Genomic DNA, 56,094 nt, shown 5'->3' with positions numbered 1-56,094 from the left:
CGCCGTGACCTTCCATCCCTCGGCCTGCCGTACGAGCCCGAGCCGGTAGACGCCCCACACCTCGAACATGCCGCCGCCCAGCGCGGCGTCGAGCAGGTTGTAGGAGTACCCCTTGGTGGTCACGTGCGCCTCGGCGCCGTCCACCGTCACGGCGAAGTTGCTCACGCTGTGGAAGCTCTGCTTGCGGGCGTGCAGGCCGGTGCGCCACCCGTCCACGAGGGCCTCGGCGCTCACCCGGGCGGGCTCCCCGCCGTTGAGGCTCGTGAAGTCGGCGTCCACCTCGTCGTCGAACAGCTCCAGGCACACCGGCCAGTTCTTGGCGTCCACGGTGTCGAAGACGGCCGTGACGACGTCCACGATCTCGGCCCGGTCCACCAGTGCGGCGATCTCATCCATGGGCACCATCCTGCCCTACGTGATCTGTGATAGGGACGGTTCCCATGGGTACCGCACTGGTCACGGGCGCCTCACGAGGTCTGGGCGCCGTCATCGCCGAACGGCTCGCCGCGGACGGCTGGCACGTCGCCGTCAACTACGCCAACGACACGGCCGGGGCCTCCGCCGTCGCCAACCGCATCACCGCCGCCGGCGGCTCGGCCCGCCTGGCCCGGTTCGACGTCACCGACGAGGAGTCCGTACGGGAGGGCGTGGCCGCGATCGGGCAGGTCGACGTGGTCGTCAACAACGCCACCGGACCCCAGCCGCTGATGCCGGTGGAGAAGCAGACCTGGGAGGACCATCTCGGCCAGCTCCGCTTCTTCGTCAAGGCCCCGCTGCTGATCCTTCAGGCCGTGCTGCCCGGCATGCGCGAGGCCGGTTCCGGCCGGATCGTCAACGTGGGAAGCGAGGTCGCCGACCTCGGCAACCCGGAGTTCGGGCACTACGTCGCCGCCAAGGCCGCGATGCACGGGCTCACCCGGTCGTGGGCCCGGGAGCTGGGCCCGTACGGGATCACGGTGAACACCGTCGAGCCGGGCTGGATCCCGGTGGAACGACACGCGGACGTCCCCCCGGAGGACTACACCGGCTACCTGCGCGACGTCCCGCTGGGGCACATGGGCGTGCCCGCGGACGTGGCCGAGACGGTGGCGTTCCTCGCCTCCCCCGGTGCCCGGTTCGTCACCGGCCAGCGGCTCGCCGTCAACGGCGGCAAGACGATGAGCTGACCCCGCCTACGCCGCTTAACGTAAAGAATCATGTGATTCACGAGCAGTTTCGGCAAAAAATCGGTTAATGTCCGTTCATGTCCGGCGCATATTTTCCCCGAATCCAGACCGTCACGGGCGCCGTCCCCGTCTCCGAGATCGACGGGCCGGTGCTGCCGTACGAGCACCTGCGCACCGACACCCGCTGGGGGATCGGCGTGGACTCCGATCCCCATCGGTGGCTGGACGAGGAGCGATACGTGCTGGCCGAGGTCAAGCACCTCGGCAGGGAACAGGCGCTGGGCCTCGTCGTGGAGCACAGCTGCATCGGGATGGCGCGCGACCCCGCGGCGCTCGCCCGGATCTCGATGGCCGCGCGGGTCCCGATCGTGGCCGCCACCGGGTTCGCCGCGCAGCCGTTCACGGGTGAGACCATCACCCGGTACGGCGTGGAGGACCTGACCTCCGACCTGCTGCACGAGATCGGCGCCGGACTCGACGGGACGGGCGCGCGGCCGGGCGTCATCGTCGCCGCCGCGTGGGACGAGACGCCCACGCCCGCCGAGGAACGGGCCGTCACCGCCGCCGCCCGCGCCTCGCTGCGCACCGACCTCCCGGTGGCGACCGGCGGCCTGGAACTGCTGGAACTCCTGCTCTCGCAGAACGTCCCCGCCCGGCGTCTCAGCGCCCGCGCCGGCGACCCGCTGGTCCAGCGCAAGATCGCCGAGACCGGAGCGTACGTGAGCGTGGACGACGCCGAGGACGTCCTCACCCTGCTCGACTCCGGGCACGCCGAGCGCGTCCTGCTCAGCAGCGGCGTACGGCTGCGGGAGCACCTGGCCGGCTACGGCGGGCAGGGCTACGGCCGGCTGTTCTCCGCCGTCCTCCCGGCCCTGCGGGAGGCCGGCGTGGACGGCGACACCCTGCGTCTCATCACCCACGAGAACCCGCTCCGCTGGCTCACCGCCTGACGCGTCCGCGGGGATGGCACGATGTACGGCTGTGGTGACGATCGCCGACTGCCGACGCGTCCAGACCGGCTGGTTCCTGCTCCAGGCCCGGGCCCTGGGCGGCGAGGTGTGGACGGACGGCCCGCTGACCTGGATCGACGGGCCGGACGGCCAGAACCTCATGTTCCCGAGGGAGATGACGACCGCGGCCGTCGTCCGCGGCGTCGAGCGGGCCCGTGACCGGGGACGGCCCATCGTGGGCGCCTGGCTCGATCCGGCCGTCGACCCGGCGCCGCTGGCGGAGGCGGGCTTCGAGCGCGGGTGGGCGCCCTGGTGGATGACGGCCGACCTGTCCCGGCCGATCGGCCACCCGGACCCCGGGGTCGAGCTGCAGGAGGACACCGCCGACTACCGGGAGACGGATCCCTCCTACCGCGAGCTGCTGGCGCTGACCCGGCTGCGGCCGGCCCGCGCCTGGTACGCCGCCGCCTACACCCGCTCGCGCCGGTTCGCGGGCCGGGCCTGGTCGTTCCTCGACGGCGACGTGGCCGGGATCTTCGACATGGAGGTCTGGCAGCCCTTCCGGCGGCGCGGGTTCGGCACCGGCCTGCTGCACGCGGTGTGCGAGGCCGCCCGCGCCGCCGGGGCGCGGCACGCCGTGCTGAACGCGACCCCCGAGGGCGAGCGGCTCTACAGCGCGTGCGGCTTCACCCGCGTCGGCGACGACATCACCTGGTGGCTCCACCTGAGCGACTGAAGAGCTCGGAGGAACAGCAATGACCGGACATGTCGTCTTCAAGCGGTTCGACGCCGCCGGCGCCCGGGAGCAGCGTGAGGTCGTGTCGCTGATCCACCGCGACGCCTACGCCGAGCGGATCGCCACTGGTGACCCGGCTGGCATGGTCTTCAAGCCGATCGAGCCGGCCCAGGCCCGATGGAGTGCGCTAGGTGACCCGTGATGGGCGCCTCAGGCGAATCCGCCATTGCTCATGAGCAGCTGACCGTTGACCCACTGCCCCTGTGGGGAACATAGAAAGCTCACAAGGTGCGCGGTGTCCTGCGGCGTGCCGAGCCGGCCCAGTGGTGTCTGCGCGAGGCATCTCGCCCGTACCTCATCCGACATCCACCCGGTGTCCACGGGCCCCGGGTTGACGACGTTGGCGCTGACGCCGAGATGGGCGAGTTCATGCGCAGCCGCCAGCGTGATCCGGTCCAGCGCGGCCTTGCTCGCGCCATAGGGCAGGTTGCCGACGGTGTGGTCGCTGGTCAGGGCGATGATCCGCCCTGACCCCTGCACGCCGCGGAACCGCCGCCCGTACTCGCGGATCAGCAGCCAGACGGCACGCGCGTTCACCGCGAAGTGCCGGTCGAAGCTCTCCACGGTCGTGTCGAGCAGGCCGGAGTCAACCGACTCGCAGTGACACATCACCAGCGCGGTGACGCCTCCGAGCAGACGCTCCGCCTCGTCGAAAATCCGCGCCGGCGTATGCGCATCGGCAAGGTCCGCCTCGATCGCTGCGAATGCCGCACCCTGCCCGGCGAGTGCGGTGCCCACCGCGTCTGCCGCGCCGGGCTCGGCGCCCCAGGCCATGCGCTCGTCGTACGGCGTCCAGTAGGTGAACGCGATGTCCCAGCCGGACGCGGCCAGCTCGCGGGCGATCGCCGCGCCGATGCCCGCGGTCCGGCCGACACCGGTCACCAGCGCGATCGGGCGGGATGCGGCGGCCGCGCCACGGCCAGGAGCGGCCGGCTTGGCTTCTGTGGTCATCTCCGGGCTCCTCAGTCGGCTGTGGCTTCTGTGCGGGTGGCTACCTGTGAGCGAAAGGCGCGGCGATTTCGCGTAGGGCCCGGGCGGCACCCCAGTTGTCGTCGCCGTGGGCGATGTTGCTCAGCAACTCCCGTAGGTGAAACAGCGGCATGCGGTCGCGCCAACCGTCGGCCAGAGGAGTGATCTCGGAGAGGCAAGTCCACATGCGACTGGTGGTGGACCGTGCTGGAGCGCCGCTATGGGGGATTGCTTCTACACGCCGACCTCCTCCGCGAACGCATCGACGGAGCGCCGGGGGTGTGAGGCACCGGGCCAACGGCGTCCCTAGGAGTCGAAGCCGACGCCGAAGGCGTCGAGGGTGCGCAGCCAGGCGTTGCGGCGGCCCTCGTGCTCGTCGGCCCGGGCGATGGCCCAGCGGGTGAGCTGGATGACGCCCGACCGCACCGGCTCCGGCGGGAAGGGCATCGGCTTCTGCCGCACCATGCGCAGGTCCGTACGCTCGGTCACCCGGCCCTGCAGCAGGTCGAGCATCACGTTGGCCCCGAACCGGGTGGCGCCCACGCCGAGGCCGGTGTATCCGGCGGCGTAGGCGAGGCGTGAGCCGTACGCGGTGCCGAAGAAGGCGCTGAACCGGCTGCAGGTGTCGATGACCCCGCCCCACTTGTGTGTGAAGCGCAGGCCGTGGAGCTGAGGGAACGTCTCGAAGAAGTGCGTGGCGAGCTTCTCGAAGGTGGCGTCGCGCTGGTCGTACTCCGGCTTGACCAGGCCGCCGTTGTGATAGACGGCGTCGTAGCCGCCCCACAGGATCCGGTTGTCGTCGGTCAGCCGGTAGTAGTGGAACTGGTTGGCCGAGTCGCCGATGCCCTGACGGCCCCGCCAGCCGACCTCCGCCAGCAGGTGGTCCGGCACCGGCTCGGTCATCAACACGTAGTCGTACACCGGCACGAGGAAGTGCCTGAGCCTGCGCAGCAGCGGAGGGAAGACGCCGGTGCCGAGCGCCACCCGCCCGGCCCTGACCCGCCCCTTCGGCGTCTCCAGTTCGAGCGCGACACCGTCGTCGTGCAGGGAGCGCACCGGCGTGTGCTCGAAGACGCGCACGCCGAGCCGCACACAGACGTCGCGCAGTCCCCACGCCAGCCGCGCCGGGTCGACCATGGCGACGCCCTGCCGGTCCCACACGCCCCCGAGGTAGGTCGGGGAGTCCACCTCGGCCCGCACCTGCTCGCGGTCGAGCCGCTCCAGCCGCAGGCCGAGCGAGGCCGCCCCGCTCACCTCCTCGTCGAGCCCGGCGAGCTGCCACTCCTCGGTGGCCACCCGCAGCTCGCCGGTCCGCTCGAAGGAGCAGTCGACGCCATACCGGGCGAGGGTCGCCTCGATCTCGTCGAGGTTCTCCCGGCCGAGCCGTTCCAGCGTCGCGATCTCCGCGGGCCAGCGGTCCTGCCCGTTGCCGAGCCCGTGGGTCAGGCTCGCGGCGCAGAACCCGCCGTTGCGGCCGGAGGCGGCCCACCCGACCGCGCGGCCCTCCAGGAGGACCACGTCGAGCGAGGGGTCGCGCTCCTTGGCCATCAGTGCGGTCCACAGGCCGGTGAAGCCGCCGCCGATCACCGCCAGGTCCGCCGTGACGTCACCCGTCAGCGGGGGCAGCGGCTCGGGCGCGATCGGCCGGTCCAGCCAGTAGGGCTTGCGCTCCGCGTCGGCGAGCGCCTTCGACGGAACCACGGATTCCACTTCCCTTACGCGTTGGCGCGGCGGCGGGCCACCAGGGCGTTGGCCACGGCGATCAGCACCCCGGCCGCGAAGATCAGCGTGCCCATGACGTTCACCTGCGGCGGGATGCCCACGCGGGTGGCGCCCCAGATCCACAGCGGGAACGTCACCGTGCCGCCGGAGTTGAAGTTGGTGATGACGAAGTCGTCGATCGACAGCGCGAAGGCCAGCATCGAGCCCGCCAGCACGCCAGGAAAGATCATCGGTAGCGTGATCAGGCGGAACGTCGTCCACGGGCTCGCGCCGAGGTCGCGGGCGGCCTCCTCGAGCGAGGAGTCGAGCGTCATCACCCGGGCCCGCACCGTCACGGCCACGAACGAGATCGAGAACATGACGTGCGAGATCACGATCGTCCAGAACCCGAGCGGCACGGCGAGCGTGACGAACAGCGACAGCAGCGACGCGCCCATCACGATCTCGGCGCAGGAGATCGCCGCGAACATCACCAGGTTCATCGCCCCGGCCCCGCGGAAGCGGTAGCGGCCGAGCGCCAGCCCGATCAGCGACCCGAGCACCCCGGCGACCAGCATCGTCAGCACGGCGATGAGCAGCGAGTTCACCAGCGCCCTGGTGAGGTCGTCGATCTCGAACAGCTTGCCGTACCACTTGAGCGTGAAGCCCTGCCAGGTCGTGTTGAACCGGCCGTGGGTGTCGTTGAAGCCGAACAGGATCATGACGGCGATCGGCAGCACGAGCCACGCGATCACGAGCCAGGTGTAGATCTGCAGGCCGCGGCCCCGCAGCAGGCCACCCCTCATCGGGCCGCCACCTCCAGCACGTCCTCGGTGCCGAGCGCCCTGGCGTACGCGAAGATGCCCACCAGCAGCAGGGCCATCAGCGTGAACGACAGCGCCGAGGCGGTCGGGTAGTCCTGGTTGATCAGGAACTGGTTCTGGATGACGTTGCCGATCATCGTGTTGCTGGTGCCGCCGAGCACGGACGCGTTGACGTAGTCGGACGTGGCCGGGACGAACGTCATCAGCACGCCGGCGAACACGCCCGGCAGCGACAGCGGCAGCACGACGCGCAGGAAGGTCTGCACCTTGCTGGCGTACAGGTCCTGCGCGGCCTCCAGGACGCGCGGGTCGATCCGCTCCAGCGCCACGTACATCGGCAGGATCATGAACGGCAGGAAGTTGTACGCCAGGCCGCCGATCACCGCCGCGCTCGTGGCGAGGATGTGGAAGTCCTGCGGCACCAGGCCCATCGACTTGAGCGGTCCGAGCAGCATGCCGTTGTCGGACAGGAAGAACTGCCAGGAGATGGTGCGCAGCACGAACGACACCAGGAAGGGCAGCAGCAGCAGGAACAGGTAGACCGACTTGCGGCTGCCGCCCTTGAAGGCGATCCAGTACGCCACGGGGAACCCGATGACGATCTGGATCAGCGTCGAGAACAGGCCGTACACCAGGGACCGGATGATCTGGTCGTGGTAGGTGCTGATCCCGTCGACGTAGCTGTGCCAGTTGAAGGTGAACGCATAGCCGTTGACCACGTCGCCCGACTGCAGCGACAGCGAAAGCATGACGACCGTCGGGATGACGAAGAAGATCGCCAACCAGAGCGTGCCGGGGAAGAGCAGCAGGTACGGCGTCAGCGAAGCCCTGAGCCTGCTCATGCCGTCGTGATCGCCTGGAAGATGGACTCGAACTTCTTCTGCTCCTGCGGCGTCTTGAAGTTCTTGTAGCTCCGGAGCTTGGCGTAGTCCTCGGCACTGGGGAACACCAGCGAGCTGGTCGACACCTGCTCCAGGAGCTTCTTGTCGGCGCCCGTGGCCTTGGCGGCGTCGGCGGCGATGACGTCCTTGGCGGCCGGGACCGGGGTGACGTAGTTGATGTACTCCGCGAGGTGCCCCGCCACGTTCACGTCGTAGAAGAAGTCCATCAGCATGATCGCGTCGACCGGGTTCGTCGCGGTCTTCGGGATCATCATGTTGTCCGTCCAGATGGTCGCGCCCTCCTGCGGGATCACGAACTTGAGGTCCGTGCCGTCGGAGACGTTCTTCTGGAAGACGTCGCCCGACCACGCCATCGTGAGCCAGATGTCGCCCTTGGCCAGCGGGTCGATGTACGCCTGGTCGTAGTACTTGCGCACGATGCCGGCGTCGCGCTGCTCCTGGAGCTTGGCCGCGGCCTTCTGCCAGTCCGCCTCGGTCGAGGTGTCCGGGTCGATGCCGAGCGCGAACAGGCCGAAGTTGGCGATCTCCTGGGAGTCGGACATCATGCCGACCTTGCCCTTGTACTTGGGGTTCCAGAGGTCGGCCATGCTGGTCGGCGGGGTGTCGACGTACTTGGGGTTGTAGGCGATGCCGGTCATGCCGGAGGCCCACGGGATGCTGTAGACGTTGCCGGGGTCGAACGACTCGTTCTTGTACCGCTCCCCCGCGTTGGCCGTGAAGTTCGGCAGCTTGGCGTGGTCGAGCGGAACGAGGTAGCCGAGCTGGACGAGCTGGGTGAAGTGCAGGCCGTTGGTGACGACCATCAGGTCGTAGTCGATCGACTGCCCGGCCGCGAGCTGCGGCTGGATCTTGGCGAACCAACTCGGGTTGTCCTGGATGACCTCCTTGTAGGTCACCGTGATCCCGGTCTGCTGGGTGAACTGCTTGAGCTCGGGCTGCTTGGGGTCCATGTAGAGCGGCCAGTTGGCGAAGTCCACGTGGCCGTTCTTGGTCTTGCCCGACCAGTACTTCTCCACCTCGGACTGGGCCTGGGCGGAGGAGGACGGCCTGGCCGCGCCCTTGCCCTGCACGCCGCAGGCCGCGAGGGCGAGCCCGGCGGCCGACAGGCCCGCGAGCCGGAAGGCGTCGCGCCTGCCGAGCCGGCGCTGGGTCATGCCGCGGAGGAGGGCGGGGTCCTGCCTGTATGGGTCGTTCATGGGGTTCGTGCTCCGGGTTCGCTGTACCGGGTTCGCTGTACCGGGATTCGGGGATTCGTCGCGGGGGTTCGACGGGGGAAGGAAGTCGACGCGGGATTTACCGCAGCGCGTAGGAGTGCCAGGGCTGCCAGGAGAGCCAGACCGTGTCACCTCGCTCGGCGGTGATCGTGCTGTCGTGTGCGTTCTGCTCGAAGACCGTGATCTCGGCGCCGTCGCCGAGCACCACGACGTAGCTGTTGTAAGTGCCGAGGTAGACGACCTCGGCGACCGTCCCCCGCACCACGCTGAGGTCGCCTTCCGGCTGATCCTTCGCGATCTTGATCTTCTCGGGCCGGACCGTGAGGTCGACCGTGGCGCCGGCCGCGAGCGCGCCGTCGGCGGGGATGAGGATCCGGTCGCTCGCGCCGAGCGCGAGCACGGCCGTGTCGCCGGTGACCTGCTGGACGGTCCCGCTCAGCAGGTTGGAGGTGCCGATGAAACCGGCCACGAACTTGCTGGCGGGCCGCTCGTAGATCTCGCGGGGGTCCGCGAGCTGCTCCACGAGGCCGTCGTGCATGACCGCGATGCGGTCGCTCATCGTCAGCGCCTCGCTCTGGTCGTGCGTCACGTAGACGAACGTGAGGCCGACCTCGCGCTGGATGCGCTTGAGCTCGATCTGCATGGCCTGGCGGAGCTTGAGGTCGAGCGCGCCGAGCGGCTCGTCGAGCAGGAGCGCGCGGGGCCGGTTGACCAGGGCGCGGGCGAGCGCGACGCGCTGCTGCTGGCCTCCCGACATCTCCTTCGGCCGGCGCTTCTCGCGGCCGACCAGGTCCACGACCTCCAGGATCTCGCCGACGCGGCGCTTGATCTCCGTGTCGGGGACCTTCTTGCGCTTGAGCCCGAACGCGACGTTGTCCCAGACGTTCATGTGCGGGAACAGCGCGTAGGACTGGAACACCATGTTGATGTCACGCTTGTTCGGCGGGACGTTCGTGACGTCCTCCCCGTGGAGCCTGACGACCCCCTGTGTGGGGTCCTCGAACCCGGCGATCATTCGCATGCTGGTGGTCTTGCCGCAGCCTGAGGGGCCGAGGAGGGAGAAGAACTCCCCCTCCGCGATAGCCAGGCTCACGCCCTTGACCGCCTGTACGACCTCGCCGTGCGAGACGTACTCCTTGACCACGTTGTCGAGTTCGATGGCGGGCACGTCTCCTGATACGGGGGCAGCCGCGACGGCTGCCCCCGGGCCCGCCTGGATCTCTGTCATTCCAGGCTTATCCCTCTTTTTCGATAGGTGTCCGGCCGCAGCCCGACGTACCTATTCGCCGATGTAGTGCATGACGTGCTTGACGCGGGTGTAGTCGTGCAGGCCGAAGACGGACAGGTCCTTGCCGTAGCCCGAGTGCTTGAAGCCGCCGTGCGGCATCTCGGACACGAACGGGATGTGGGTGTTGACCCAGACGATGCCGAAGTCGAGCCGCTTGGACATCCGCATCGCGCGGCCGTGGTCGGAGGTCCACACCGAGCCGGACAGGCCGTAGCGGACGCCGTTGGCCTTGGCCAGCGCGTCGGCCTCGTCGGTGAACGTCTGGACGGTCATGACGGGCCCGAAGATCTCGTCCTGGACCATCTCGTCGTCCTGCTTCAGCCCGTCCACGACGGTCGGTGCGAAGAAGAAGCCCTGGTCGCCGACGCGGGTGCCGCCGGTGAGGACCTTCGCGTGCTCGGGGACCCGCTGGAAGAAGCCCTCGACCCGGGCGAGCTGGTTGGCGTTGTTCAGCGGCCCGAAGTAGGCGTCCTCCACGTCGTGGCCGCCCAGCTTGGTGGCGGCGGCGGCCTCGGCCAGCGCCGCGGCGAACTCGTCGTGGATGCTCTCCTGCACGAGCACGCGGCAGGCGGCGGTGCAGTCCTGGCCGGCGTTGTAGAGGCCCGCCCCGGCGACCGCCTCGGCGACGGCCTTGATGTCCTTGACGTCCTCGAAGATCACGACCGGGGCCTTGCCGCCCAGCTCCAGGTGGACGCGCTTGAGGTCGTCGGCGGCGGTCCTGGCGACCGACATGCCCGCGCCGACCGAGCCGGTGATCGCGACCATGCTCGCGGCCGGGTGGCCGACGACCAGTGAGCCGGTCTCCCGGTCGCCGGTCACGACGTTGAAGACGCCGGCCGGCAGGACGTCACCGAGGATCTCGGCCAGCTTCAGCGTGGAGACCGGGGTGGTGTCGGACGGCTTGAGCACGATCGTGTTGCCGGCCGCGAGCGCGGGGGCGATCTTCCACACCGCCATCATCATCGGGTAGTTCCACGGCGTGACCTGGCCGATGACGCCGATCGGCTCGTGCCGGATCATCGAGGTGTGGTCGGCGAGGAACTCCCCGGCGGTGGGGCCCTCCAGGGTGCGGGCCGCACCGGCGAAGAACCGGAAGTGGTCGGCGGCGACCGGGGTCTCGTCCTCGGCCATGCGGGCGCGGGGCTTGCCGGTGTTACGGCACTCGGCCTCGTTGATCTCGTCGGCGCGGGCCTCGATCGCGTCGGCGACCTTCAGCAGCAGCGCCGCGCGCTCGCCCGGCGTCGTCTGGCCCCACGTCTCGAAGGCGGCCGCCGCGGCGGCGTACGCGGCGTCGACGTCCTCCTGACCCGACACCGGTGCCTGGGCGTAGACCTCCCCCGTCGTAGGGTCTACGACGTCGGAGAAACGGCCGCTGGCGGCGTCGACGAACTTCCCGTTCACGAAGTTCTGAAGACGGGTGGTCACCGTTGACCTCCTGGTGGTGGCTGAGTTGTCGCGACTCTGGCAGAGGAAAGAGCCTACGACAAGGGATTTCGTCGCTAAGATACCAAATTGCTACGGAATCGCTTGAAGCGAGCGATGGAGCTGACAACATGTCAGACCACAAGCGCAACATGTCAAACACGATGCTGTAACACCAGGTCGCTACGGCGATCGAAGCCCGCCAAGAGAGGACACCCCCCGAGGATGACGACTCCGCCTAAGGCTCGCGCGGCTGCCGCGAAGGGTGGGCCGGTGGTGCTCGACGAGATCTCCAAGCAGATCATCGAGCAGCTTCAGATGGACGGGCGAAAGCCGTACGCCGCCATCGGCAAGGCGGTGGGGCTGTCGGAGGCCGCGGTGCGTCAGCGCGTACAGCGCCTTCTCGACCTCGGCGTCATGCAGATCGTCGCCGTCACCGACCCGCTCACCCTGGGCTTCCCCCGCCAGGCCATGATCGGCATCAAGTGCGAGGGCGACCTGGAGCGGGTCGCCGACGAACTGTCGCAGATCCCCGAGATCGACTACGTGGTGCTCACGGCCGGCTCGGTCGACATCATGGTCGAGGTGGTCTGCGAGGGCGACACCCACCTGCTCGAGATCCTGGGGAAGATCCGGGCGATCTCCAGCGTGCGCGCGACCGAGACGTTCGTCTACCTCAAGCTGCACAAGCAGACCTATTCCTGGGGCACCCACTGACCTCCTGAGGCACCCGCTGACGGAGGCTCCGGCGCCGGCCTTCCGCGGCCGGAGCGTGTGCCGCCTAAGGAAGCCGGACGCGGCGGCCCCGCCACCGGGTGCGCAACCACCGGTCATGGCCGGCGAGCACGATCGCGCCGGGCCCTTCGGCGCCGATGGCCTCCTCCAGCTCGCCGGACAGGCGGGGCGCGAGGTGGTTCGTGGGCTCGTCCAGCACAAGCAGTTCGGGCGGGTCCGCCACCAGCAGCGCCAGCGCGAGCCTCCGGCGCTGTCCGACGGACAGCTCGCCCACCCGCACGTCCAGGTCCCGCGGCCCCATCAACCCGAGGGAGCGCAGCGGCACCGACTCGGCGCGCTCCGCGCCGAGGACCAGTTCGTACGTCTCCCGCGCCGTGCGGTCCGGCCGCTCGAACACGGTGTCCTGGGCCAGCAGGGCGACGGTGAGGCCGCGCCTGCGCCGCACCTCGCCCTCCGCGCCCAGTCGTCCGGCCAGCACGGCCAGGAGCGTCGACTTGCCCGCTCCATTCGGCCCGGTGACCAGCAACCGCTCACCCGGGAGCACGTCGAGCCGGTCGATCGCGAGCCGCCCCGGCACCCGCACCTCCCGCAGCGAAAGCAAAGGCACGCCGGAAGCGGCGTCCTCCGGAGTGCCGGAGGCGACGTCGGCGACCAGGGCGGAAGCACGAAAGCGCAACGGGGCCGGTGGAGCCGCCACCTGGTCGCCCTCCAGTTCGGCCAGCCGCCGCGCGGCGTTGCGCACCCGTCGCGAGATCTGGCTCTGCACGCGCCCCCCGGTGTGGCCGTACCCCATCTTCTCGTTGTCGCGCCTCAATCCGTCCTGCGCCACCCGCCGCGCCGTCACCGCGACGGCCCGGCGCAGGTCGCCGAGCTCCGCCTGCTCCTCCGCGTAACGCCGTTCCCAGCGCTCCCGCTCCGCGCGCTTCTCCGTCAGGTAGGCGCCGTAGCCGCCCCCGTATCGGACGGGCCCGCCGACGGCGGGGTCGAGATCGACCAGGTCCGTGCAGACCGCGTCGAGGAACGCCCGGTCGTGGCTCGCCACCACCACGACCCCCGTCATGCCGCGGAGCTGTTCCTCCACGAACACCGCGGCGTCGTCGTCCAGATGATTGGTGGGCTCGTCGAGCAGCAGCGCCGCGGGCCGTCTGACGAGCAGCGCCGCCAGGGCCAGCCGCCCGCGCTGCCCGCCCGACAGCGTCGCGAGCGTACGGAAGTGGGGCACACCGCCGAGGCCGAGCCGGTCGAGGACGATCCCGGCACGCCGGTCGGCGTCCCAGGACTCGCGCTCCTGCGCCCGCTCCAGCCGCGCCCCGTACGCGCTGAGCAGGCAGGCGTCGTCCGGGGCTGCGGCCAGCGCGCGGGTGAGCCGGTCGAGCTCGGCCAGGTCCGCGCGTGCCTCGCGCAGGGCGTCGCCGAGCACGTCGGCGATCGTGACCTGGCCGTCGAACGGCATCTCCTGATGCAGGAAACCGAGGTCGGCCGGGCGGACGACGGTGCCTGCGTCGGGCTGGTCCGCCCCCGCCAGCAGCCGCAGCAGGGTGGACTTGCCCGCGCCGTTCTCGCCGATCAGTCCGATCCGGCGGCCGGGGGCGGCGGTGAGGGTGACGCCGTCGAGCACCCGCCGACCGCCCAGCGTGCGAACGAGGTCGCGGGCGAGCAGCGCGTCACTCACCGGCGGGTCCCCCGGTCTCCAGCAGACGGCCCCCGGACAGCTCCAGCCACCGGTCCACCCCGACCTCCGAGAGGAACCGCTCGTCGTGGCTGACCACCACGAACGCCCCCTCGTACGCGCCGAGCGCGCTCTCCAACTGCCCCACGCTGACCAGGTCGAGGTTGTTGGTGGGCTCGTCGAGCAGCAGGAGCTGGGGCGCCGGTTCGGCGCACAACACGCAGGCCAGCGTGGCGCGCAGCCGTTCGCCCCCCGACAGCACGCCCACCGGCAGGTGCGCACGCGCGCCCCGGAACAGGAAGCGGGCGAGCAGGTTCATCCGCTCCGCCTCCGGCATGCCGGGGGCGAACGCGGCCAGGTTCTCCGCCACGGTGCGATCCACATCGAGCAGGTCGAGCCGCTGCGACAGGTAGGCGACCCGGCCGTCGGCTCGCCTGGTCGTGCCGGCGTCCGGCTCCAGTTCGCCGCCGATCAGGCGCAGCAGGGTGGACTTTCCCGCGCCGTTGGGGCCGGTCAGCGCGATGCGCTCGGGGCCGCGGATCGCCAGATCGACGCCCGGCTCGGCGAACAGGCCACGGGCCTGCAGGCCCTCGCCGAGGAAGACCGTTCGCCCGGCGGGCACGTTGGTCCCCGGCAGCTCCAGCGCGATCTTCTGGTCGTCGCGCAGCGCCCGACCGGCCTCGTCGAGCCTGGCCTTGGCGTCGCTGACGCGGGCGGCGTGCATCTGGCCCGCCCGCCCCGCCGACTCCTGGGCGCCCCGCTTCATGTTCCCGGCGAAGATCCGCGCCAGCCCGGCGTTCTTGAGATTGCGGGCGGCGTTGCCCGCGCGGCGCTCGGCCCGCTCGCGAGCCTGCTGCATCTCCCGCTTCTCGCGCTTGAGCTCCTGCTCGGCGCTGCGCACGGTCCGCTCGGCGGCCTCCTGCTCACCGCGTACGGCCGCCTCGTACGCGGTGAAACCGCCGCCGTAGAAGCGGACCTCCCCCCGGTCGAGTTCGGCGATGCGGTCCATGCGGTCGAGCAGGGCCCGATCGTGGCTGACCACCAGCAGGCAGCCGTTCCAGTCCCCGAGCACGTCGTAGAGCCTGCGGCGCGCGCCGAGGTCGAGGTTGTTCGTCGGCTCGTCCAGCAGCAGGACGTCGGGCCGCTTGAGGAGCTGGGCGGCCAGGCCGAGCGAGACGACCTGGCCGCCGCTCAGCGTGCGCAGTGTGCGGCCGAACGCAAGGTCGCCGAGCCCGAGCCGGTCGAGCTGGGCACGGGTGCGTTCCTCGATGTCCCAGTCGTTGCCGATCGTGGCGAAGTGCTCCTCGGCGGCGTCACCCGCCTCGATGGCGTCGAGCGCGGCGATCACCGGGGCGATCCCGAGAACCTCGGCCACGGTCAGGTCGCCGGCGAGAGGCAGGCTCTGCGGCAGGTAACCGAGCACGCCGCTGACGGACACGCTCCCGCCGCGGGGCCGGTACTCGCCGGCGATCAGCTTGAGCAGCGTGCTCTTGCCCGCACCGTTCGGAGCGACAAGGCCCGTGCGGCCACCGCCCACGGTGAAGGACAGGTCACTGAAGACGGGCGTGTCGTCAGGCCAGGAGAAGGACAGGCTGGAACAGATGATGAACGCATCGGACATGCGAGAGACCTCGTACGTGATCCGGGCGTGCCGGAGCCGCCCGGCAAGGGGACAGGGATGGGGGAACGACGACGAGGGCCACATCGGCGGCGGTCATACGCGCCTGCCGGGGCCGGTCAACCTCCGGTATCACCCGGAGATGTCGTCCTCACCTACCACGTCTGGTCTCCTAGCCTGGAATCACGAGCGCCCGATACCATAGCAGCTCGACGCCGCCGTCCGTCAACTCAAGGCGTTCGCGAAGGTCAGCCGATCCGGGCGACGGCGCGTACGGGAGACCCGTCGGCGGCGTGGAGACGCAGCGGCAGCAGGGAGACCTCGATCGGACGGCCGGCGTCCTGGGCCTCCAGGAGCGGACCGAGATCGCGCAGGTTCTCCGCGATGACGGCGTGCGCCCCGCACAACACGCGATGCGCCGGCAGATCGGCGGGAGCCGGGGTCGGGTCGACGCTGAGCGCGTCGACGCCCACGGTCCGCACGCCCGAGGCGACGATCCGGCGGGCGGTCTCCGCCTCCAGGTAGGGGTGGGCCAGGTAGCCGGGCGTGTCCCAGTGCTCGTCCCAGCCCGTCGCGACCAGCAGGACGGTCCCCGGGCCCAGCCGCGCGGCCACCGTGCCGAGCATCGCGGGGGTGATCGGCGCGTGCGGGGGCAGGCCCCGGACGTCGAGGACCGCCGCCGGGCCGAGGAACCGCTCCAGCGGCAGGGCGTCGAGCGAGGGCAGCGCGTCGTCGATGTGATACGGCGCGTCCACGTGCGTGCCGGACTGCGACCCGAGGTGCAGGCCGAGGACGTTCACGCCCTCGGCCGCCACCGTGAGGGCGGGAGCGATCTCCACCTCCGGGTCCCCGGGGTAGACGGGCATGCCGCTCACGACGGGCACCGACAGGTCGACGATCATGTGCTTCTCCCGGCCTTTCCGAGCGCGAGCAGGCCGATCAGATCGTAGGCCACACGGGGGACACGGGTCGGCGTCAGCACGTTCGCGAGATCCCGTACAGATCCGTCCGCCGGTCGCGGTGGACGTCGTTGCGCGGGCCGGTGGCCTTGTCCCTGGCCGCGGCCAGGTCGCAGTCGGCCACCAGCACGGCGGGCCCGTCCCTGAGCACGGGCCCCGCCAGCGGGTAACCGTCCGGCCCGATGACCGAGGTGCCGCACACCCAGCCCACTCCGCGCTCGGCGGCGCAGCGGTCGGCCACCGCGACGAACATGCGGTTGGCGGCGGCGGCCACCTGGGCGTGGGCGACCAGCACCGAGCGCTCCCCGGCCGGGACGGGCGAGACCGGCCAGTTGGTGGAGACGGCGAGCAGGTCGGCCCCGGCCAGGCCCACCGCCCGCACCCACTCGGGGAACTCCAGGTCGTAGCAGACCATCATGGCGATCCGGCCGAGCGCGGTGTCCACCACGGGAGCGGCGGCGTCGCCGGGCGCGAACACGTCCTGCTCGTCGTGCCACAGGTGGGCCTTGCGGTAGACGGCCCTGGTCCCGGTGGGGTCGACCATGACCTGGCTGTTGCGCACGACGCCCTCCGCCAGCTCGCAGAACCCGCCCACGACGACCAGGTCGTGGTCCTCGGCCAGCCGCCCCCATTCCGTGACGGTGGGGCCGTCGGCGGGCTCGGCCAGACCCCTGGCCTCCTCGGCGCCGGTGAAGACATATCCGCTGTTGACCAGCTCGGGCAGCACGACCAGGCGGGCCCCGGCCGCGGCGGCCTCGGCGACGGCCTCCGCGGCGGCGGCGCGGTTCGCCTCCGGGTCGCCGACGCGCAGCGGAAGCTGCGCCACGGCGACCCGGGTCAGGGCCCCGCCATCGCGCGGCCGGGCGCTCGGACTCATACGTTCCTCCAGGTGAGGGGGGAGATCGCTCGAGTGTGCCCGACTCCCCTGCATCAGGACAATCAGTGCCATCTCGGGAAATAGGCTGGCCGTCGTGGACGCGCACAACACCGTGGAGGACCTGCTGCGCTCCCCCGCGCTGCAGCTGAGGGTGCTGGCGGGCGAGCGCGGCCTCGGCAGATCGGTCTCCTGGGCCCACGTCAGCGAGCTGGAGGACCCCACACCCTGGCTTCTCGGGGCCGAGGTCATCATGACGACCGGTATCGGCGTGCCGAAGAGCGCGGGCGCCCAGCGCGCGTACCTGGAGCGGCTCGACGACGCGGGGGTGGCCGCGCTCGCGCTCAGCGCGGGGCTGCATGTCCCCCCGTTGCGCCGGGCCTTCCTCGACGCGGCCGAGGAGCGAGGGTTCCCCGTGCTGGAGGTGCCGCTTGCCGTGCCGTTCATCGCGATCGCGCAGGAGGTCGCGGCGGCCGTGCAGGAGGACGCCAGGCAGCGGCTGGGGGCGCAGCTCCAGGTGTTCGGCGCGCTGCGCTGGCTCGCGTCCGAGGGCCTGGACACGGCCGGGCTGTTCCGGCGGCTCGAACGCCTGTCGGGCTACGAGATCTACCTGAGCACGCCGCAGGGCCGCCCACTGCTGCCCGGCGTGCCGGCGCCCCCGCCGTCCGTGCGGCTGCCCGCCTCGGCGGACGCCCCGCCGACGATCCCCGGCGGGTTCGCGCTCCCGGTGCCCGCGCCGGGCGGACCGGCCGGGTTCCTGGTCGCCTTCGAACGGGAGGGGGCCCGCCCGGCGGGGCTCGCCGTGGTCCAGCACATCGCAACCGTCGCCGCCCTGCGGGTGGCCATGGTGCGCAGCGAACGCGAGACGCTGCGCCGGCAGGGGGCGGAGACGCTGGCCGAGCTGTTGCAGGACGTGCTCGACCCGGAGACCGCCCGGCGCAGGCTCGCCCTGATGGGCCTGCCGCCCGACCGCGACATCGCGCTGCTCGTGGTGCGCGACGCCCCCGACGACGCCGTCCTGCAGGCCCTCGGCGAGCACCCGCACCTCATGCTCCGCCGCCACCGGGACCTCTACGTGCTGACGGCGGCGGCCGTCGCCACCGCGGAGCTGGAGGCGGTGCCCGGCATCGCGGCCGGCGTCAGCCGCCCCCTGCCGCCCGGGTCGTCGCTGCGCGTCGCCCAGCGCGAGGCGCTGTGGGCGGCCTCCCGCGCCGCCGAGGCGGGCAGGCCGCTGGTCGCCTACGGCGAGGACACCACGGGCCGGTGGCTGCCTGACGACGTGGGCGTGCTGGCCGCCCTGGTCGAGCACGTGCTCGGCGACGTCCTGCGGTACGACGCCGAGCACGGATCGGACCTGATCGCGTCGGTGCGGACGTGGATGGAGCGCGACCGCCGCGTCGACGACGCCGCGCGGGCCCTGCACGTGCACCCCAATACGCTGTCGTACCGGCTACGCCGCTTCGGCGCGCTGACCGGGCGCGACCTGTCGGCGACCGGCGACTTCGCCGAGGTGTGGCTCGCCATCCGCGCCGCGGGACAGCTCGGCCGGGTCTGAACGCCCGGCGGGGTCAGCGGATGCCGACGTAGAAGCGCGTCTGGTCGCTGCGGTGGAGGGCGTAGTACGCCTCGAACCTGGTGTTGTCCTCCAGCCACGCGACCGACTCGATGCCGAGCAGCGGCGTCGAGGTGGACACCTCAAGCAGGGCCGCGTCCTCCCGGTTGGGGAAGACCGCCTCGATCCAGCGGTCTGCCGCGGCGGGCTCGATGCCGTATCGGCGGCGCAGCACGTCGTACAGCGACTGGTTCTCCAGGATGGCGCGTTCTAGACCGGGGACGAGCCGGGCGGGCAGGGCGGTGTCGACGAGCAACCACGGCTGGCCGTCGACCCGGCGGAGCCTGCGCAGCCGGACGACCTGCTCCCCCAGCGGTATGCGCAGGAGCGCGGCCTCCCGCTCGTCGGCCTTGCCGAGCGCCTGGTGGACGGTCTGCGTGGTCACCCGGCGCCCCGACTCCCGCAGGTCGTCGGCGGACCCGGACATCGACCCGACGAACCTCAGCTCGGTCTTGCGGGGCGCGACGAAGGCTCCCTTGCCCTTTACCTTGTAGATCAGGCGTTGCTGGACCAGCTCGCGCAGCGCCTCCCTGACGACCGTGCGGGAGACCGCGAACAGGTCACTCAGCTCGGCCTCGGACGGCAGCGGCTGGTCGGGCCCGCGCACGCCGCTCTCGATCTCCGCGCGCAACGCCCGCATGAGCTGCATCCACAGCGGTTCCGCCCCGTCGCGGTTGAGGGGGGGATAGGTCATCGTCACGGGAACCTCCTCGGCGGCACCGCAGCAGAATGCCCCACTCGGACCTGTAACTACAAGTGGGCTCGGCTGTTACCAAGATTATCCGGCACCGGCGGTTCGAGGTGACCAAAAACAGACTCTTGACAGGCCCGTAACGCCCACTTAGTTTGCTTGTCACTACAGGCCTGTAATGACAGGCCGATCGGGCGAAGCCTTCACGCCGACTCTCCCCCCTCGCGAACCCGCTCTGTCTGGAGACACCATGCACATGCGTCCCACACGCCGGCCCTGGCGCGCCGCCTCCGCCGCGGCGGCGATCTCCGCTCTCGCCGTACTGGCCGCGGGCTGCGGCTCCGGCGGCTCCGGTAGCGCCACCGCGGACGCCGCCAGCGGGACCGCGGGCGGCGGCGGTGACAAGCCCTTCATCGCGCTGAGCAACGGCTTCATCGGCAACGGCTGGCGGCAGACGATGATCGCCAAGTTCGAGGCCGCCGCCGAGCAGGCCAAGACCGACGGGCTGATCGGCAAGTACAAGGTCGTGAACGCGCCGGGCGAGAACTCGGCGACCGAGCAGGTCGCCCAGATCAAGAGCCTGCTGCTGCAGAAGCCCGACGCGCTGCTCATCGACCCCGCCTCGCCCACCGCGCTGCAGCCGGTGATCCAGCAGGCCTGTACGGCCGGTGTGAAGGTCGTGGTCTTCGACTCCGCCATCGACGCGCCCTGCGCGCACGTGCTGCAGAACAGCTTCGTCGACTGGGCGACCTACGCGGCCAAGCCGCTGCTGGAGGGCATCGGCGGCAAGGGCTCGGTCATCGTGAGCCGCGGCGTGGTCGGCTCCCAGCCCGAGGCCGAGATGCTCGACACCACCAAGAAGATCCTCGCGGACTACCCCGGGGTGAAGACCGTGGCGACGGTCACCGGCATGTGCGACGGCGCCACCGCGCAGAAGGCCGTGCTCGGCGTGCTGTCCAGCGTGCCGAAGGTGGACGGCGTCATCGGCTGCGGCGACGGCTACGGCGTGGCCCAGGCGTTCGCCACGGCGGGCAAGCCCGTGCCCGCGGTCGACTTCGAGACCAACGGCCGCGCGCTGAGCTACTGGCGGGACAACAAGATCGACAACGGGTCGGTCGCCGTCATGTCCGACCCCGGCCAGTCGGTCGCCGCGCTCTGGGAGGCCCTGGACCTGCTCGGCGGCAAGGACGTGCCCAAGCAGATGACCTTCCCGATCGTCCTGATCGAGCAGAAGGACCGCGACGCCTGGGCCTCGGTGCTCAAGCCCGACGAGTACGCCGCCTGGCCGTGGACCCAGGAGCTGTTCCGCCAGCAGGTGGAGGCCGTGAAGACCGGCGGCAAGCCGGTCCAGCCGCCGATCCCGTCGGCCGCGGGCTGATCCGGCTTCACATCGACCACGGCACGGAGGAGACGGAGGAGACCGGGCATGCACGTCGACAATCTCCCGGCCGGCGGCACGGCGCCGCCGGAGACGGACACCGGACCGGCCGCCCGGCCGCCCGTCGTCACCGCCAGGGGCGTGACCAAGGCGTACGGGCGCACCCGGGCCCTGACGGGCGTGGACCTGGAGGTCCGCGCGGGCGAGGTGCTCGGGCTGGTCGGTCACAACGGCGCGGGCAAGAGCACGCTCATGCGCGTGCTCGCCGGGATGGAGGCCTGCGACACGGGCACGGTCCTCGTGCACGGGAGGAAGGCGTCCGCCGACGACTTCCGGTCGGTGCGGATGGCCTACCAGGAGACGTCGCTGTGCCCCGACCTCACCGTGGCGGAGAACATGTGGGTGTCCTCCCGGCACTGCCTGCCCCGCCTGCGGTGGCGGCGGGCGGCGAGCGACGCGGTGCGCCGCCGCCTCGACGAGATGTTCCCCGGCCACGGCGTCTCCCCGCGTGACCGGGTGGAGGACCTGTCGCTGGCCCGGCGCCAGATGGTGGAGATCGCCCGGGCCTGCCTGGTGGACCGGCTCGACCTGCTGATCCTCGACGAGCCCACCGAGTCGCTCGGCCCGGACGCCGCCCGGTCGCTGTACGCCTACGTGCGCGGGCTGACCGAGACCGGCACCGCCGTGCTGCTCATCTCGCACCGCATCCGCGAGGTGCTCTCGGTGGCCGACCGGGTGGCCGTGCTGCGCGACGGCGCGGTCACCGCGGAACGGCCTGCCGCCGGGCTCGGCGAGCCGGACGTCCTCGAGCTGATGGGAGCCCACGTCGCCGTTCCTGACGGGACCGGCACACGGACGGCCGCCGGCGGGGCCGCCGCGCGGGAGACGGCGGCCGAGCTGCGCGGCGCCACCGCGCCCGGCCTGCGCGAGGTCACCCTGCGGGTCGGCAAGGGCGAGGTCGTGGGCCTCGCCGGGCTGGCCGGCCAGGGCCAGCAGGAGGTGCTCGAACGCCTGTGGCGTCCGGTCCGGCGCGACACCGCGGTGAACGTGACGCGGGCGTACGTGCCGGGCGACCGGCAGCGGTCGGGCGTCCTGCCCCTATGGAGCGTGGGCGACAACCTGATCGTGACCGCGCTGCGCGGCATCGCCCGCAAGGGGCTGCGCCGTCCGGCCGAGGAGCGCGCGGTGGTCGGCGACTGGGTGAAGCGCCTCGCCATCAGGGGCGGCGCGGAGGCCGGGATCACCGAGCTGAGCGGCGGAAACCAGCAGAAGGTCATCGTCGCCCGCGCGTTCGCCTCCCCCGCCGGGCTCGTGCTGCTCGACGACCCGTTCCGCGGCGTGGACGTGCACACCAAGACCGATCTGTACCGCCTCATCAGGGAGGAGGCGGCGAAGGGCCGGAGCATCGTCTGGTACTCCAGCGAGAACGCCGAGATGGCCCACTGCGACCGGGTCTACGTCTTCCGGGCCGGCCGGATCGTGGCCGAACTGACCGGCGAGGAGATCTCCGAGGAACGCATCATCGCCGTCTCCTTCAACGAGGACGGAGGGAACGACTGATGGCCCAGCTTCTCGCCCCGGCGCTGCCCGACCGCGCGCGGATGCGCCGCTCGGCCCCGGCCGCGGTCAGCGCCGTCGCCCTGATCGCGATGCTCTGCGTCTGCTCGTCGCTCCAGCCGGGCGTGCTGACCGTGGAGGGCCTCACGCTGGTCCTGTCCGCGACCGTGCCGCTGGTGATCGCCGCGCAGGCGCAGATGACGCTCATGGCCGTCGGCGACATCGACCTCGGGATCGGCAACTTCGTCGGCCTGGTCACGGTGGTCTCCGCCACCCTGCTGGTGTCGTCCCCCCTCGTCGGCGTGCTCGTCCTGCTCGGGCTGGTCGCGGCTTACGCCGTGCTCGGCCTGCTCATCCACCTGCGCGAGGTGCCCGCGCTGATCGCGACCCTCGGCGCCTCGTTCGTCTGGCTCGGGCTCGGCCTGTTCCTGCTGCCGACGCCGGGCGGCACGACCCCCGGGTGGCTGGCGTCGTTCGGCGCGTGGCAGCCCGCGGGCTTCCCGGCGCCGCTGCTGCCGATCCTGGTCGTCGCGCTGGTGGTCTACCTGCTCAGCGCGCGCAGCGCCGCAGGCGTGCGGATGCGCGGTCTGGGCAGCAACCCGGTCGCGCTGCGGCGGGCCGGCCTGCGGCCGCTCACCTCACGCGTCATCGCCTACGCGACGGCGGGCGCGCTCGGCGTGCTGTCCGGTCTCGTCCTGGCCTCCCAGACCGGCGGCGGAGACGTGTCGTCGGCCTCCAGCTACACGCTCATGACCGTGGCCGCGGTGATCCTCGGCGGCGGCTCCTTCTCCGGCGGCAACGCCGTGCCGTGGGGCGCCGCGATCGGCGGGGTGACGCTGGGGCTGGTCAGCGTGGTTCTCAGCCTGCTCGACGTGCGGTCCGACATGCAGTCGGCCGTGCAAGGCGTGATCGTCCTGGCCGTGCTCGCCGGCCGCGTCGTCGTGGGGAAGGTGCTGCGATGAACATCCGCGTGACTCGCCAATGGAACGGCCCCTGGATTTGGGGCTTCGCCGCCGCCGCGCTCGTGTGGCTGGTGATCCTGGCCATCTCGGGCCAGGGCGGCGGGCAGACCGTCTCCCTCGCCCTGTCGCTCGCGCCGTACCTCGTCATCGTCGGGCTCGGGCAGATGCTGGTCATCAGCGCGGGCCCCGGCAACATCGACGTGTCGGTGGGGTCGGTCATCTCGCTCGCCGGGTTCGTCTCGGTGGCGGCGGCCTCCGCGACAGGCTCCGCGGCCGTGGGGATCCTCGCGGGGATCGGCGTCGGCGTCCTCGTCGCGGCGGTCAGCGCCGTGGCCATCCTCGGCCTGTCCGTCCCCCCGATCATCGCCACGCTGGCCGCGGGGCTCGTCGCCTCGTCGATCACGCTGTCGATGGCCAACGGCTTCACCGCGGTGCCCGACCCCGGCCTGCGCTCGGCGCTCAACCTGCGCCCGGCCGGCGTCCCGCTCCTCGCGCTGGCGATCGCGGTGCTGACCGTGCTCGTCGTCGCGCTGCTGCGCCGTACGGTCTACGGCCGGTCGCTGATCGCGGTGGGCCAGAGCCGCCGGGCCGCCGAGCGGGCCGGCATCCCGGTCGCCCGGATCATCGGGTCGACCTACCTGCTGAGCGGGGCGCTGGCCGGGCTGACCGGCGCGCTGCTCGCCGCCTACATCGCGCCCTCGGCCGATCTCGGCACCCGCTACCTGCTCGACTCCGTGGCCGTCGTGGTCATCGGCGGCACCCTCATCTCCGGCGGCCGGGCCGTCCCGGTGGGCGTGTGGGGCGCGGCTCTCTTCTTCATCCTGCTCGACGGACTGGTCAACCTCGTCGGCTGGAGCACCGCGGCGCAGAACCTGCTCAAGGGCGGCCTGGTGCTCTTCGTCCTCTTCCTCGCCGGCGGGGGCGACCGTACCAGCGGCATGGCCTCTTTGTTCAGACGGCGATCGCGCACCGCGACCGCCACCACCACTAGCACAGGAGACGACACTGATGGCTGACACCGACGGCCTGCTCGACGCCCGCGACTTCGGGACGTCCGCCGGGCCCGCGGCGAGCGGCTTCCACGTCAAGGGCGCGCACGGGCAGGACTGGGGCCTGCGCAACCGCCTGTCGCGCATCTTCCGGCCGGACACCGGGCGCACGGTCATGCTGGCGTTCGACCACGGCTACTTCGTCGGCCCGATGGCCGGCCTGGAGCGCCTCGACACCCGGATCGCCCCGCTCGTCCCGGACGCCGACGCGATCATGATGACCCGCGGCGCGCTGCGCACCAGCATCCCCGCGACCGCCGGCGCCGGCATCGTGCTGCGCGCCAGCGGCGGCCCGAGCATCCTGCGCGAGTTGTCCGACGAGCACATCGCGCTCGACATGGAGGACGCGCTGCGCCTCAACGCCGCGGCCGTGGCCATCCAGGTGTTCGTCGGCGGCGAGCACGAGTCGCGGTCGGTCGCCAACCTGGCCGCCCTCGTGGACGCCGGCCAGCGGCACGGCGTCGCCGTGCTCGGCGTCACCGCCGTCGGCAAGGACATGGTCCGCGACGCCCGCTACTTCCGCCTCGCCACCCGGATCAGCGCCGAGATGGGCGCCCACATCGTCAAGACGTACTACGTCGATGAGGGCTTCGAGACCGTCACCGCGAGCTGCCCGGTGCCGATCATCGTCGCGGGCGGCAAGAAGCTGCCCGAGATCGACGCCCTGACGATGGCCTACCGGTCGATCCAGGAGGGCGCCGCCGGCGTCGACATGGGCCGCAACATCTTCCAGAGCGACAGCCCCGCCGGCATGCTCGCCGCGGTCCGCGCGGTCGTGCACGACGGGCTCAAGCCCGAGGAGGCGTACGAGATCTACAAGGAGAAGGCGGGCGGCTCCGCAGCCTAGGCCGATCCTTCTCCGGCGCGGGTCCGCCTGCGGACCCGCGCCCGTCACCCTCCGGGAGCCACCCATGTCGCAACACGTCCCCTTCGGTGAGAACGACGTCGTCGATCTCGCCGTCATCGGAGCCGGTATCAACGGGCTCGCCGTCGCCCGGGACGCCGCCGCCCGCGGCCTGCGCGTCGTCGTCGTCGACCGCGCCGACGTGGGCTCGGGCACGTCGAGCACCTCCAGCCGGCTGATCCACGGCGGCCTCAAGTATCTCGAGCGCTACGACTTCACGCTCGTGCACGAATCCATCCGGGAGCGGCACCTGCTGTTCCGCACCGCTCCCCACCTCATCCGCGACTACCCGATGCTGATCCCCTTCTATGAGGGGAACACCCGGCCGGGAGCGCTGATCCGGCTCGGCCTGCTGGCGTTCGACACGATGGCTCTGGGCAGGGGACGCGGACTCAGCCGGGGCGTGCCGGTCCGCTCGGTGGCCCGCCGGTGGCCCACGCTGTCGCGCGAGGGCCTGCGCGGGGCGGCGCTGTTCCACGACGCGCAGGTGCCGTGGGCCGAGCGGCTCTGCGTCGAACTGTTCCTCGACGCCCGTCACCTGGGCGCGCGGGTCCTCACCTACACCTCCGTCACCGGCCTGATCGTCGAGGGCGACCGGGTGGCCGGCCTGCGCACCGAGGACGTGCGGACCGGGGCACGTGGCGAGATCCGGGCGGCCGTCACCGTCAACGCCGCGGGGCCGTGGATCGACCGGATCCTCGACGGCCAGGTCGAGAGCCGGCGGCTCAACGGCGGCACCAAGGGCAGCCACATCGTCCTCGACCCGTTCCCCGGAGCCCCCGACACCTGCATCTTCTTCGAGGCGGCGGCCGACGGCCGGCCCATCTTCGTCTTCCCCTGGCAGGGCCGCTACGTGCTCGGCAGCACCGACCTCACCTACGAGGGCGACCTGGACGAGGTCGTCGCCAGCGACGCCGAGATCGACTACCTGCTCGCCGAGACCAACCGGATCTTCCCCCAAGCGGACCTCACGCCCGCCGACGTGCTGTGGAGCGTCGCCGGGATCCGGCCCCTGCCGTACACGACCGGGGTGTCGGACAACGCCAAGATCAGCCGTGGCCACACCGTGCTCAACCACGCGCCCGCCTGCCGGGGCCTGCTGACGGTCATCGGCGGCAAGCTCACGACCCACCGGGCGCTCGCGGAGGACGTGACCGACGAGGCGCTGCGCGTGCTCGGCAAGCGGCCCCGCCCGTGCGTCACCCGGACCCGGCCGTTCCCCGGCGCGGACACCTCGGACTGGCCGGAGTTCGTGCGCGACTTCCTGCGTGAGTCGCCGCTGGACGCCGCGTCCTCCCGCCGGCTGCTGCAGCTGTACGGCGTGCGCGCCCGCCGGGTGCTCGACCTCGCCGCGGAGGACCCCTCGCTCGCCGAGGTGGTCGACAAGGAGACCGGAGCCCTGGCCGCCGAGGTCGTCATGGCCGTACGCGAGGAGGGGGCGGTCACGCTGGCCGACGTCATGCTGCGGCGTATCCTTGTCGGGCTCAACGGCGACATGGGCCTTTCCAGCGCCGCGACCTGCGCGGACGTCGCCGTACGACACCTCGGCTGGGACGAGGCGCGGGCCCGCGCCGAGGTCGCCGCCTACGAGAGCGAACTGCGGCGCCACCGTCCCCGGGCGCTGGCCGTGGCGGCGGGCGGGGGCGCGGGCGGACGCAGGGGCAGCGACGGGAGGACAGCATGACGAACCTGGCCACGTGTTACATCGGGGTCGACGTCGGCCTGACCGCGTCGAAGGCCGCGGCGTTCGACGCCGAGGGGCGCGAGGTGGGGGTGGTGCACGCCCGCACCCCGCGGACCAGCGTGACCGCCCACCGGCACGACGTCGACATGACCGGGCTTGCCGACACCGTCGTGTCGCTGCTCGGCGACCTCGCGGGCAAGCTCGCCGCCGACGGGTACGCGCCGGCCGGCATCGGCGTGGCCGCCCACGGCAACGGGCTCTACCCCGTCGACGCGTCGCTGCGGCCGGTCGGGCCCGCCATCGCGTCGTCGGACAGCCGGGCCCAGCACATCGTGGACGCGATCGAGCCGGAGGCCGCCCGCCGCCTGGCCGCCGAGACCGGCTCCATCCCCTGGGCGGCCCAGCCGTCCGTGCTCCTGCGCTGGATGCACGACGCCGAGCCCGAGGCGTACGCCGCGACCCGGTGGGCGCTGTCGTGCAAGGACTGGGTGACCTCGCAGCTCACCGGTGTGCCCAGCGCCGACTACAGCGACGCGAGCGCGTTTGGCATGGTGGCGCTGGACACCCGCGAGTACAGCCCCACGGCGCTCGAACTGGTGGGGCTTCCGGCCGGCGACCTCGACCGCTTCCCGCCGCTGCGGGAGTCCGGGCAGGTCGTGGCCGGGCTCAGCGCGCGAGTCGCGGAGCTGACCGGGCTGCCGGAGGGGCTGCCCGTGATCGCGGGCTGCATGGACTGCGTAGCCGCCACCCTGGGCGCGGGCGGCCGGGCGCCGGGCGACGTGACGATCATCGTGGGCACCTGGGCCATCAACGGGGTCGTCGTCCCCGCCGCCACCCCCGCCCCCGAGGTCACGCTCAGCGCGCTGATGCCCGACGCGGGGACGATGCTCGCCATGGAGGTCGCCCCCACGTCGGCCGCCAATCTCGACTGGCTGAGCACCGCGTCGGTGCCGCACCGGGCGAGCGCCGGCGTCCCCGCCGCGGACCTGCTGGCCGAGGCCGCGACGGTGGCGCCGGGCGCGGACGGGCTGCTGTTCCTGCCGTTCGTCAACGGCGCCCCCGAGCATCCGGCGGCCTCGGGGACCTTCCTCGGCATCTCCGCCGTACACCGTCGCGGGCATCTCACCCGTGCGGTCATCGAGGGGGTCGCCCAGTATCACCGGGTGCAGCTCGACCGGGTCCTGGCCAGCGGGGCCGACGTGGGCGACCGTCCCTGGCGGCTGGCCGGAGGCGGCGCGCGGTCGGAGGTCTGGGCGCAGATCTTCGCCGACGTGCTCGGCCGTCCCGTCCGCCGGCAGCTCACCAGCGAACTCGGCGCACGCGGGGTCGCCTCGCTGCTGCCCGCCGCGCTCGGGCACAGCGACGTGCCGTGGTCGGTCAGCGACACCGACGACCTGTGCGTCCGCCCCGGCCCCGCCCGCGAGGCGTACGTCCGGCAGGCGGAGGTGTTCGACCGGTGCCTGGCCGGGATGTCCGCCGCGTGGTCGGAGGTCGAGCGGTATCGGACGGCGGGGTTCGAACCGGCTCCCACGTCGGACGGCCGCTGACAGGTCGCGGCGATGCAGCGCGGCGATGCAGCGCGGCGGCACCGGTGCGGCGGTGCCGCCGCGGGGGCGCCGGGCGCGCGGGAAGGAGTTCCCGGCAGCGCTGTCCCGGCGCCGTGCCGAGGAGCGGGCGGCCGTGTCATCGGCCGCCCGCGACTCGCGCCGGTCACAGCTTCGGCTTGGCCGCCTTGTACAGCCACGCGTCGAATAGGTCGCCCAGGTTCTGACCGGACAGCCGTTCCGCCAGGGCGATGAGGTCCTGGGTGGTGACGGTGGAGTGCCGGTTCTCCTTCGTCCACGTGCGCAGCAGCGTGAAGAACGTCTCGTCGCCGATCTTCCTGCGCAGCGCGTGCACGGTCATGGCGCCGCGGACGTAGATCGCGTTCCAGTCGAACATGCCGTTGCGGCCCGGGTCGCCGGTCTTGAGCTTCCAGAAGGCGCTGCCGGCCTTGTGCTTGTAATGCTCGGCGAAGGTGTTCTCCGCGGAGGGACCGCCGTGCTGCTCCTGATACAGCCACTCGGCGTACGACGCGAAGCCCTCGTTCAGCCAGATGTCCTTCCAGCTGCGCAGGCCGACGCTGTCGCCGAACCACTGGTGGGCCAGTTCGTGCACGATCGTCGGCTCGTCCGCCATGCCCGCGTCGTACACCGGTCTGCCCTGCGTCTCCAGCGCGTAGTAGACGCCGAGCCGGTCCGCGACGCCGCCCGTGGAGGAGAACGGGTAGTCGCCGAGGATCTTCGACTCCCAGGTGATCGCCTTGGCGGTGATGCCGTGCAGGTGCTTGAACTCCTTGGCCAGGGAGGGATCGTACGCCGTGATGTTGGGCATGCCGTCGACGACGCCCTGGGTGACCTTGAATTTCCCGATCGCGACCATGGCGAGGTAGGACGCCATGGGCCGGCGCATCTCCCACGTGGAGGTCCTGTAGCCGCCCCGCGGGCCGGCGACGCCGGAGTTCTTCGGCTCGCCGTTGGCCAGGACCGTCAGCCCCTCGGGCGCGCTGATCTCGAAGGTGTAGGTGGCCTTGTCCCGCGGGTTGTCGTTGACCGGGAACCAGCTACGGGCGCCGTCCGGCTCGGCCAGCACGACGGCGCCGTCCTTGGTGTCGATCCAGCCGGTGACGCCGAGCGCCCTGTCCTTGATCGCCTTTGGCCGCCCGGCGTAGGACACCTCGACGGTGAACGTCTTCCCGGACGGCAGCCCGTGCCGGGGCGTGACGACGAGCTCCTGCCCCTTCCTGGCGTACGAGGCCCGCTCGCCGTTCACCTCCACCTTGCCGATCTTCGGCCCGGAGAAGTCGAGGTCGAACCGGGACAGGTTCTCGGTCGCCGTCGCCGTGATCGTCGTCGTGGCGCCGAGGTGACGGGTCTTCGGCGTGAACCGCAGCCGGATCGTGTAGTGGCCGACGTCGTATCCGCCGTTGCCCGCCTGGGGGAAGTACGGGTCGCCGAGACCGGCCGAGCCGGGGACGTAGGCGCCGGAGCCGGTGCTCGCGTGGGCCGGCACGGCCGGCAGGGGGACGATCAAGGTGAGACCGGTGGCGACGAACGCCGCCAGGGGGGATGATCTGCGCAGCATGATCTCTATCGTGGTGCATTGCTCCGCAAAAAGTGCGAATTACGAGCTTTGTGGATCGCGTCAGGGGCAGCGCTCCAGCACGCTCGCCATCTCGGCCAGGAAGCCGTCCACCTCGTGGATCGCATAGCCGGGCCGGAACACGACGGTGGCGAACGTGGCCTTCCTGACCTGCTCGGCCGTCAACGGCTCGGCCGCCGTCCCGCGCAGCGTCGCCACCATCCGGTCGAGGAACGCGTCGACCTCCTCCTCGCGGTAGCCCATTCCGAGCCGCCCCGGACGGAAGGCCACACGCTCCACCCGGGCCGCCTGCGTCTCCAGCCAGGACTCCCCGGGGCCGGCGGCCTTCGCGGGGGCCGTGTCCGATCGCGCCCGCTCCTCGGCACGCGTACGGGGGGACGAAGCCGCCACGGCCAGGTCGGCGGGCTTCGGAGCGGCGGGCTCGGGCTCTTCGACGGCGCGCGCCCTGACGGCGGGCCCTTCGACGGCGGCGTACTCGGCTGCGGGCCTTTCGGCGGCGGACGGCCGCGACACGGCCGGTGTGCGCGGGGCTGCCGGGGCGGTCGCGATGTCCTGGCCCGCCCTCGCCTCGACCGCCACGATGAACGCGTCGAGCGCGAAGTCCACCGCCGTCTCGTTGTAACCCCCGAGCTTGACGGCGAACTTCGCGTTCCTGATCTCGTCGGCGGTCACCGGCGGCCCGTCGAGCGGGCCGAGCCCGAGCGTCCGCTCGATCCTGCGCACGAAGTCGTCGACCTGTGCGGGGTCATAGCCCAGGCGCACGGCCATGACGCGGGGAAAGCGGTTCACACCACACCTCCCTGCCCGTTGCTGACGCCCGTCCATTTTGACGGGAGTCCCAACAGAAAGGCGAGACCCAAAGATCGACCGATGTTCGTACACCGGGAGGAACATCCCGATAGGCTCAAAAAACTATGCGGATCGCCAGCCTCTCCTTCCGGTATGGACGGCGCGACCCCTGGATCCTGTCCGACGCCGGCCTGGTCCTCGACGCGGGGGACGTGGTCGAGGTCACCGGGCCCAACGGCACCGGCAAGTCGACTCTCCTGCGACTGGTCGCCGGACTGCTCAGGCCCGTACGCGGCAGCGTCGAGGACCGCCCCAGGGTCGTCGGGTACGCCCCCGAGCGGTTCCCCGCGGACCAGCCGTTCACCGTGTCGTCCTACCTGCGGCACATGGCGGCGGTCCGGAGGGTGAGCACGGACGCGATCGGCAGGTGGAGCGAGCGGCTCGGCATGGACCACCTGCTCGGGCAGCGCCTGCCCGATCTGTCCAAGGGCAGCGCGCACAAGGTGGGGCTCGCGCAGGCGCTGCTCGCCGAGCCGGGGCTGCTCGTGCTCGACGAGCCGTTCGCCGGTCTCGACGCCGCCACCCGCGCCGAACTCCCCCGGATCATCGAGGACGTCAGCGCGCGTGGAGGAATCGTGGTGGTGAGCGACCACCAGGGTGATCTGCGCGCCTTTCCCGGTCTACGCCGCTGCGAGGTCCGCGACCGGGTCGTACGGGAACTCGAACCGGTCGCGGAGGCCGGCGAGACGGCCCTGACCGTGCTGGAGGTGGCGGTGGACCCGTCGAGGGCCTCGGACCTGGCCGACCGCCTGCGCGCCGAGGGCTGCACGGTGCATATCACGGGGCGCATCACGGCCCGCGTCACCCGGGAGGCCGCCGGATGACACCCATCATGGCGCTGGCGAGGTTCCGCCTGGCCGGTTACGTCGCCTCACACCGGGCTCTCCAACCGCTGATCGCGCTGCTGGCGCTGCTCGCGGTCCTCTACGCCGGCTCCATCCCCGCCGGTCAGGAGATCGGGGCCACCGCGGACTCGGCGGCCATGCTTGTGCCGGTGCTCGCCTGGGCCGCGCGTGGCCTGCTCGACACGGAACCCGACGAGCAGCGCAGCGTCGCCCTGTCCGCGCTGGGGCCGAAGGAGCTGGTGAGCGCTCTCCTGGCGGCGTTCGCGTCGCTGCTCGTCCTGGCCTCGCTCGCCGAGGCCGTGCTGCTCCTCCGCCTCGACGCCTCCCCCACCCTCACCGTGCTCCTGACCGGGGTGTGGCTGCATCTGCTGTCCGCGACGGCGGGACTCGCGCTCGGGGCGCTGACGAGCCGCCCGATCCTGCCCTCTCCCGCCGTCTCCACGATCGCCCTGATCCTCGGCTACCTGTCGATGCTGGTGCTCAGCATGGCCGGTGCCCGCTGGCTCACCGTGCCGGTCATGGCCTGGATGCGGGACGCCCATCACGGTGTGCTGCTGTCCGGGCTGCCCCTGATCACGGTGCAGTCGCTGCTGTGGCCCGCGATCGGCCTGGCGGCCTACACCTGGCTGCGCCGCACGCGACCCTAGACCACCACTGGGGCGGTGGCTATTGGGGCGCCGCGGCGAGCTGCCCGCACGCCCCGTCGATCTCCCGCCCCCGGGTGTCCCGTACGGTGACGGCGACGCCGTGGGACTCCAGGCGGCGTACGAACGCCCGCTCGTCCTCGGGACGTGAAGCGGTCCACTTCGAGCCGGGCGTGGGGTTGAGCGGGATCAGGTTGACGTGCACGAGCTTGCCCTTGAGCAGGCGGCCGAGCAGGTCGGCCCGCCACTCCTGGTCGTTGATGTCCTTGATCAGGGCGTACTCGATGGACACGCGCCGCTTGGTCTTGGCCGCGTACTTCCAGGCCGCGTCGAGCACCTCGGCGACCTTCCACCGGGTGTTGATCGGCACGAGCGTGTCCCTGAGCTCGTCGTCCGGCGCGTGCAGGGAGACGGCGAGCGTCACCGGCAGGCCCTCGTCGGCGAGCTTGCCGATCGCCGGCACCAGGCCGACCGTCGACACCGTGACGCCGCGCGCCGAGATGCCCAGGCCCTCCGGCGCGGGGTCGACCAGGCGGCGGACGGCGCCGATGACGGCCTTGTAGTTGGCCATCGGCTCGCCCATGCCCATGAAGACCACGTTGGTCACCCGTCCGGGCCCGCCCGGGACCTCGCCGCCGGCCAGCGCCCGCGCGCCCGCGACGACCTGCTCGACGATCTCGGCGGTGGACATGTTGCGGGTGAGCCCGGCCTGGCCCGTCGCGCAGAACGGGCAGTTCATGCCGCACCCGGCCTGGGAGGAGACGCACATCGTGACGCGGTCGGAGTAACGCATGAGGACCGACTCGACCAGCGAGCCGTCGAACAGCTTCCACAGCGTCTTGCGCGTCATGCCGCCGTCACAGGTGATCTCGCGTACGGAGGTCAGCAGCGGGGGCATGAGCTGCTCGACCAGCCGCTCGCGCAGCGCGCCCGGCAGGTCGGTCATCTGCTCGGGAGAGCCGGTCAGCCGGGTGAAGTAGTGGCGGGAGAGCTGGTCGGCGCGGAACGGCTTCTCTCCCAGCTCCGCCACCGCCGCCCTGCGTTCTGCCATGGTCAGGTCGGCGAGGTGGCGCTGCGGCTTGGCCCTGCGGGGCGCCACGAAGGTCAGCTGCCCGGTCTTCGGCTGCTCGCTCACGCAAAACCCTTTCCATCATCCGCGGCCGTGGTCTTAACGACTGGCGCAACCGGCTTTACATTCTGTCTGGCGGTCGAATCCCGGAGGCGTACGAGAGGTGAGGTGTGGACACCACTGTCGTGCTCACCAGCACCAACCCCTACGGGAGCCGCACACTGACGATCGAAGCCGACCGGACCTCCTCCGTAGCTTACCTTCGTGGCGCGAAGGGGATCGTCCACGGAGCGGTCTGGCTGGCCAACCACGTCCCCGCGCCCGCCGAGGCCGATCTCGGCCGGGCCGACGCCGGGCTGCCGCCGGTGATGCCCGAGGCGCACACCGCGCATCCCTCCGGCCGGCCGCCCCTGGACGCGGAGTCCCTGTCGGTGCTGTGGTTCGAGGAGGGCGACGGCGTCGCCCTGTACGAGAACGACACGCTCCTGGCGGTCATTCCGGCGTGGGCCGACATGGAGCGCGGCATGCCCGGGTACGCGCGGGACGCCGTCGGGGAGTCGCCTTTCGCCTGGCCGCTCGGCGAGGCGTTGGAGGGCCTGTCCCCCCGGATGGCGAGGGCCCGCGCGTACTGGCAGTGGCGGCAGGCGGAGGGCAGCTGGGCCACCTACCAGCAGTTCGTGCTCGGCCACCTGGACAGCAGGCTCGGGACGCCCGGCCGTTACTGGGACGTCGGCGGCGACCGGTTCCCCCTGGTGGGCGTCAGCGAGCGCCCGCCCACGTTCACGCGGGACTACACGGTGCTGTCCACGGTCGGCATGAGCTGCCAGCGGATGCCCGCCGCGGAGATGTACGACACGGCGTGCCGGGTGGAACTGGCGCTGGCGACCAGGCAGGATCCGAGGGTCGCCGCACGGCTGTTCGCCTGGCTCGGGCAGTATCCGTGGCGCTCGGTGACATGGCTGGGGCACGGGCACACGGCCCGCTGGTTCCAGAACCCGGTCACGTTCCCGTTGGACGGCGGGCACCAGGGGGTGCTCATGCTGATGGACCCGCCCGGGCTGCCGGACATGTCGGGATTCATGTTTGGCGGTGACGCCGTACGGTGGCTGTGGCTGCTTCCGCTCACCGAGTCCGAACTCCGCCTCGTGGCCGATCGCGGCCATCGCGCGATCAGCGAACGGTTGGCGATGACCAGCCGGATCTGACGCGTGGGGCGCCGGGCCGGGACCCGGACCGGCGGGTCAGGCGACCGGGACCAGGAGCGTGAGCAGCAGCCACACGGGGACGAGCGTGAACAGCAGCGAGTCGAGGCGGTCCATCGCCCCGCCGTGCCCAGGCAGCAACGTGCCCATGTCCTTGATGCCGATGTCACGCTTGATCACCGACTCGACGAGGTCGCCGAGCGTCGCGCACACGACTCCCGCCAGGCCGACGACGGCGCCTTCCCAGTACTCGCCCTGGAGCAGGAAGTGGACCAGTAACGCGCCGCCCACGACGCAGGCGAGGGTGGACCCGGCGAAGCCCTCCCAGGTCTTCTTCGGGCTGATGTGCGGCGACATCCGGTGCTTGCCGAAGAAGATCCCGGCGAAATATCCCCCGATGTCGCTGCACACGGTGACCACGACGAAGACGATCACGCGGTCCGGCCCGTCCTCGGGAGCCAGCAGCAACGGCACGAACCCCGCGAGCAGCGCCGGATAGACGGCGACGAACACCGCGGCGGTCGCGTCCCTGACGAAGCCTTCGGCGCCCTGGAACATGCGCCAGGCCAGCAGCACCATCACGGTCACGCCGAACGCGCCGACCAGGAACGACGTGCCGCCCCAGTAGGGCCCGAGCACCATGGCCGCCATGCCGGCCAGCAGGGGCGGCAGCGGCACCCGGATGCCGAACCCGCCGAACGCCTTGACGATCTCGTGTATGCCGACGCCGACGGCCAGCAGGACCACGACGAGGAAGACGACCTTGACGGTGTAGAGCGAGCCGATGACCGCCGCGCCGAGCGCGACGCCGACCCCCACCGCTGCCGGGAGGTTGCGGCCCGTGCGGCCCGAGGGCTTCTCGGCGGCATCGCCGGACGTGCCGCCCGGGGCGCCCGTGCCCGCCGGGTCCGCGAGACCGTTCGGCGTGACAGCCCGGCCGGCCTCGGGAGTGGAATCGGCGGCGGAATCGGTGCCGGGTCCGGTGACGCCGCTCTGTCCGGCGTCACGGCCCGTGCCGGCGCCGCCGAGGGCGTTCGGCGCGGACGCCTGACCGGCGCCGGTGCGACTCCCCGTCTCGGGGCCGTGTCCGGCGCCGGAGGGGCCCGCCGGGCCCCCCACCGGGTTCCGGTCGCCGGCGGCAGCAGTTCCGTCCACAGCGTCCCAACTCTCTATATACGCGTGATCCTTGCGCCGCTCCGCTCGCGCGGTGCGGCACAAGGATCACGGTCGTGCCGTACGGCCCGCTTTCCGGCCGCGACGTCAGACCTCGAGCAGCTCGGCTTCCTTGTGCTTCAGCAGCTCGTCGATCTTCGCGACGTGCTTCTGGGTGAGGTCGTCGAGCTCCTTGACCGCGCGATGGACCTCGTCCTCGCCGGCCTCGCCGTCCTTGACGAGCTTGTCGAGGGTCTCCTTGGCGTGCCGGCGGATGTTCCGTACGGACACCCGGCCGTGCTCCGCCTTGTTGCGGGCGACCTTGATGTACTCCTTGCGGCGCTCCTCCGACAGCTCGGGGAACACCACGCGGATCACGGTGCCGTCGTTGCTCGGGTTGACGCCGAGGTCGCTGTCGCGGATGGCCCTCTCGACCGCGGTCAGCGAGCCCTTGTCGTAGGGCTGCACGAGCACCATGCGCGCCTCGGGGACGTGGAACGACGCGAGCTGCTGGATCGGCGTCGGCGACCCGTAGTAGTCAACATTGATCTTGTTGAACATCGAGGGCGTCACACGGCCGGTGCGGATGCTCGCGAAGTCGTCCTTGGCGACCGTCACCGCCTTGTCCATCTTCTCCTCGGCCTCGAGGAGGGTTTCGTCGATCACTGCGGCTCCCTACTTCCCTGCCGGACTCACCAGCGTGCCGATCTTCTCACCACGGACCGCCCGGAGGATGTTGCCCTCGCCCATGAGATCGAAGACCACGATGGGCAGGCCGTTGTCCATGCACAGGCTGATCGCGGTGGCGTCCATGACCCCGAGGCCCCGCGTCAGCACCTCACCGTAATCAAGCTGGTCGAATCGGACCGCGTCGGGGTTCTTGCGCGGGTCCGAGTCGTACACGCCGTCGACCTGGGTGCCCTTGAGCAACGCCTCGGCGCCGATCTCCAGCGCGCGCTGTGCGGCGCAGGTGTCGGTCGAGAAGAACGGCGAGCCGAGCCCCGCGCCGAAGATGACCACGCGGCCCTTCTCCAGGTGGCGGATCGCGCGGCGCGGCAGGAAGGGCTCGGCCACCTGCTGCATCGTGATCGCGGTCTGCACACGGGTGTCGATGCCGCGCTTCTCCAGGAAGTCCTGCAGGGCGAGACAGTTGATGACAGTCCCGAGCATGCCCATGTAGTCGGCCCGGGCGCGGTCCATCCCGCCCTGCGACAGGGCGGCGCCGCGGAACATGTTGCCGCCGCCGACGACGACCGCCACCTGCACGCCCTCACGGACCGCTTCGGCGACCGAGTCCGCAAGCTGGGCGACGACGCGCGGGTCGATCCCGAGGGACTCCCCGCCCGCGAACGCCTCACCCGACAGCTTCAGCATCACCCGCTTCCAGCGCAGCGGCCCGTCGTACGACGAAGCCGCCGGCGTGGCGGGTCTGGTGTTCTCCTGCACGGCGGCGGCCTCCTCGGATGTAGCGCGGGTCGAAAAGCTCCTGGCAGTAAGCCTAAGCCTGGCCGACCTTGTAGCGGGTGAAGGCCAGGACCTTGACGCCGGCCTCGTCCGCGAACTTCGCGATCGTCTTCTTGTTGTCCTTCACGAACGCCTGCTCCAGCAGGGTGAAGTCCTTGTACCAGCCGTTGACCCGGCCGTCGACGATCTTCGGGATGGCGCCCTCGGGCTTGCCCTCCTCGCGGGTCATCTGCTCGAACAGCGACCGCTCCTTCTCGATGACCTCGGCGGGCACCTCGGCGGGGCTGAGGTACTTCGGCGCCATCGCGGCGGTGTGCTGGGCGATGTCCTTGGCGACCTCGGCGTTCGGCGTGTCGAGCTGCACGAGCACGCCCACGGCCGGCGGGAGCTGCGGGTCGGTCTTGTGCATGTAGGAGGTGATGAAGCCGCCCTCCAGCAGCGCGAACCGGCGGATCTCGACCTTCTCGCCGAGCGCCGCGTTGGCCTCGTCGAGCAGCTCCTTGACGGTCTTGCCGTTCAGCTCGGACTCGAGCAGGGTCGGCACGTCGGCGGGCTTGGTCGCGACGATGTGCGCGACGATGTCGGCGGCGAGCTCCTGGAAACGCTCGTTCTTGGCGACGAAGTCGGTCTCGCAGTTGAGCTCAAGAAGCGCCGCGAGGGAGTCGCCCTCGTGCTTGACGGCGACCAGGCCGTTCGACGCGGTGCGGGCCTCGCGCTTGCCGACGTCCTTGGCGCCCTTCAGACGCAGGATGTCGACGGCCTTGTCGAAGTCGCCCTCGGACTCCTCGAGCGCCTTCTTGCAGTCCATCATGCCGGCGGCGGTCAGCTCGCGAAGCCGCTTGACGTCGGCCATGTTTACGGAAGCCATTGTCCAATTTCCTCTTCGGGACCCGGATGCGAATCGTCTGGGGGGTGGGCACCCGTGCCGAGCGCCCACCCGGTGAAGCCCTCAGCGCGGCGGGCGTGGCCCTACCGCACCGGAACCAGGTCGTTCCCTGGGAGATCCCCGCCGTCGCGGCCGGCCGGAGGCGCCGCGCCCGGCGGGGATCCGTGGTCGTTCGTCAGGCCTGCTCGCCCTGCGCGGGCTGCTCGGAGGCCGGAGCCTCGGCGGCCGGAGCCTCCGCGGCCGGAGCCTCGGCGACCGGAGCTTCGGCGGCCGGGGCCTCGGCGGTCTCGGCGGCCGGGGCGGCCTCGCCGCCCTCGAGGAGCTCGCGCTCCCACTCGGCCAGCGGCTCGGCGGCGGCGACGCCCGCGGGCTTCTCGTCACCGCGGCCGGCACCCGCACGGGTCATGAGACCGTCGGCGACGGCGTCGGCGATCACGCGAGTGAGGAGGCTGACGGCGCGGATGGCGTCGTCGTTGCCCGGGATCGGGTAGTCGACCTCGTCCGGGTCACAGTTCGTGTCCAGGATCGCGACGACCGGGATGCCGAGCTTCTTGGCCTCGTTGATCGCGATGTGCTCCTTCTTGGTGTCCACGACCCAGACCGCGCTCGGGACGCGGGCCATGTCACGGATACCGCCGAGGGTGCGCTCCAGCTTCTCCTTCTCGCGGCGGCGCATCAGGAGCTCCTTCTTGGTGAGCCCGGAGCCGGCCACGTTGTCGAAGTCGAGCTCCTCGAGCTCCTTCAGCCGCTGGAGCCTCTTGTGCACGGTTGAGAAGTTGGTGAGCATGCCGCCCAGCCAGCGCTGGTTCACGTACGGCATGCCGACGCGCGACGCCTGCTCGACGATCGACTCCTGCGCCTGCTTCTTCGTGCCGATGAACATGATGGTGCCGCCGTGCGCGACGGTCTCCTTCACGAAGTCGTAGGCACGGTCGATGAACGACAGCGACTTCTGCAGGTCGATGATGTAGATGCCGTTGCGCTCGGTGAAGATGAAGCGCTTCATCTTCGGGTTCCACCGACGGGTCTGGTGGCCGAAGTGGACGCCGCTCTCCAGCAGCTGCCGCATGGTGACGACAGGGGCCATGGTGATGGTCCTCCATGGTCGTGTGCCCTCGGGCACGGTCTCGGTTGGTCACGCGGGCGTCTTGCCCGCGCCCTGACGCCCCGTGCCGCTTTCACCGGACGCGGTCCGGACCGAGAAGGCGGCTCGTGAGTGGGCGTGCGAATTCGGCCCGCCTAGCAGGCCGTCGAACAGTCTACCCGGATCCGCCCCTTCAGTTGACCCTTGCCGGATCAGCACGCCGTCACACCACCACCGGCCCCGCCGGTCCCCCTCGGCCTGCCGGAACCAGCTGGCACAGGGCCTTCGCCGAGCATTGCCCTGCCGGCCCTCCGACTTCGCGCGCACACGCCTCGCCGGCTATCGCCCCGCCGCCTCCCCGCGCGCTCCCGCGCACGCCTCACAGACATTGCAACGGCCGGGCCCGGCGGGCGTCCGTTGTCGTCAGGAGGACGGTTGTCGTCAGGGGGACGGAGCCCATGCCGCGGGGTGCTCCCCCTGGCGGGGCGGCGGGCTCGTCCAGTGCGGCCGCATACCGTCGACGGCGCCGGGCGGGGTCACATAGGTGAGCGTGCCGAAGGAGCTGTCCATCGTCGCCAGCAGATCCTCCACCCGGGGCTGCCGCACCCCCGCCCCGTCGATCCTGCCGAGATCGTCGAGCCACGCCGCGGTCCTCGCCAACGACACGTCGACGTGCCACGAGCCACCCTCGGCCGCCCGCCGGAGCAGCGCGGCGACCGCGCCGAACGCGGCCAGGTAGCCGGTGCCGTGATCGAGAGCCTGCGCGGGCAGCGGGCTCGGCCGCAGGCCGTCGCCGTTCTCGTGGGCGATCCCGCATGCCATCTGGACGAGGCTGTCGAATCCCCTCCTTGAGGCCCATGGCCCCCGGGCGCCGTACGCGGAGATGTCGACGCAGACGATGCCGGGCCGCAGAGCGGCGAGGCCGTCCGGCCCGAAGCCCCTGGCCCGCAGGGCCCCGGGCCGGTACGCCTGGATGACCACGTCGGCCTGACGGACCATCTCCCGCAGCTTGTCCGCCTCGAAACGCAGGTCGATGTGGCACGACCGCTTGCCGAACGCCGTCTCCACCACGAGCCCCGGCACCTCGGGCAGGTGTGCGGCGCCCACACGCAGCACGTCCGCGCCGTACGCCGCGAGCGCCCGCGCGGCCACCGGCCCGGCGATCACGCGAGTCAGGTCGAGCACTCGCACGCCGCCGAGCGGCCGCGCCGTCCCGGCCGGGAGGCCGTTGCCGGGGCCGCCGTGCATATGGCCGGCCCGCGCGCGGCCGGCCCCACCAACGGCCCCACCACTGTCGGTCCCACCGCTGCCGGCCCCGCTGCGGCTTGTCCCCCTGCGGCCGGTCTCGCTCGTCTGGCCGTCCCCACCTGTCAACCGGGAGACGCCGACGAGAGGAAGGCCGGCCAGCGCCCGCGCCTGGGGGTGCGCGAGCCACTCGGCCCTGCTCCGCATCGCCGCCGCACAGCCGCCCTCGCGAATCACCGCCTCCTCGATCTCCATCGCCGTGCGGCCGGCGCACGCCCTGGCGGCGTCCTCCTTGCCCGAGCCGGGCGACAGCCCGAGCGCGCGCACGGCGGCATCACGGTGGTGATCGAAGTTGCAATGGAGCCGGATCCAGCCGTCCGAGGTGCGGTAGTCCCCCGACAGCGCGGCCCAGACGTCCATGGCTTTCCCGTCGGCGCGGAAATGCCTCTCGCTCTGGAAGGCCACGGCGGCGTGCCGGACATCGATCGTCACATCCGGATCGCCGAGCTCGCCGCGAGTGGGCCGCCGGCCGCCGGCCCCTTCCTCGCCGCACTCCCCGGCGCGGGCGGCGTACGCCGCGACGGCGGCGGTCAGGGCGCCGGCCGAGGCCGCGGCCATCGTGCCGAGGGGGAAGACGGACGGCAGGACGGGGTCCTCGCCGATGACCCGGACCTCGGGCAGGGTGACCCCGGCGCCCGCGCCCAATTCCCTGATCAGCTTCGCGGTCACTGCCGGCTCCTCACTGCCGATGCCCTGCGGCGCCCGATGCCCGGCGGCGTGCTCCATGACGGCAGCGCCGCCTCCCGGGAACCGGGGCAAGTATCCATGCCGGTCGCAGTCTGCCCACGGCCACCCCTCCCGCTTCCGCTCCCGGCCTCGGCTGTGGACGACGAGAGCCTCCTCACCGGGCCCACCTGCGATTTCCTCCGCCCGTCCACAGCCGTCGAATCACGCTGCGGGCTTTTCCACAGAAAGAGGTTCGGTGGCACGGGCCCGGGGCCGCTTCGGCGAGTGTCTGCGGCGGAGGTGGTCCCATGGCGGCGAAGGATCGGCTGGGCAGGCAGGGTGAACAACTCGCCGTGACCTTTCTCACGGCGAAGGGCATGCGCATACTCGACCGCAACTGGCGCTGCGCGGAGGGCGAGGTCGACATCGTCGCCCGTGACGGCAACGCGCTGGTGATCGTGGAGGTGAAGACCCGCTCCGGACGGAGCCACGGCACCGCCTTCGAGGCGGTGACCGGTGAGAAACTGCTGCGCCTGCGGACGCTGGCCGTCAGATGGCTGGCCATGCACGCGGAGCGTTTCGACAGCATACGGGTCGACGTGATCGCGATCGAGCGGTTCGCCGGCGACTTCTCACTCAGGCACGAACGCGGGGTGGTCTGAGATGCCCGTCGCCCGGACCCATTGCGTCGGCCTCGTGGGCGTCACCGGACGCCTCGTGGAGGTCGAGGCCGATGTGGGCCCCGGCATCGCCGGGACACACTTCATCGGGCTTCTCGACACCGCGATCAGCGAAGCCCGGGGCCGCGTGAGGTCCGCGCTGATCAACAGCAGGTTCGCCTGGCCCGACGCACGGGTCACCGTGAGCCTGTCCCCGGCCACCTTGCCCAAGCGAGGATCGATCTTCGATTTGGCCATCGCGATCGCGGTGCTCGGCGCGGCCGGCGCCGTGCCCGCGCAGCGGATCGCGGCGCCGATGTTCCTCGGCGAGCTCGGTCTCGACGGGCGGGTCCGGCCGATCAGAGGCGTGCTGCCGGCCGCGCTCGCCGCCGCCGAGGCGGGGGTGCGCACGGTCGTGGTGCCCGCGCTCAACGCCGCCGAGGCCGCTCTCGTGCCCGATCTCACCGTGGTTCCCGTCGTCACTCTCGCCGAACTGGTGGGGTGGCTGCGCTCGGGCGACCTGCATCGGCTTCCGGTGGTGGCGGACGCCGCCTCGCTGTCGCAGGACGCCGAGCACGCCGACCACGCCGACCACGCTGACCACGCTGACCACGCTGACCACGCTGACCACGCCGAGCATGGCGGGTACGCCGGGCGCGTCGAGGACGCGTCGCGTGCGGCAGGGCCGTACGGCGGCGACCGGGGCGCACCGGGGCCGGACCTGTGCGACGTGGCCGGGCAGCCGATGGGCCGCAAAGCGCTGGAGGTGTGCGCCGCCGGAGGGCACAACCTCTGGATGCTCGGCCCGCCGGGGAGCGGCAAAACCATGCTCGCCGAGCGCCTGCCGACGCTCCTGCCGCCGCTCGGCCAGGAGACGGCCCTGGAGGTGTCGGCCATCCACTCGGTGGCGGGAACGCTGCCGCCGGGGCGTCCGCTGCTCACCCGGCCCCCCTTCATGGCGCCGCATCACAGCGCCACGATGGCGGCCGTCGTAGGTGGTGGGAGCGGAGGCGTCGTGCGGCCCGGAGCGGTGTCGCTCGCACACCGAGGCGTGCTCTTCCTCGACGAGGCGCCGGAGTTCGCAACGACCGTGCTCGACTCCCTGCGGCAACCCCTCGAGTCGGGCACGGTGACCATCGCGCGAGCTGTCGGCGCGGTCACGTTTCCCGCCCGGTTCATGCTGGTCCTGGCGGCCAATCCGTGTCCGTGCGGCCTGCAGGGAACGGTTGGACACCCCTGCAAGTGCACCCCGGCGGGCCGCCGCCGCTATCTCGACCGGCTCTCCGGGCCGCTGCTGGACCGCGTCGACGTGAAAGTGAAGATCGGCCGGGCCACCCGCGCCGAGTTGCTCGCGGACCGGCACTTCGTGGAGACCAGCGCGACCGTGGCCGAGCGGGTGAGGCTGGCGCGCGAGCGAGCCGCCAAACGGTTGGCCGGCACTCCCTGGCGTACCAACGCGGAGGTGTCGTCATCCGCGTTGCACCGTGATTTCCGCCTGCCCGACGCCGCGATGGCCCCGCTCCATCGAGGTCTCGACGTGGGCACGCTCAGCGCACGCGGCCTGGATCGCGTGCTCCGCATCTCTTGGACGATCGCGGATCTCACCTGCAAGGACCGTCCGGGCCAGGCCGAGACGTCGGCGGCCCTCGCACTGTGGCTCGGAGTGGATTGATGGAAATGACCGAGTTCTCCACCGCCGGCGACGCGCCGGCCGGCAAGTCCGTCTCACAGACAGCAGACGCCTCCGGCCCGGCTGGGGACGCCGGTGGTGCCACCGGTCCCGGAAGGGCGGAACGGCCGGCCCGCGTGGCGATCATGCGGATGGCCGAGGCAGGCGACGCGGTGATGGGCCGGTTGATCGCCCGCTATGGTCCGGTGGGCGCCATGGAGCAGGCGAGACGCGGCGTGCTCGACCCTGGCTTCGCGCGTGATGAGAAGGACCGCGCCGAGGCTTCCAGGCGCCACCTGGATCTCGGCCGGCATGCGGCCGCCTGGGCGGCCCGCTACACGGACCCGTCAGACGACCTGGCTCAGGGCATGCGGCGAGGAGCGCGGCTCGTTGTTCCGGGCGACGTCGAATGGCCCACCCAGCTCGACGACCTCGGCGACGCAAGGCCCTTCGGACTGTGGGTGGACGGACGGGCGAACCTGCGCTTCTCCTGCCTGCGCTCGGTCTCCGTGGTCGGAGCCAGGGCCGCGACCGCGTACGGCACAACCGTGGCGGCCGAGTTCGCGATGAGTCTCGGCGGGCGCGGATGGACGGTGATCAGCGGTGGCGCCTACGGGATCGACGGCGCCGCCCATCGGGGCGCGCTGGCGTCCGGAACGCCGACGGTCGTCGTGCTCGCCTGCGGGACGGACGTGTGTTATCCCAGCGCGCACGAGGACCTGTTCCGTGCCGTGCGCCGGCAGGGCGTGGTGATCAGTGAGTGGCCGCCGGGCGCACACCCCACCCGGCTGCGGTTCCTGATCCGCAATCGGGTGATCGCCGCCCTGTCCCGGGGGACCGTCGTCGTGCAGGCCGCCGCGCGCAGCGGTGCGCTCAACACGGCCACTCATGCCTGGGGCCTGAACCGGCAGCTGATGGCCGTGCCCGGTCCCATCACCACGGAGGTCTCCACGGGCTGCCACGTCCTGATCCGTCAGGGCAAGGCCGTCTGCGTCACCTCGGCCGAGGAGATCATCGAGTTGGTCGGCTCCATCGGGGACGACCTCGCACCGGAGCAACGCGGGCCCGTGCGGCCTCGGGACGGGCTGAACGACGAGACCAGGCGTGTGCTCGAAGCGATCCCCGCACGCGGCGCCACAGGTCCCGCCGCGATCGCCGTCGCCGCCGGTGTGGACATCGGGACGGCACTCGCCTGCCTCGGCGCTCTGGCCGCCGCGGGGTTCGTGGAGAACGTGGATCGAGGGTGGCGGCTGCGGCCTGCCGCGCGCCAATAGACGGGCGGCGCCCGTCATCATGGCGTGCTCGGCGAGACTCTTGTCGGCGCGTCGTCGGCCCGCTCGCACGATTGCGAGTGCTGACCGCGCCGGTGCAGGCGGCCGCCACCCCGTCCTCCTGCCAAGACCATCCGCCTGATGGCCGGGCGGGCAGCGCGCGCCGGTGCGGGCGGAGCGCGTGTGGGCGGCAGCGTGCGCCGGTGCAGGCGGCCGGCATTCCGGGATGAGACCGATGGTTAGCATGCGGATCGTGGCCTCTCCTTCCCCACCGGGCTCACGGGACGCGCTCCCGCGCATCGGATGCCGCGAGCCGGGAAATGGGACAGGGCGCGATGGAACAGGGCGGCGCCGGCGCACCCGCATCGGGCCGGAAGCGAGAGGGAAGGACGACGTCGTGGCAGCGGGCGAAGGGCAGGGACTCGGGGAGTTCGACGCCGTCCTTGAGCAGTTCGAGCGGCATCTGCGTCTCGAACGGGACCTGTCGCCGCACACGCTGAGGGCGTATCTCGGGGACATCTCCTCGCTGTTCGCGCACATGAGGGCCGCCGGGCACGATGACGTGTCCGCTCTTGACGTCACCGTCCTGCGTGACTGGCTGGGGGACCAGCACCAGGCCGGACGATCGAGGGGGACGCTGGCCCGCCGTTCCGCCTGCGCCCGGGTCTTCACCGCCTTCTGCCACCGACGGGGATGGCTGGCGAGCGACCCCGGGCTGCTCCTCGGCACGGCGAAGGCCGAACGGCGGCTGCCGAAGGTGCTGGACCAGACCGAGGCCGAGGCCGTCCTGTCCACGCAGGGGCCGGGCGACGCCAGGGACCTGCGCGATCGGGCGATGCTGGAGCTGCTGTACGCGACCGGCATGCGGGTGAGCGAGTTGTGCGGCCTCGACGTGGACGACGTGGACCGGGACCGCCGGACGGTCCGCGTGCTGGGCAAGGGACGCAAGGAGCGGACGGTCCCCTTCGGGCTGCCCGCCCTGCAGGCCCTGGACGCCTGGTGCGTGCGGGGCAGGCCCCTGTGGATTCGCGAGGGAAGCGGCCCCGCGCTCTTCCTCGGCGTCCGAGGAGGCCGGATCGACCAGGGCACCGTCCGGCGTGTCGTGCACGCCCGCCTGGCCCAGGTCGAGGGAACCCCCGACATGGGGCCGCACGGGCTGCGCCACACCGCCGCCACCCATCTACTCGAAGGCGGAGCCGACCTGCGATCCGTGCAGGAGATGCTCGGACACGCCTCCCTGGCCACCACACAGATCTACACGCACGTGTCCATCGAGCGGCTGCGGGCCGCCTACCGCCAGGCTCATCCCCGCGCCTGACGCCCAAGCAACCGAGCACCGCCTCTGAGCAGCGCGCCCAAGCAGCCGAGCACCGCCCATGAGCACCGCGCCTGGGCGCTGCGGACGCGCACCATTCGTCAGCCTCGCCCGGACCAGCGGGCCCGGCTGTCACACCTCCCGGCCATCATGACGGCCAGCGGGCCTCGCCGACGGGCCGGCGGGGCAGGAGGCGGACCTGCCCTCGGCCGAACAGGAGGAGCGGGTCCAGGTAGAGACGTCCGCGCAAGAGTCCCCAGTGCAGGCAGGGGGCGGCGCAGTGAGCGACGGCGTCCTCCTCGACGACGCCGATGACCTGACCTGCCGCGACGACGTCGCCAGGCCGGACCACGGCCCGGACCGGCAGGTAGGTGGTGCGCAGGCCGTCGGGATGTGAGATGGTCACGACCCCCCGGCCTGCGACCCGCTCCGCCAGGCCGACGACTCCCGGTCCTGCGGCCATGACCTTCTCTCCGGGCTGAGCAGCCAGGTCCACACCCCGGTGACCGGCCAGCCACCGCTGTGGGGGCGGATCGAAGCGCCTTATCGGATGTGCGGGCCCGGCGAGCGGCCATCGCCAGCCGGACGCGTCTCCACGCGGCCCCATCGGGCCCGGCGCGACCGGCCCCACCCGGTGCGCGTTCCCACGAGAGCGGGCGGTCACCGCCGGCACGGCGTCCTGAGCCCGGTCCGGCCCGGCCGGCGATTCGCCTACCGGCCCGATGGACCGAGCCGGTCCGAACGTCTTGGCGTCCGCGGGCCGGGGCTCACTCGCCGGCAATGCGTCCGCGGTTCGGGTCGCGCCCGCCGGCAACGGATCGGCGGACTGGGGCGCACTCGTCGGCGACGGATCCGCGGGCCGGTGGGTCAGGACCCTCACAGCCCCCGGCGCCCTCGCGGTCGTGGCCGCGTACGGCGTCATGCGGCCTCCGGCGGCCACGGGCCGGACGGCGCCCGATGGCCGGGTGGGAGCCGCGGTCAGCAGGACCAGTACGAGCACGTACGCGACGAGACGCATGCCACGACGATGCGCCCCGAAGGCTCGCGCCGAGCGGCCGAACGCCGTTCTGGGGACAGGCCGCGCACGATCAGCTGGAGAAGCCCTCCTTGGGCATCTCGAGGTCGGGCTTGGCCAGTTCCTCGACGTTGACGTCCTTGAAGGTCACAACCCGCACGTTCTTCACGAAGCGGGCCGGGCGATACATGTCCCAGACCCAGGCGTCCTGCATCTTGACGTCGAAGAAGACATCGCCGTTCTCGGCGGTGCGGACGTCGAGATCGACGGAGTTGGTGAGATAGAAGCGCCGCTCGGTCTCGACCACGTAGGTGAACAGGCCCACCACGTCGCGGTACTCCCGGTAGAGCTGCAGCTCCATCTCGGTCTCGTACTTTTCGAGATCTTCCGCGCTCATCCAGGTCCTCCTCTGCCACTCCCCGTCGGGATCCCACTGTCGAGGCCGACCCGTTCAGACGACACCGGTCCCAACCTCATTCTCGCGCATGTCCTCATCCTGCCCCGTCCATAGGCCCCCGGCCGGGATCCTTGTCCCACGAGTCACCCTGGCCACCGTCACGAACGAGAACCGATGGTGGGGGCTCGGCCCATGCCGCGCCAGGGCCCGCCGATGGCCGGGGGTCACGTAGCCCTTGTGCAGGGCGAAGCCGTACTGCGGGTAGACCTCGTCGAGCCCGTGCATCAACCGGTCCCTCGTCACCTTCGCCACGATCGAGGCCGCCGCCACGCACGCGGCGACCTGGTCGCCCTTCCACACGGCCAGCGACGGCGCGGGCAGCCCGGCCACCGGGAAGCCGTCCACGAGGACGTAACCGGGGACGAGCCCCAGGCCGGCGACGGCCCGCCGCATCCCGGCGACGTTGCACTTGTGCAGGCCGCGCGAGTCGATCTCCTCGGGAGGGATCACGACCACGCTCACGGCCCGGGCCGTCGCCGTGATCCGCTCGTAGAGGCGCTCGCGCACGGCCTCGGTCAGGAGCTTGGAGTCGCTCAGCCCGTCGATCTCCCGCCCCAGCACGACCGCGGCGACGACCAGCGGCCCGGCGCAGGCGCCGCGACCGGCCTCGTCCACCCCGGCGACCGGCGTGAACCCCCGCCGGGCCAGGGCCCGCTCGTAGCCGTAGAGTCCGGAGTCCCGTCGTACGACACTCGGGCGCGGGCGATAGGCAGCTGTCATGACGACAAGCAGATTACGCCCCATTCGGGACCGGCGATACGGCCGGAACCACCGCCGACGGCAAAGCCGCAGGTGAGATCAGCGTACGACGGAGAAAGTGTCGGGCCGGGAGAGGAACGAGATCCGGTTCAGCGGCCAGTAGCGCAGGAACGCCCGCCCGGTGACGTCGTCTTCGGAGATCGTGCCCTGGTGCCCGTCGTCCGGGTAGAAGCGCGAGTCGGCCGAGTTGTTCCGATGGTCGCCCATCAGCCACAACCGCCCCTTGGGGACCTTCACGTCGAACTCACGGCCGGAGGGCTCGACCCCCGGGTAGAGGTACTTGCCCTCCTCGTCCAGCGGCGTCCCGTTCACGGTGATGCGATGCTTGGCGTCGCAGCACTTCACGTGGTCGCCGCCCACCCCGATCACCCGCTTGATCGTGTCCTCGCCGTTCCAGCCCTTGAAGACCACGATGTCGCCGCGCTCCACCGGCCCGAGCTTGTACGCGAGCTTGTTGACCACCACGTAGTCGTCGACCAGGAGCGTGTTCTGCATCGACTCCGACGGGATGTAGAACGACTGCAGCAGGAAGGTGTGGACCAGCAGGGCGACGACGACCCCGCCGAGCACGTACATGAGGGTCTCCAGAAAACCGGAGCCCTTCTTCTTCGCGGGCCGGTCCTTCTTCCCGCCGACGGTCCGCTCGTCCTCGCCCGCCTCGCCCGCGGCCGCCGGCTCCGCCGGTGCCTCCGAAACGTCGGCGGATCCGACCGGCCCGGCGGTGCCTAAGCGACTCTCGTCGGACTCTCCCACGGCTGCCTCCTCCGGCTCTGTCACGTCCTTCGTCGCCTCACCAGTCGCCGGCGCAGGGCCACCAGCGGCACGGCCCCCGCGAAGCCCGCGACGAACGGGGCGGCCCCGAGGGCGGCATGGAGCGCCGGCTGCGCGAACGTCTCCGGAATCGGCAGGATCTTGGCCCGGTTGAACGGCCAGACGATGACGAACGCGCGGCCGATCACCTTTTCGGCGGGAATGGTGCCGCCGCCCGGGTCGCCCATGTGCAGGCGGGAGTCCCAGGACACCGAGCGGTGGTCGCCCATCACCCACAGGCGGTCCGGCGGGACGGTGACCTCGAACTCGCGCCCGGACGGCTCGTCGCCGGGATACAGGTACGACTTCTCGTTCAGCGGCACGCCGTTCACCGTGACCCGGCCCTGCTTGTCACAGCATTTGACCTTGTCGCCCGGCACGCCGATGACCCGCTTGATGTAGTCCTTCTCCCCCGGCACGACCCCGAACGCGGTGCCGAGCCAGCGCAGCCCGGCCGCGATGGGGTTGGACGGTTCCTCGAGCTTCACCTCGGGGTCCCAGGAGTCCACGCCGGAGAACACGACGATGTCGCCGCGCTCGATGTCGCGTACGTGGTAGACCAGCTTGTTCACCAGCACCCGGTCGTTGATGAGAAGCGTGTCCTCCATCGACTCGGATGGGATGTAGAACGCCTGGACCACGAAAGACTTGATCAGCAGGGCCAGAGCGAGGGCGACCACGATCAGGACGGGCAACTCCCGCCAGAACGAGCCTTTCTTCTTCCCGTCCTCGGCGTTCTGCTTGACGTCTTCGGCGACCACGTCCACCCCGTCCTCGGCAGGGCGACGCGTGCCCGGCCCCTGTCCCTCGCTAGCCATCGCTGCTGAGCCTAGATGATGTCCGCGACGGCGAGCGCCGGGGACACCGCATCACCGGCAAAAAGAAAGTGGCCCGCGCCTGGGGCACGGACCACGATCTCCAAAGCCTTACTTGGCGGCCGGCTGCGCCTCGCGCTTCTCGCGGATGCGCGCGGCCTTTCCGCGCAGGTCACGCATGTAGTACAGCTTGGCCCGGCGCACGTCGCCGCGGGTAACCACGTTGATCTTCTCGATCACGGGGCTGTGAACCGGGAAGGTGCGCTCGACGCCGACGCCGTAGCTGACCTTGCGGACCGTGAACGTCTCACGGATGCCACCGCCCTGGCGGCGCAGGACGAAGCCCTTGAACACCTGGATGCGGGACCGGTTGCCCTCGACGACGCGGACGTGGACCTCCAGCGTGTCACCCGGGCGGAAAGCCGGTACGTCGCTGCGAAGGGCAGCCTTCTCGATCTCCTGGATCTGCGTGTGCATGGCGGCGGTTCCTCATTCACATGGGCACGCGGAGGTCCACCCGGCCGGCCCGAGGGCTCGGCGACGAGGGGGACACGCGTGCTTGGCTTGATACGTCTTGTCTGCCACGTCCAGACCGGGCGCACCCGGCCATGCCGAAGTAGGCAGCAGCGACTCAGTCTGCCACATCTTCCGGCGCTGCGCGAAACCCGGGGCGAGACGCGGCGGCGGAACGGCGCTCCTCGAGACGTTCCTCGAACTCCTCGATGACGCGCCGGTCGTGCTTGTCGAGGCCGTCCCGGTCGAGCCTGGCGACCAGTTCCGGCCTCCGGTCGAGCGTACGGCGCAGCGCCTCGTCACGCCGCCACCGGGCGATCCTGCCGTGGTGGCCCGACAGCAGGACCTCCGGCACCTCGTGCCCCCGCCACACGGGCGGCTTGGTGTAGACGGGGCCTTCCAGCAGGTTGGCCATGTCTCCCGGGGCGAAGGAGTCGTCCGCGACGGAGCGCGCGTTGCCGAGGACCCCCGGCAACAGCCTGCCCACGGCCTCGACCATGACCAGGACGGCCGCCTCTCCACCGGCTAAGACGTAGTCGCCGATGCTGACCTCGTCGGTGCGCAGACGCTCGCCGTACTCGGCGACGACGCGGGAGTCGATGCCCTCGTACCGCGCCGGGGCGAACAGCAGCCACGGCTCCTCGGCGTACTCCAGCGCCACTTCCTGGGTGAACGGCCTGCCGCTCGGCGTGGGGACGATCAGCCGGGGCAGCGCGTCCCCCCCGGAGGCGGCGCGTCCGTCCTCGATCACCGCGTCGACGGCCTCGCCCCAGACCTCCGGCTTCATCACCATGCCGGGGCCGCCGCCGTACGGCGTGTCGTCCACGGTCTTGTGGACGTCGTGCGTCCAGTCGCGGAGCTGGTGGAGGTGGATGTCGAGGATGCCGCGCTCGCGGGCCTTGCCCATGAGAGAGACGTCGAGCGGGGCGAAATACTCCGGGAAGATCGAGATGATGTCGACGCGCATCTGCGGGCCCCTACTCCGCCTCTGCGGCGTCGAGCAGGCCGGGCGGGGCGTCGACGACGAGGATTCCCTTGCCGAGGTCGATCTCGGGCACGAGCGCCTTGACGAACGGGACGTACGCCTCGTCGCGGGAGGGACGGGCCACCACGAGCAGGTCCTGTCCGTGGTGGAGGACGTCGCTGACCTCGCCGACCCGCTCCCCCTCGGTGGTGACCACCGTCAGGCCGATCAGTTCGTGGTCGTGGAACTCGTCGGGGTCCTCGATCGGCGGCAGGTCCGCGGAGTCCACGACGAGCAGCGTGCCGCGCAGCGCCTCCGCCGCCTCCCTGCCCTCCACGCCGGCCAGGGTCAGCAGCAGGATCCCCTTGTGCCACCGGGCCCGCTCCACCGTCAGCGGACCGGCCGACGCCGGGTCGGTGGCCAGCGCCACCCCCGGAGCGAAGCGCAGATCGGGCTCGTCGGTGCGCACCTCGACCGTGACCTCGCCCCGCACACCGTGCGGGCGGCCGATCCTGCCCACGACTAGCTGCACTTGTCGCCTACCTCCGCTACCGCTTCAACGCGGCTTCTACGCGACGGTCCGAACGCCACCGCCCGAACCGATCTGTCACCGCAAACCCCCGGAAGAGACCGGTTCGAAGCCGGAAAACACACCGGGGGACCCCTGTGCGGGGCCCCCCGGACGCGTCGTTCGGCTCAGCGCGCCTCTTCCAGGTCAACCAGGTCGATCCGCACGTACTTGCCGTTCGACAACGCGTTGACGACGGTGCGCAACGCCTTCGCCGTACGGCCGCCACGGCCGATGACCTTGCCGAGGTCGTCGGGATGAACCCGGACCTCGAGAACGCGCCCGGTGCGGATGCGCCGTGCGCGGACCCGGACGTCGTCCGGATGCTCGACGATGCCCTTGACCAGGTGCTCGAGGGCCTCCTCGAGCACCTCAGGCCTCGCCTTCCGGCTTCTCCTCCGCGGCCGGGGCCTCGGCGGTCTCTTCGGCCTTCACGGTCTTCTTGGCCTTCTTCGGCGTGGTGGCGGCGGCGCCGGCGTCACCCGAGAGCGACTCCTTGGCGGCGGCCTCGTACGCCGCGTGCCGGTCCGGCTTGGGCTCGGCGACCTGGAGCGGCGTGGTGGGGGCGGGCTCGCCCTTGAACTGCTGCCAGTCACCGGTCAGCTTGAAGATCTTCAGGACCGGGTCGGTCGGCTGCGCGCCGACGCCCAGCCAGTACTGCACCCGCTCGGAGTTCACCTCGATGCGCGAGGGGTTCTCCTTCGGGTGGTACAGGCCGATCTCCTCGATGGCGCGGCCGTCCCGCTTGTTCCGGGCGTCGGCGACGACGATGCGGTACTGCGGGTTGCGGATCATACCGAGCCGCTTGAGCTTGATCTTGACTGCCACGGGTGTGGTCTCTCCTGCATTAGAGCGTGGGTGAGCGGTGTCTCATCGAGTGGGGCACGATGGGAGCCCGCCCGAGGGACAGGCGCGACCGGCGGGGGTGAGAGGGCACCCACCTGGCCACGATGTTCCAGCCTGACATTCTGCCAGATGATTCCCCATGCTCCGCAAAGGACGGTCCCGCCGCCGCCCTGATTTCGGCACGGATGCGCCCATGGCTCCGGAACGAGCATGCGAACTGATCGCGCCGGCAGGCCGTCCAACAGTCATGCGAGTTGCGAACAGGACCCTCACGGCCGGAGTGGCGGCCCTCGCCCTGCTGGCCGCCGGCTGCGGCGCGGGCACCACGCCCTCCGCGGCCGCCGCTCCCCCGGCCAGGACGACGACCCGGCACACGACGACCCCGCCCGCCGCGGACACGGGACGGGCCACCGCCGCCGGCGTGGCGTCCGTCCGGTACGGCGCCGCGGCGCGAACCACGGACACACGAAGCACGAGCACACGAACCACGGGCACACGAAGCACGGGCACAGCCCCCGAGCGGTGCCGTACGACCGGCCTGCGGGCCCGGGTGGGACGGCAGGACCCGGCGGCGGGCAACCGCTACGCGCCGCTCGTGCTGACCAACACGTCGGGCAAGACCTGCTGGGTGTACGGCTTCGTCGGGCTCGTCCTCATCGACGGCCGGGGCGACGTGCTGCGCACGCGCACCCGCCGCGAGAGCGTCACCCCGCATCGGGTGACGCTGCGCCCCGGGGCGAGCGCCCATGCCCGGCTCCACTGGACCGTGGTGCCGAGCGGGCACGAGACCCGGTGCCCCTCCTCGGCCCGTCTGATGATCATTCCGCCGGACGAGGTGGCGCACCTGGAGGTCCCGTTCACCGCGACGGTCTGCGACGACGGCAGGATCGACGCCAGGCCGATGGCCCCAGGCGCGAGCCTCTGAGGACACCGCGCCGGCCTCTGACCGACACCGGCGATCCTCGGAGAACACGGGACGCGACGAGACAGCCGCCGCCCGCCGAGAACCGGCGGGCGGGCGGTCCGGTCGTCAGTTCTGGCCGGGCAGCTTCAGCTTCGACGGGTCGAAGCCGGGCGGCAGCTCCAAGCCGGGGGGCAGCTGGCCGCCGCCGAGGTTGCCGAGCAGGCCCTTGGGCAGCTTGGGAGCGTCCGAGGACGACGCGTTCGCGCCGGCCTTGCCGAGCGCGGCCTTGCGCGGGTCGCCGCTGACGCGGCGGCCCTTCTTGGGCTTCTGCGCCTTCTGCTTGCGCCCGCCGGGCATGCCCGGGATGCCCATGCCCTGGGTCACCCGCTTCATCATCTTCTGCGCCTCGAAGAAGCGGACCACCAGGTTGTTCACCTCGGTGACCGTCACGCCCGAGCCCTTGGCGATGCGGGCCCGGCGCGAGCCGTTGATGATCTTCGGATCCTGGCGCTCGCCGGGCGTCATGGAGCGGATGATCGCCGCGATGCGGTCCAGGTCGCGGTCGTCGACCTGGTTGAGCTGCTCGCGCATCTGCCCCATGCCCGGCATCATGCCGAGCAGGTTCTTGATGGGCCCCATGCGGCGGACCATCATCATCTGCTCGAGGAAGTCCTCCAGCGTGAAGCCGTCCCCGGAGACGAGCTTGCCCGCCATCTTGGCGGCCTCCTGCTCGTCGAACGTCTTCTGCGCCTGCTCGATCAGGGTGAGGATGTCACCCATGTCGAGGATCCGGCCCGCCATGCGGTCGGGGTGGAAGGCGTCGAAGTCCTCGAGCTTCTCACCGGTGCTGGCGAACATGATCGGCCGGCCGGTGACGTGCCGCACCGACAGGGCGGCGCCGCCTCGGGCGTCGCCGTCGAGCTTGGTCAGCACCACGCCGTCGAAGCCGACGCCGTCCATGAACGCGCGAGCCGTGCTCACCGCGTCCTGGCCGATCATGGCGTCGAGCACGAACAGGACCTCGTCGGGCGTGACCGCGTCGCGGATGTCGGCGGCCTGCTTCATCAGCTCCTGGTCGATGCCGAGGCGGCCGGCGGTGTCGACGATGACCACGTCGTGCTGCTGGCGGCGCGCGTGGTCCACCGACTGCCGGGCCACCGCGACCGGGTCGCCCACGCCGTTGCCCGGCTCGGGGGCGTACACCGCCACCCCGGCCCGCTCGGCCATGACGGCGAGCTGCTGCACCGCGTTGGGCCGCTGCAGGTCGCAGGCGACGAGCAGCGGGGCGTGCCCCTGGTCGCTCAGCCACTTGGCGAGCTTGCCGGCCAGGGTCGTCTTACCGGAGCCCTGGAGGCCGGCCAGCATGATCACGGTCGGCGGGTTCTTGGCGTAGCGCAGCCGCCGCGTCTCGCCGCCCAGCACCTCGATGAGCTCGTCGTTGACGATCTTCACGACCTGCTGCGCGGGGTTGAGCGCCTGGGAGACCTCGGCGCCGCGGGCCCGCTCCTTCACCCGGGCCACGAAGTCCTTCACGACCGGCAGCGCGACGTCCGCCTCGAGCAGCGCGATGCGGATCTCGCGGCAGGTCGCGTCGATGTCGGCGTCGGAAAGCCTGCCTTTGGACCGAAGGGAGGAGAAGACCGAAGTCAGCCGGTCGGAAAGCGTCTCGAACACGTGTTTGGCCAGCCTCGAAGCGAGTGGACGGGTCGGTGAACCATCAGTCTCCCCAGACTATCCGCCCGCACGCCCTTCACGCCCGTGCCGGCGGGGCGAGATCGCCGGTCCGGCCCGTTGCCGGTCCTCACCGGACCGCGCTCACGTGGGATGTCAGCGCGTGTTCGACCAGCGTGATCAGGGTGCTCTTGACCGATTCGCGGTCACGGGCGTCGGTGCGGACGATCGGGACCTGGGGCGACAACGTCAGGGCCTCGCGCAGTTCGTCCTCCCCGTGGGTGTACTGCCCGTCGAAGCCGTTGACGCCGACGACGAAGGGCAGACGCGCCTCCTCGAAATAGTCCACCGCCGGAAAACTGTCGGCCAACCGCCGCGTGTCGACCAGCACCACCGCACCGATCGCCCCCCGCACCAGGTCATCCCACATGAACCAGAACCGATGCTGACCCGGCGTACCGAACAAATACAAAATCAGATCCCGGTCCAGCGACACCCGACCGAAATCCATCGCCACCGTCGTGGTCGTCTTGTGCGGCACCAACCCCACATCGTCCACCCCCGCCGAGGCATCGGTCATCACCGCCTCGGTCGTCAACGGCACGATCTCCGACACCGCCCCCACGA

The 56,094-nt window shown here is 71.5% G+C and carries 55 protein-coding genes (1 of these 55 only partly in view); 21 read left to right on the top strand and 34 right to left on the bottom strand.

The genetic code is table 11. The features are described 5' to 3' along the window. Positions 1 to 396: the 5' portion of a nuclear transport factor 2 family protein gene (locus FH610_RS38650; RefSeq protein WP_161628191.1), read on the bottom strand. It extends 66 nt beyond the left edge of the window; 396 of the gene's 462 nt are visible here — the first part of the coding sequence; its start codon is at positions 394 to 396; its stop codon lies off the left edge, out of view. Between the two features lie 44 nt (positions 397 to 440). Between FH610_RS38650 and FH610_RS38645 the strand changes: the two genes are divergently transcribed. From FH610_RS38645 to FH610_RS38630, 4 genes are all read left to right on the top strand, one after another. Continuing rightward, positions 441 to 1,166, top strand: a complete 726-nt coding sequence (locus FH610_RS38645) for an SDR family oxidoreductase (RefSeq protein ID WP_139580193.1) — start codon at positions 441 to 443, stop codon at positions 1,164 to 1,166. Positions 1,167 to 1,243: 77 nt separating this feature from the next. After that, entirely contained in the window at positions 1,244 to 2,116 is an 873-nt protein-coding gene (locus FH610_RS38640) for a phosphotriesterase family protein (RefSeq protein ID WP_139580192.1), read from the top strand. A gap of 31 nt (positions 2,117 to 2,147) precedes the next feature. Beyond that, positions 2,148 to 2,852: a GNAT family N-acetyltransferase gene (locus FH610_RS38635; RefSeq protein WP_205826366.1), complete on the top strand. Its 705-nt coding sequence runs from the start codon at positions 2,148 to 2,150 to the stop codon at positions 2,850 to 2,852. Between the two features lie 19 nt (positions 2,853 to 2,871). Next, on the top strand, positions 2,872 to 3,054 hold the full coding sequence (locus tag FH610_RS38630) for a hypothetical protein (RefSeq protein ID WP_139580191.1): 183 nt from the start codon (positions 2,872 to 2,874) through the stop codon (positions 3,052 to 3,054). 8 nt (positions 3,055 to 3,062) lie between these two features. Here FH610_RS38630 and FH610_RS38625 read toward each other — a convergent pair whose 3' ends face one another. From FH610_RS38625 to FH610_RS38590, 7 genes are all read right to left on the bottom strand, one after another. Then, positions 3,063 to 3,863 (bottom strand): SDR family oxidoreductase, encoded by an 801-nt coding sequence (locus tag FH610_RS38625; protein WP_139580190.1) that lies wholly within the window; start codon positions 3,861 to 3,863, stop codon positions 3,063 to 3,065. 324 nt (positions 3,864 to 4,187) lie between these two features. Continuing rightward, positions 4,188 to 5,582 carry an NAD(P)/FAD-dependent oxidoreductase gene (locus tag FH610_RS38615; RefSeq protein WP_139580189.1) on the bottom strand — a complete coding sequence of 465 codons (1,395 nt, stop codon included), beginning with the start codon at positions 5,580 to 5,582 and terminating at the stop codon, positions 4,188 to 4,190. A 14-nt stretch (positions 5,583 to 5,596) separates the two neighbouring features. After that, positions 5,597 to 6,388: an ABC transporter permease gene (locus FH610_RS38610; protein ID WP_139580188.1), complete on the bottom strand. Its 792-nt coding sequence runs from the start codon at positions 6,386 to 6,388 to the stop codon at positions 5,597 to 5,599. Further along, the gene (locus FH610_RS38605) at positions 6,385 to 7,248 is read right to left on the bottom strand and encodes an ABC transporter permease (RefSeq protein WP_139580187.1); all 864 of its coding nucleotides are present in this window, start codon (positions 7,246 to 7,248) and stop codon (positions 6,385 to 6,387) included. The genes FH610_RS38610 and FH610_RS38605 overlap by 4 nt, the downstream gene beginning before the upstream one ends. Then, positions 7,245 to 8,504: a polyamine ABC transporter substrate-binding protein gene (locus FH610_RS38600; RefSeq protein WP_205826365.1), complete on the bottom strand. Its 1,260-nt coding sequence runs from the start codon at positions 8,502 to 8,504 to the stop codon at positions 7,245 to 7,247. The genes FH610_RS38605 and FH610_RS38600 overlap by 4 nt, the downstream gene beginning before the upstream one ends. A 97-nt stretch (positions 8,505 to 8,601) precedes the next feature. After that, on the bottom strand, positions 8,602 to 9,750 hold the full coding sequence (locus FH610_RS38595) for an ABC transporter ATP-binding protein (RefSeq protein WP_139580186.1): 1,149 nt from the start codon (positions 9,748 to 9,750) through the stop codon (positions 8,602 to 8,604). Positions 9,751 to 9,801: 51 nt separating this feature from the next. Continuing rightward, positions 9,802 to 11,235: a gamma-aminobutyraldehyde dehydrogenase gene (locus FH610_RS38590; RefSeq protein WP_139580185.1), complete on the bottom strand. Its 1,434-nt coding sequence runs from the start codon at positions 11,233 to 11,235 to the stop codon at positions 9,802 to 9,804. Positions 11,236 to 11,457: 222 nt separating this feature from the next. Here FH610_RS38590 and FH610_RS38585 point away from each other — a divergent pair, with 222 nt between their 5' ends. Beyond that, positions 11,458 to 11,949, top strand: a complete 492-nt coding sequence (locus FH610_RS38585; RefSeq protein WP_139580184.1) for an Lrp/AsnC family transcriptional regulator — start codon at positions 11,458 to 11,460, stop codon at positions 11,947 to 11,949. 64 nt (positions 11,950 to 12,013) lie between these two features. Here the strand turns inward: FH610_RS38585 and FH610_RS38580 are convergent, their stop codons facing one another. From FH610_RS38580 to FH610_RS38565, 4 genes are all read right to left on the bottom strand, one after another. Further along, positions 12,014 to 13,639: an ABC-F family ATP-binding cassette domain-containing protein gene (locus FH610_RS38580; protein ID WP_139580183.1), complete on the bottom strand. Its 1,626-nt coding sequence runs from the start codon at positions 13,637 to 13,639 to the stop codon at positions 12,014 to 12,016. Continuing rightward, positions 13,632 to 15,257, bottom strand: coding sequence for an ABC-F family ATP-binding cassette domain-containing protein (locus FH610_RS38575; protein WP_139580182.1), 1,626 nt, complete (start codon positions 15,255 to 15,257; stop codon positions 13,632 to 13,634). The genes FH610_RS38580 and FH610_RS38575 overlap by 8 nt, the downstream gene beginning before the upstream one ends. Before the next feature lie 245 nt (positions 15,258 to 15,502). Further along, positions 15,503 to 16,156 (bottom strand): cyclase family protein, encoded by a 654-nt coding sequence (locus FH610_RS38570; protein ID WP_139580181.1) that lies wholly within the window; start codon positions 16,154 to 16,156, stop codon positions 15,503 to 15,505. A 73-nt stretch (positions 16,157 to 16,229) separates the two neighbouring features. Further along, the gene (locus tag FH610_RS38565) at positions 16,230 to 17,090 is read right to left on the bottom strand and encodes a nitrilase-related carbon-nitrogen hydrolase (protein WP_139580180.1); all 861 of its coding nucleotides are present in this window, start codon (positions 17,088 to 17,090) and stop codon (positions 16,230 to 16,232) included. Positions 17,091 to 17,184: 94 nt separating this feature from the next. Between FH610_RS38565 and FH610_RS38560 the strand changes: the two genes are divergently transcribed. Beyond that, entirely contained in the window at positions 17,185 to 18,642 is a 1,458-nt protein-coding gene (locus FH610_RS38560; RefSeq protein ID WP_240809446.1) for a PucR family transcriptional regulator, read from the top strand. A 13-nt stretch (positions 18,643 to 18,655) separates the two neighbouring features. Here the strand turns inward: FH610_RS38560 and FH610_RS38555 are convergent, their stop codons facing one another. After that, positions 18,656 to 19,393, bottom strand: coding sequence for a GntR family transcriptional regulator (locus FH610_RS38555; protein WP_139580178.1), 738 nt, complete (start codon positions 19,391 to 19,393; stop codon positions 18,656 to 18,658). Positions 19,394 to 19,646: 253 nt separating this feature from the next. Between FH610_RS38555 and FH610_RS38550 the strand changes: the two genes are divergently transcribed. From FH610_RS38550 to FH610_RS38520, 7 genes are all read left to right on the top strand, one after another. Further along, positions 19,647 to 20,768, top strand: coding sequence for an ABC transporter substrate-binding protein (locus tag FH610_RS38550; RefSeq protein ID WP_240809445.1), 1,122 nt, complete (start codon positions 19,647 to 19,649; stop codon positions 20,766 to 20,768). A gap of 48 nt (positions 20,769 to 20,816) precedes the next feature. Further along, complete coding sequence (locus tag FH610_RS38545) at positions 20,817 to 22,328, top strand: sugar ABC transporter ATP-binding protein (protein WP_139580176.1); 1,512 nt, start codon at positions 20,817 to 20,819, stop codon at positions 22,326 to 22,328. After that, positions 22,328 to 23,287 (top strand): ABC transporter permease, encoded by a 960-nt coding sequence (locus FH610_RS38540; RefSeq protein ID WP_139580175.1) that lies wholly within the window; start codon positions 22,328 to 22,330, stop codon positions 23,285 to 23,287. The genes FH610_RS38545 and FH610_RS38540 overlap by 1 nt, the downstream gene beginning before the upstream one ends. Next, entirely contained in the window at positions 23,284 to 24,303 is a 1,020-nt protein-coding gene (locus FH610_RS38535) for an ABC transporter permease (RefSeq protein WP_139580174.1), read from the top strand. Before FH610_RS38540 ends, FH610_RS38535 begins: the two co-directional genes overlap by 4 nt. Next, complete coding sequence (lsrF, locus tag FH610_RS38530; RefSeq protein WP_139580173.1) at positions 24,296 to 25,183, top strand: 3-hydroxy-5-phosphonooxypentane-2,4-dione thiolase; 888 nt, start codon at positions 24,296 to 24,298, stop codon at positions 25,181 to 25,183. Before FH610_RS38535 ends, lsrF begins: the two co-directional genes overlap by 8 nt. Positions 25,184 to 25,247: 64 nt before the next feature. Then, the gene (locus FH610_RS38525) at positions 25,248 to 26,924 is read left to right on the top strand and encodes a glycerol-3-phosphate dehydrogenase/oxidase (protein WP_139580172.1); all 1,677 of its coding nucleotides are present in this window, start codon (positions 25,248 to 25,250) and stop codon (positions 26,922 to 26,924) included. Then, complete coding sequence (locus FH610_RS38520) at positions 26,921 to 28,471, top strand: FGGY-family carbohydrate kinase (RefSeq protein WP_139580171.1); 1,551 nt, start codon at positions 26,921 to 26,923, stop codon at positions 28,469 to 28,471. Before FH610_RS38525 ends, FH610_RS38520 begins: the two co-directional genes overlap by 4 nt. Before the next feature lie 163 nt (positions 28,472 to 28,634). Here FH610_RS38520 and FH610_RS38515 read toward each other — a convergent pair whose 3' ends face one another. After that, complete coding sequence (locus FH610_RS38515; RefSeq protein ID WP_167538822.1) at positions 28,635 to 30,047, bottom strand: M1 family metallopeptidase; 1,413 nt, start codon at positions 30,045 to 30,047, stop codon at positions 28,635 to 28,637. A gap of 60 nt (positions 30,048 to 30,107) precedes the next feature. Further along, a complete protein-coding gene (locus tag FH610_RS38510) occupies positions 30,108 to 30,854 on the bottom strand; it encodes a DivIVA domain-containing protein (RefSeq protein WP_161628190.1) in 747 nt (248 codons plus the stop codon). Between the two features lie 125 nt (positions 30,855 to 30,979). On the opposite strand from FH610_RS38510, the gene FH610_RS38505 reads away from it, so the two are divergent. Both FH610_RS38505 and FH610_RS38500 read left to right on the top strand, forming a co-directional pair. Further along, on the top strand, positions 30,980 to 31,738 hold the full coding sequence (locus tag FH610_RS38505; protein ID WP_139580169.1) for an ABC transporter ATP-binding protein: 759 nt from the start codon (positions 30,980 to 30,982) through the stop codon (positions 31,736 to 31,738). Beyond that, positions 31,735 to 32,406 (top strand): hypothetical protein, encoded by a 672-nt coding sequence (locus FH610_RS38500; protein ID WP_139580168.1) that lies wholly within the window; start codon positions 31,735 to 31,737, stop codon positions 32,404 to 32,406. The genes FH610_RS38505 and FH610_RS38500 overlap by 4 nt, the downstream gene beginning before the upstream one ends. Before the next feature lie 19 nt (positions 32,407 to 32,425). Here the strand turns inward: FH610_RS38500 and rlmN are convergent, their stop codons facing one another. Continuing rightward, entirely contained in the window at positions 32,426 to 33,538 is a 1,113-nt protein-coding gene (rlmN, locus tag FH610_RS38495; RefSeq protein ID WP_139580167.1) for a dual-specificity RNA methyltransferase RlmN, read from the bottom strand. A 104-nt stretch (positions 33,539 to 33,642) separates the two neighbouring features. Between rlmN and FH610_RS38490 the strand changes: the two genes are divergently transcribed. After that, positions 33,643 to 34,677, top strand: coding sequence for a suppressor of fused domain protein (locus FH610_RS38490; protein WP_139580166.1), 1,035 nt, complete (start codon positions 33,643 to 33,645; stop codon positions 34,675 to 34,677). A 36-nt stretch (positions 34,678 to 34,713) separates the two neighbouring features. On the opposite strand, the gene FH610_RS38485 is transcribed toward FH610_RS38490, so the two are convergent. From FH610_RS38485 to FH610_RS44040, 6 genes are all read right to left on the bottom strand, one after another. Continuing rightward, complete coding sequence (locus FH610_RS38485; protein WP_240809444.1) at positions 34,714 to 35,829, bottom strand: phosphatidate cytidylyltransferase; 1,116 nt, start codon at positions 35,827 to 35,829, stop codon at positions 34,714 to 34,716. 105 nt (positions 35,830 to 35,934) lie between these two features. Beyond that, positions 35,935 to 36,492 (bottom strand): ribosome recycling factor, encoded by a 558-nt coding sequence (frr, locus tag FH610_RS38480; protein WP_139580165.1) that lies wholly within the window; start codon positions 36,490 to 36,492, stop codon positions 35,935 to 35,937. A 9-nt stretch (positions 36,493 to 36,501) separates the two neighbouring features. Then, on the bottom strand, positions 36,502 to 37,272 hold the full coding sequence (gene pyrH / locus FH610_RS38475; RefSeq protein WP_030511713.1) for a UMP kinase: 771 nt from the start codon (positions 37,270 to 37,272) through the stop codon (positions 36,502 to 36,504). A gap of 52 nt (positions 37,273 to 37,324) precedes the next feature. Beyond that, positions 37,325 to 38,158, bottom strand: coding sequence for a translation elongation factor Ts (gene tsf, locus FH610_RS38470; protein ID WP_139580164.1), 834 nt, complete (start codon positions 38,156 to 38,158; stop codon positions 37,325 to 37,327). A 193-nt stretch (positions 38,159 to 38,351) separates the two neighbouring features. Then, on the bottom strand, positions 38,352 to 39,263 hold the full coding sequence (rpsB, locus tag FH610_RS38465) for a 30S ribosomal protein S2 (RefSeq protein WP_139580163.1): 912 nt from the start codon (positions 39,261 to 39,263) through the stop codon (positions 38,352 to 38,354). Positions 39,264 to 39,701: 438 nt separating this feature from the next. Then, positions 39,702 to 41,234, bottom strand: coding sequence for a CoA transferase (locus tag FH610_RS44040; protein ID WP_205826363.1), 1,533 nt, complete (start codon positions 41,232 to 41,234; stop codon positions 39,702 to 39,704). Positions 41,235 to 41,539: 305 nt separating this feature from the next. Between FH610_RS44040 and FH610_RS38455 the strand changes: the two genes are divergently transcribed. The 4 genes from FH610_RS38455 (at position 41,540) to FH610_RS38440 (ending at position 46,148) form a co-directional block, all read left to right on the top strand. Next, complete coding sequence (locus FH610_RS38455) at positions 41,540 to 41,893, top strand: YraN family protein (protein ID WP_139580162.1); 354 nt, start codon at positions 41,540 to 41,542, stop codon at positions 41,891 to 41,893. Position 41,894: 1 nt separating this feature from the next. Further along, positions 41,895 to 43,562 (top strand): YifB family Mg chelatase-like AAA ATPase, encoded by a 1,668-nt coding sequence (locus FH610_RS38450; RefSeq protein ID WP_139580161.1) that lies wholly within the window; start codon positions 41,895 to 41,897, stop codon positions 43,560 to 43,562. Positions 43,563 to 43,567: 5 nt separating this feature from the next. Next, entirely contained in the window at positions 43,568 to 44,833 is a 1,266-nt protein-coding gene (gene dprA / locus FH610_RS38445) for a DNA-processing protein DprA (RefSeq protein WP_139580160.1), read from the top strand. Positions 44,834 to 45,227: 394 nt separating this feature from the next. Continuing rightward, positions 45,228 to 46,148, top strand: a complete 921-nt coding sequence (locus FH610_RS38440) for a tyrosine recombinase XerC (RefSeq protein ID WP_240809443.1) — start codon at positions 45,228 to 45,230, stop codon at positions 46,146 to 46,148. A gap of 145 nt (positions 46,149 to 46,293) precedes the next feature. Here FH610_RS38440 and FH610_RS44915 read toward each other — a convergent pair whose 3' ends face one another. From FH610_RS44915 to rpsP, 10 genes are all read right to left on the bottom strand, one after another. Further along, positions 46,294 to 47,163 (bottom strand): M23 family metallopeptidase, encoded by an 870-nt coding sequence (locus FH610_RS44915; RefSeq protein WP_240809442.1) that lies wholly within the window; start codon positions 47,161 to 47,163, stop codon positions 46,294 to 46,296. A gap of 70 nt (positions 47,164 to 47,233) precedes the next feature. Beyond that, positions 47,234 to 47,557: a DUF2469 domain-containing protein gene (locus FH610_RS38430; protein WP_030511723.1), complete on the bottom strand. Its 324-nt coding sequence runs from the start codon at positions 47,555 to 47,557 to the stop codon at positions 47,234 to 47,236. Between the two features lie 54 nt (positions 47,558 to 47,611). Next, complete coding sequence (locus FH610_RS38425; protein ID WP_139580158.1) at positions 47,612 to 48,337, bottom strand: ribonuclease HII; 726 nt, start codon at positions 48,335 to 48,337, stop codon at positions 47,612 to 47,614. A 78-nt stretch (positions 48,338 to 48,415) separates the two neighbouring features. Continuing rightward, positions 48,416 to 49,129: a signal peptidase I gene (gene lepB, locus FH610_RS38420; RefSeq protein WP_240809441.1), complete on the bottom strand. Its 714-nt coding sequence runs from the start codon at positions 49,127 to 49,129 to the stop codon at positions 48,416 to 48,418. A gap of 20 nt (positions 49,130 to 49,149) precedes the next feature. Next, complete coding sequence (lepB, locus tag FH610_RS38415) at positions 49,150 to 50,004, bottom strand: signal peptidase I (RefSeq protein WP_139580157.1); 855 nt, start codon at positions 50,002 to 50,004, stop codon at positions 49,150 to 49,152. Positions 50,005 to 50,112: 108 nt separating this feature from the next. Continuing rightward, on the bottom strand, positions 50,113 to 50,478 hold the full coding sequence (gene rplS / locus FH610_RS38410) for a 50S ribosomal protein L19 (protein WP_139580156.1): 366 nt from the start codon (positions 50,476 to 50,478) through the stop codon (positions 50,113 to 50,115). A gap of 154 nt (positions 50,479 to 50,632) precedes the next feature. Continuing rightward, on the bottom strand, positions 50,633 to 51,481 hold the full coding sequence (gene trmD / locus FH610_RS38405; protein WP_139580155.1) for a tRNA (guanosine(37)-N1)-methyltransferase TrmD: 849 nt from the start codon (positions 51,479 to 51,481) through the stop codon (positions 50,633 to 50,635). Positions 51,482 to 51,491: 10 nt separating this feature from the next. Beyond that, positions 51,492 to 52,010 carry a ribosome maturation factor RimM gene (gene rimM / locus FH610_RS38400; RefSeq protein WP_139580154.1) on the bottom strand — a complete coding sequence of 173 codons (519 nt, stop codon included), beginning with the start codon at positions 52,008 to 52,010 and terminating at the stop codon, positions 51,492 to 51,494. Positions 52,011 to 52,174: 164 nt separating this feature from the next. Beyond that, the gene (locus tag FH610_RS38395; protein WP_079320659.1) at positions 52,175 to 52,417 is read right to left on the bottom strand and encodes an RNA-binding protein; all 243 of its coding nucleotides are present in this window, start codon (positions 52,415 to 52,417) and stop codon (positions 52,175 to 52,177) included. Position 52,418: 1 nt separating this feature from the next. Beyond that, on the bottom strand, positions 52,419 to 52,874 hold the full coding sequence (rpsP, locus tag FH610_RS38390; RefSeq protein WP_139580153.1) for a 30S ribosomal protein S16: 456 nt from the start codon (positions 52,872 to 52,874) through the stop codon (positions 52,419 to 52,421). A gap of 265 nt (positions 52,875 to 53,139) precedes the next feature. Between rpsP and FH610_RS38385 the strand changes: the two genes are divergently transcribed. Continuing rightward, positions 53,140 to 53,817, top strand: a complete 678-nt coding sequence (locus tag FH610_RS38385) for a DUF4232 domain-containing protein (protein ID WP_139580152.1) — start codon at positions 53,140 to 53,142, stop codon at positions 53,815 to 53,817. Positions 53,818 to 53,922: 105 nt separating this feature from the next. Here FH610_RS38385 and ffh read toward each other — a convergent pair whose 3' ends face one another. Both ffh and FH610_RS38375 read right to left on the bottom strand, forming a co-directional pair. Then, positions 53,923 to 55,470: a signal recognition particle protein gene (gene ffh / locus FH610_RS38380; RefSeq protein WP_139580151.1), complete on the bottom strand. Its 1,548-nt coding sequence runs from the start codon at positions 55,468 to 55,470 to the stop codon at positions 53,923 to 53,925. A 127-nt stretch (positions 55,471 to 55,597) separates the two neighbouring features. Further along, positions 55,598 to 56,092, bottom strand: coding sequence for a GTP-binding protein (locus FH610_RS38375; protein ID WP_240809440.1), 495 nt, complete (start codon positions 56,090 to 56,092; stop codon positions 55,598 to 55,600). Between the last annotated feature and the right edge of the window lie 2 nt (positions 56,093 to 56,094).

Source organism: Microbispora catharanthi (genome assembly GCF_006334915.2).
Classification (GTDB): Bacteria; Actinomycetota; Actinomycetes; order Streptosporangiales; family Streptosporangiaceae; genus Microbispora; species Microbispora catharanthi.
Note: the sequence above shows the minus strand (reverse complement) of the source record. Positions and strands in the feature narration are given on the sequence as shown.

Bases quoted from the DNA above. Each gene is read 5' to 3' on its own strand.
- FH610_RS38535 (WP_139580174.1), top strand. From the start codon at position 23,284: ATGAACATCCGCGTGACTCGCCAATGGAACGGCCCCTGGATTTGGGGC.
- dprA (WP_139580160.1), top strand. From the start codon at position 43,568: ATGACCGAGTTCTCCACCGCCGGCGACGCGCCGGCCGGCAAGTCCGTC.
- FH610_RS38525 (WP_139580172.1), top strand. From the start codon at position 25,248: ATGTCGCAACACGTCCCCTTCGGTGAGAACGACGTCGTCGATCTCGCC.
- FH610_RS38455 (WP_139580162.1), top strand. From the start codon at position 41,540: ATGGCGGCGAAGGATCGGCTGGGCAGGCAGGGTGAACAACTCGCCGTG.
- FH610_RS38630 (WP_139580191.1), top strand. From the start codon at position 2,872: ATGACCGGACATGTCGTCTTCAAGCGGTTCGACGCCGCCGGCGCCCGG.
- rplS (WP_139580156.1), bottom strand. From the start codon at position 50,478: ATGCACACGCAGATCCAGGAGATCGAGAAGGCTGCCCTTCGCAGCGAC.
- FH610_RS38570 (WP_139580181.1), bottom strand. From the start codon at position 16,156: ATGATCGTCGACCTGTCGGTGCCCGTCGTGAGCGGCATGCCCGTCTAC.
- FH610_RS38600 (WP_205826365.1), bottom strand. From the start codon at position 8,504: ATGAACGACCCATACAGGCAGGACCCCGCCCTCCTCCGCGGCATGACC.
- FH610_RS38565 (WP_139580180.1), bottom strand. From the start codon at position 17,090: ATGAGTCCGAGCGCCCGGCCGCGCGATGGCGGGGCCCTGACCCGGGTC.
- FH610_RS38520 (WP_139580171.1), top strand. From the start codon at position 26,921: ATGACGAACCTGGCCACGTGTTACATCGGGGTCGACGTCGGCCTGACC.
- FH610_RS38505 (WP_139580169.1), top strand. From the start codon at position 30,980: ATGCGGATCGCCAGCCTCTCCTTCCGGTATGGACGGCGCGACCCCTGG.
- FH610_RS38550 (WP_240809445.1), top strand. From the start codon at position 19,647: ATGCGTCCCACACGCCGGCCCTGGCGCGCCGCCTCCGCCGCGGCGGCG.
- FH610_RS38575 (WP_139580182.1), bottom strand. From the start codon at position 15,257: ATGTCCGATGCGTTCATCATCTGTTCCAGCCTGTCCTTCTCCTGGCCT.
- FH610_RS38425 (WP_139580158.1), bottom strand. From the start codon at position 48,337: ATGACAGCTGCCTATCGCCCGCGCCCGAGTGTCGTACGACGGGACTCC.
- FH610_RS38595 (WP_139580186.1), bottom strand. From the start codon at position 9,750: ATGACAGAGATCCAGGCGGGCCCGGGGGCAGCCGTCGCGGCTGCCCCC.
- lepB (WP_139580157.1), bottom strand. From the start codon at position 50,004: ATGGCTAGCGAGGGACAGGGGCCGGGCACGCGTCGCCCTGCCGAGGAC.
- FH610_RS38500 (WP_139580168.1), top strand. From the start codon at position 31,735: ATGACACCCATCATGGCGCTGGCGAGGTTCCGCCTGGCCGGTTACGTC.
- rpsB (WP_139580163.1), bottom strand. From the start codon at position 39,263: ATGGCCCCTGTCGTCACCATGCGGCAGCTGCTGGAGAGCGGCGTCCAC.
- FH610_RS38515 (WP_167538822.1), bottom strand. From the start codon at position 30,047: ATGCTGCGCAGATCATCCCCCCTGGCGGCGTTCGTCGCCACCGGTCTC.
- lsrF (WP_139580173.1), top strand. From the start codon at position 24,296: ATGGCTGACACCGACGGCCTGCTCGACGCCCGCGACTTCGGGACGTCC.
- FH610_RS44915 (WP_240809442.1), bottom strand. From the start codon at position 47,163: ATGCGTCTCGTCGCGTACGTGCTCGTACTGGTCCTGCTGACCGCGGCT.
- FH610_RS38645 (WP_139580193.1), top strand. From the start codon at position 441: ATGGGTACCGCACTGGTCACGGGCGCCTCACGAGGTCTGGGCGCCGTC.
- FH610_RS38585 (WP_139580184.1), top strand. From the start codon at position 11,458: ATGACGACTCCGCCTAAGGCTCGCGCGGCTGCCGCGAAGGGTGGGCCG.
- FH610_RS38450 (WP_139580161.1), top strand. From the start codon at position 41,895: ATGCCCGTCGCCCGGACCCATTGCGTCGGCCTCGTGGGCGTCACCGGA.
- FH610_RS38385 (WP_139580152.1), top strand. From the start codon at position 53,140: ATGCGAGTTGCGAACAGGACCCTCACGGCCGGAGTGGCGGCCCTCGCC.
- FH610_RS38430 (WP_030511723.1), bottom strand. From the start codon at position 47,557: ATGAGCGCGGAAGATCTCGAAAAGTACGAGACCGAGATGGAGCTGCAG.
- FH610_RS38625 (WP_139580190.1), bottom strand. From the start codon at position 3,863: ATGACCACAGAAGCCAAGCCGGCCGCTCCTGGCCGTGGCGCGGCCGCC.
- tsf (WP_139580164.1), bottom strand. From the start codon at position 38,158: ATGGCTTCCGTAAACATGGCCGACGTCAAGCGGCTTCGCGAGCTGACC.
- FH610_RS38610 (WP_139580188.1), bottom strand. From the start codon at position 6,388: ATGAGGGGTGGCCTGCTGCGGGGCCGCGGCCTGCAGATCTACACCTGG.
- FH610_RS38540 (WP_139580175.1), top strand. From the start codon at position 22,328: ATGGCCCAGCTTCTCGCCCCGGCGCTGCCCGACCGCGCGCGGATGCGC.
- trmD (WP_139580155.1), bottom strand. From the start codon at position 51,481: ATGCGCGTCGACATCATCTCGATCTTCCCGGAGTATTTCGCCCCGCTC.
- FH610_RS38605 (WP_139580187.1), bottom strand. From the start codon at position 7,248: ATGAGCAGGCTCAGGGCTTCGCTGACGCCGTACCTGCTGCTCTTCCCC.
- FH610_RS38545 (WP_139580176.1), top strand. From the start codon at position 20,817: ATGCACGTCGACAATCTCCCGGCCGGCGGCACGGCGCCGCCGGAGACG.
- FH610_RS38555 (WP_139580178.1), bottom strand. From the start codon at position 19,393: ATGACCTATCCCCCCCTCAACCGCGACGGGGCGGAACCGCTGTGGATG.
- FH610_RS38640 (WP_139580192.1), top strand. From the start codon at position 1,244: ATGTCCGGCGCATATTTTCCCCGAATCCAGACCGTCACGGGCGCCGTC.